This window comes from Tsuneonella sp. HG249 (assembly GCF_053819205.1).
The window spans coordinates 836502-892791 of sequence record NZ_JBSOQY010000001.1; the positions used below are offsets into that span (position 1 = coordinate 836502).

General features: G+C 65.5%; 52 protein-coding genes and 1 riboswitch (2 of these 53 only partly in view). Of the genes, 25 read left to right on the forward strand and 27 right to left on the reverse strand.

Annotation, left to right across the window (positions count from 1 at the left end):
• The 5 genes from sucD to ACWPM1_RS04150 all read right to left on the reverse strand — a co-directional run.
• On the reverse strand, nt 1-444 hold the 5' end (the start) of the coding sequence (gene sucD, locus ACWPM1_RS04130) for a succinate--CoA ligase subunit alpha (protein ID WP_455693569.1). It extends 447 nt beyond the left edge of the window; only the first 444 of its 891 coding nucleotides appear in the window; the start codon lies at nt 442-444; its stop codon lies off the left edge, out of view.
• Nucleotides 441-1403: a malate dehydrogenase gene (mdh, locus tag ACWPM1_RS04135; protein WP_455693570.1), complete on the reverse strand. Its 963-nt coding sequence runs from the start codon at nt 1401-1403 to the stop codon at nt 441-443. The genes sucD and mdh overlap by 4 nt, the downstream gene beginning before the upstream one ends.
• Nucleotides 1404-1810: 407 nt before the next feature.
• Complete coding sequence (locus ACWPM1_RS04140; protein WP_455693571.1) at nt 1811-3772, reverse strand: putative bifunctional diguanylate cyclase/phosphodiesterase; 1962 nt, start codon at nt 3770-3772, stop codon at nt 1811-1813.
• Nucleotides 3773-3850: 78 nt separating this feature from the next.
• On the reverse strand, nt 3851-4198 hold the full coding sequence (locus tag ACWPM1_RS04145; protein ID WP_455693572.1) for a hypothetical protein: 348 nt from the start codon (nt 4196-4198) through the stop codon (nt 3851-3853).
• Nucleotides 4199-4325: 127 nt separating this feature from the next.
• Complete coding sequence (locus tag ACWPM1_RS04150) at nt 4326-5438, reverse strand: cell wall hydrolase (RefSeq protein ID WP_455693573.1); 1113 nt, start codon at nt 5436-5438, stop codon at nt 4326-4328.
• 148 nt (nt 5439-5586) lie between these two features.
• A riboswitch (cobalamin riboswitch) is annotated at nt 5587-5772 on the forward strand.
• 93 nt (nt 5773-5865) lie between these two features.
• On the opposite strand from ACWPM1_RS04150, the gene ACWPM1_RS04155 reads away from it, so the two are divergent.
• The 4 genes from ACWPM1_RS04155 to ACWPM1_RS04170 are packed head-to-tail and all read left to right on the forward strand — an operon-like array spanning nt 5866 to nt 10209.
• Nucleotides 5866-7734 (forward strand): TonB-dependent receptor plug domain-containing protein, encoded by a 1869-nt coding sequence (locus ACWPM1_RS04155; RefSeq protein WP_455693574.1) that lies wholly within the window; start codon nt 5866-5868, stop codon nt 7732-7734.
• On the forward strand, nt 7731-8534 hold the full coding sequence (locus ACWPM1_RS04160; protein ID WP_455693575.1) for an ABC transporter substrate-binding protein: 804 nt from the start codon (nt 7731-7733) through the stop codon (nt 8532-8534). Before ACWPM1_RS04155 ends, ACWPM1_RS04160 begins: the two co-directional genes overlap by 4 nt.
• Nucleotides 8531-9484 carry a FecCD family ABC transporter permease gene (locus ACWPM1_RS04165; protein WP_455693576.1) on the forward strand — a complete coding sequence of 318 codons (954 nt, stop codon included), beginning with the start codon at nt 8531-8533 and terminating at the stop codon, nt 9482-9484. Before ACWPM1_RS04160 ends, ACWPM1_RS04165 begins: the two co-directional genes overlap by 4 nt.
• Nucleotides 9481-10209, forward strand: a complete 729-nt coding sequence (locus ACWPM1_RS04170) for an ABC transporter ATP-binding protein (RefSeq protein WP_455693577.1) — start codon at nt 9481-9483, stop codon at nt 10207-10209. The genes ACWPM1_RS04165 and ACWPM1_RS04170 overlap by 4 nt, the downstream gene beginning before the upstream one ends.
• On the opposite strand, the gene ACWPM1_RS04175 is transcribed toward ACWPM1_RS04170, so the two are convergent.
• The 4 genes from ACWPM1_RS04175 to ACWPM1_RS04190 all read right to left on the reverse strand — a co-directional run bounded on the left by ACWPM1_RS04175 (nt 10206) and on the right by ACWPM1_RS04190 (nt 16446).
• Nucleotides 10206-12395, reverse strand: coding sequence for a M3 family metallopeptidase (locus ACWPM1_RS04175; protein ID WP_455693578.1), 2190 nt, complete (start codon nt 12393-12395; stop codon nt 10206-10208). The genes ACWPM1_RS04170 and ACWPM1_RS04175 overlap by 4 nt on opposite strands.
• A gap of 72 nt (nt 12396-12467) precedes the next feature.
• A complete protein-coding gene (thpR, locus tag ACWPM1_RS04180) occupies nt 12468-13046 on the reverse strand; it encodes an RNA 2',3'-cyclic phosphodiesterase (RefSeq protein ID WP_455693579.1) in 579 nt (192 codons plus the stop codon).
• 29 nt (nt 13047-13075) lie between these two features.
• Nucleotides 13076-15130: a M13 family metallopeptidase gene (locus ACWPM1_RS04185; RefSeq protein WP_455693580.1), complete on the reverse strand. Its 2055-nt coding sequence runs from the start codon at nt 15128-15130 to the stop codon at nt 13076-13078.
• Nucleotides 15131-15267: 137 nt separating this feature from the next.
• Complete coding sequence (locus tag ACWPM1_RS04190) at nt 15268-16446, reverse strand: diguanylate cyclase domain-containing protein (protein ID WP_455693581.1); 1179 nt, start codon at nt 16444-16446, stop codon at nt 15268-15270.
• Between the two features lie 196 nt (nt 16447-16642).
• On the opposite strand from ACWPM1_RS04190, the gene uvrA reads away from it, so the two are divergent.
• From uvrA to ACWPM1_RS04225, 7 genes are all read left to right on the forward strand, one after another.
• Nucleotides 16643-19603, forward strand: a complete 2961-nt coding sequence (uvrA, locus tag ACWPM1_RS04195) for an excinuclease ABC subunit UvrA (protein ID WP_455693582.1) — start codon at nt 16643-16645, stop codon at nt 19601-19603.
• Nucleotides 19604-19903: 300 nt separating this feature from the next.
• On the forward strand, nt 19904-20758 hold the full coding sequence (locus tag ACWPM1_RS04200; RefSeq protein WP_455693583.1) for a ParA family protein: 855 nt from the start codon (nt 19904-19906) through the stop codon (nt 20756-20758).
• The gene (locus ACWPM1_RS04205; protein WP_455693584.1) at nt 20758-21207 is read left to right on the forward strand and encodes a hypothetical protein; all 450 of its coding nucleotides are present in this window, start codon (nt 20758-20760) and stop codon (nt 21205-21207) included. Before ACWPM1_RS04200 ends, ACWPM1_RS04205 begins: the two co-directional genes overlap by 1 nt.
• Nucleotides 21204-21896, forward strand: coding sequence for a hypothetical protein (locus ACWPM1_RS04210; protein ID WP_455693585.1), 693 nt, complete (start codon nt 21204-21206; stop codon nt 21894-21896). Before ACWPM1_RS04205 ends, ACWPM1_RS04210 begins: the two co-directional genes overlap by 4 nt.
• 328 nt (nt 21897-22224) lie before the next feature.
• Nucleotides 22225-22623 carry an META domain-containing protein gene (locus ACWPM1_RS04215; protein ID WP_455693586.1) on the forward strand — a complete coding sequence of 133 codons (399 nt, stop codon included), beginning with the start codon at nt 22225-22227 and terminating at the stop codon, nt 22621-22623.
• 595 nt (nt 22624-23218) lie between these two features.
• The gene (locus tag ACWPM1_RS04220; protein ID WP_455693587.1) at nt 23219-23419 is read left to right on the forward strand and encodes a hypothetical protein; all 201 of its coding nucleotides are present in this window, start codon (nt 23219-23221) and stop codon (nt 23417-23419) included.
• 92 nt (nt 23420-23511) lie between these two features.
• Nucleotides 23512-24330 (forward strand): hypothetical protein, encoded by an 819-nt coding sequence (locus ACWPM1_RS04225; protein WP_455693588.1) that lies wholly within the window; start codon nt 23512-23514, stop codon nt 24328-24330.
• Here the strand turns inward: ACWPM1_RS04225 and ACWPM1_RS04230 are convergent.
• On the reverse strand, nt 24327-24506 hold the full coding sequence (locus ACWPM1_RS04230; RefSeq protein WP_455693589.1) for a hypothetical protein: 180 nt from the start codon (nt 24504-24506) through the stop codon (nt 24327-24329). The two genes, ACWPM1_RS04225 and ACWPM1_RS04230, sit on opposite strands and share 4 nt — an antisense overlap.
• A 103-nt stretch (nt 24507-24609) precedes the next feature.
• Between ACWPM1_RS04230 and ACWPM1_RS04235 the strand changes: the two genes are divergently transcribed.
• On the forward strand, nt 24610-24816 hold the full coding sequence (locus ACWPM1_RS04235; protein ID WP_455693590.1) for a DUF2945 domain-containing protein: 207 nt from the start codon (nt 24610-24612) through the stop codon (nt 24814-24816).
• 4 nt (nt 24817-24820) lie between these two features.
• Here the strand turns inward: ACWPM1_RS04235 and ACWPM1_RS04240 are convergent, their stop codons facing one another.
• Together ACWPM1_RS04240 and ACWPM1_RS04245 are read right to left on the reverse strand one after the other, a co-directional pair.
• Nucleotides 24821-25357 (reverse strand): septal ring lytic transglycosylase RlpA family protein, encoded by a 537-nt coding sequence (locus tag ACWPM1_RS04240; RefSeq protein ID WP_455693591.1) that lies wholly within the window; start codon nt 25355-25357, stop codon nt 24821-24823.
• Between the two features lie 844 nt (nt 25358-26201).
• On the reverse strand, nt 26202-27419 hold the full coding sequence (locus tag ACWPM1_RS04245; protein WP_455693592.1) for an argininosuccinate synthase: 1218 nt from the start codon (nt 27417-27419) through the stop codon (nt 26202-26204).
• A gap of 70 nt (nt 27420-27489) precedes the next feature.
• Here ACWPM1_RS04245 and ACWPM1_RS04250 point away from each other — a divergent pair, with 70 nt between their 5' ends.
• A complete protein-coding gene (locus ACWPM1_RS04250) occupies nt 27490-27927 on the forward strand; it encodes a DUF1801 domain-containing protein (RefSeq protein WP_455693593.1) in 438 nt (145 codons plus the stop codon).
• On the opposite strand, the gene ACWPM1_RS04255 is transcribed toward ACWPM1_RS04250, so the two are convergent.
• The 9 genes from ACWPM1_RS04255 to rlmN form a co-directional block, all read right to left on the reverse strand.
• Nucleotides 27915-28820: a haloalkane dehalogenase gene (locus ACWPM1_RS04255; RefSeq protein ID WP_455693594.1), complete on the reverse strand. Its 906-nt coding sequence runs from the start codon at nt 28818-28820 to the stop codon at nt 27915-27917. The genes ACWPM1_RS04250 and ACWPM1_RS04255 overlap by 13 nt on opposite strands.
• 1 nt (nt 28821) lies before the next feature.
• Nucleotides 28822-30117, reverse strand: coding sequence for a class I SAM-dependent methyltransferase (locus ACWPM1_RS04260; protein WP_455693595.1), 1296 nt, complete (start codon nt 30115-30117; stop codon nt 28822-28824).
• Nucleotides 30118-30132: 15 nt separating this feature from the next.
• Nucleotides 30133-30867 (reverse strand): molybdopterin-dependent oxidoreductase, encoded by a 735-nt coding sequence (locus tag ACWPM1_RS04265; protein ID WP_455693596.1) that lies wholly within the window; start codon nt 30865-30867, stop codon nt 30133-30135.
• Nucleotides 30857-31525: a cytochrome b/b6 domain-containing protein gene (locus ACWPM1_RS04270; RefSeq protein ID WP_455693597.1), complete on the reverse strand. Its 669-nt coding sequence runs from the start codon at nt 31523-31525 to the stop codon at nt 30857-30859. The genes ACWPM1_RS04265 and ACWPM1_RS04270 overlap by 11 nt, the downstream gene beginning before the upstream one ends.
• Nucleotides 31522-32289: an SDR family oxidoreductase gene (locus ACWPM1_RS04275; RefSeq protein ID WP_455693598.1), complete on the reverse strand. Its 768-nt coding sequence runs from the start codon at nt 32287-32289 to the stop codon at nt 31522-31524. Before ACWPM1_RS04275 ends, ACWPM1_RS04270 begins: the two co-directional genes overlap by 4 nt.
• A gap of 108 nt (nt 32290-32397) precedes the next feature.
• Entirely contained in the window at nt 32398-32703 is a 306-nt protein-coding gene (locus ACWPM1_RS04280) for a glycine zipper 2TM domain-containing protein (protein WP_455695121.1), read from the reverse strand.
• A 215-nt stretch (nt 32704-32918) separates the two neighbouring features.
• A complete protein-coding gene (locus tag ACWPM1_RS04285; protein WP_455693599.1) occupies nt 32919-33275 on the reverse strand; it encodes a glycine zipper 2TM domain-containing protein in 357 nt (118 codons plus the stop codon).
• Between the two features lie 90 nt (nt 33276-33365).
• Nucleotides 33366-33956, reverse strand: a complete 591-nt coding sequence (locus ACWPM1_RS04290) for a class I SAM-dependent methyltransferase (protein WP_455693600.1) — start codon at nt 33954-33956, stop codon at nt 33366-33368.
• Nucleotides 33953-35188 (reverse strand): 23S rRNA (adenine(2503)-C(2))-methyltransferase RlmN, encoded by a 1236-nt coding sequence (gene rlmN / locus ACWPM1_RS04295; protein ID WP_455693601.1) that lies wholly within the window; start codon nt 35186-35188, stop codon nt 33953-33955. The genes ACWPM1_RS04290 and rlmN overlap by 4 nt, the downstream gene beginning before the upstream one ends.
• Before the next feature lie 174 nt (nt 35189-35362).
• Here rlmN and ACWPM1_RS04300 point away from each other — a divergent pair, with 174 nt between their 5' ends.
• Nucleotides 35363-36034 carry an outer membrane protein gene (locus ACWPM1_RS04300; protein WP_455693602.1) on the forward strand — a complete coding sequence of 224 codons (672 nt, stop codon included), beginning with the start codon at nt 35363-35365 and terminating at the stop codon, nt 36032-36034.
• A gap of 55 nt (nt 36035-36089) precedes the next feature.
• Here ACWPM1_RS04300 and ACWPM1_RS04305 read toward each other — a convergent pair whose 3' ends face one another.
• The 3 genes from ACWPM1_RS04305 to ACWPM1_RS04315 are packed head-to-tail and all read right to left on the reverse strand — an operon-like array spanning nt 36090 to nt 39060.
• On the reverse strand, nt 36090-36578 hold the full coding sequence (locus tag ACWPM1_RS04305) for a hypothetical protein (protein WP_455693603.1): 489 nt from the start codon (nt 36576-36578) through the stop codon (nt 36090-36092).
• On the reverse strand, nt 36571-37047 hold the full coding sequence (locus ACWPM1_RS04310; RefSeq protein ID WP_455693604.1) for a GreA/GreB family elongation factor: 477 nt from the start codon (nt 37045-37047) through the stop codon (nt 36571-36573). The genes ACWPM1_RS04305 and ACWPM1_RS04310 overlap by 8 nt, the downstream gene beginning before the upstream one ends.
• 33 nt (nt 37048-37080) lie before the next feature.
• Entirely contained in the window at nt 37081-39060 is a 1980-nt protein-coding gene (locus ACWPM1_RS04315; protein ID WP_455693605.1) for a lytic transglycosylase domain-containing protein, read from the reverse strand.
• A gap of 99 nt (nt 39061-39159) precedes the next feature.
• On the opposite strand from ACWPM1_RS04315, the gene dapA reads away from it, so the two are divergent.
• Both dapA and ACWPM1_RS04325 read left to right on the forward strand, forming a co-directional pair.
• Nucleotides 39160-40041, forward strand: a complete 882-nt coding sequence (gene dapA, locus ACWPM1_RS04320; RefSeq protein WP_455693606.1) for a 4-hydroxy-tetrahydrodipicolinate synthase — start codon at nt 39160-39162, stop codon at nt 40039-40041.
• Nucleotides 40041-41348, forward strand: coding sequence for a hypothetical protein (locus ACWPM1_RS04325; protein WP_455693607.1), 1308 nt, complete (start codon nt 40041-40043; stop codon nt 41346-41348). The genes dapA and ACWPM1_RS04325 overlap by 1 nt, the downstream gene beginning before the upstream one ends.
• A 7-nt stretch (nt 41349-41355) precedes the next feature.
• Here the strand turns inward: ACWPM1_RS04325 and ACWPM1_RS04330 are convergent, their stop codons facing one another.
• Nucleotides 41356-41652 carry a plasmid stabilization protein gene (locus ACWPM1_RS04330; protein WP_455693608.1) on the reverse strand — a complete coding sequence of 99 codons (297 nt, stop codon included), beginning with the start codon at nt 41650-41652 and terminating at the stop codon, nt 41356-41358.
• A gap of 95 nt (nt 41653-41747) precedes the next feature.
• Between ACWPM1_RS04330 and smpB the strand changes: the two genes are divergently transcribed.
• The 8 genes from smpB (at nt 41748) to alaS (ending at nt 53356) form a co-directional block, all read left to right on the forward strand.
• On the forward strand, nt 41748-42230 hold the full coding sequence (gene smpB / locus ACWPM1_RS04335) for an SsrA-binding protein SmpB (protein WP_455693609.1): 483 nt from the start codon (nt 41748-41750) through the stop codon (nt 42228-42230).
• Nucleotides 42231-42269: 39 nt separating this feature from the next.
• The gene (locus ACWPM1_RS04340) at nt 42270-42848 is read left to right on the forward strand and encodes a DUF2062 domain-containing protein (RefSeq protein ID WP_455693610.1); all 579 of its coding nucleotides are present in this window, start codon (nt 42270-42272) and stop codon (nt 42846-42848) included.
• Nucleotides 42845-45295, forward strand: coding sequence for a response regulator (locus tag ACWPM1_RS04345; RefSeq protein ID WP_455693611.1), 2451 nt, complete (start codon nt 42845-42847; stop codon nt 45293-45295). Before ACWPM1_RS04340 ends, ACWPM1_RS04345 begins: the two co-directional genes overlap by 4 nt.
• An 83-nt stretch (nt 45296-45378) precedes the next feature.
• Nucleotides 45379-46884 (forward strand): DUF4139 domain-containing protein, encoded by a 1506-nt coding sequence (locus tag ACWPM1_RS04350; protein ID WP_455693612.1) that lies wholly within the window; start codon nt 45379-45381, stop codon nt 46882-46884.
• A gap of 11 nt (nt 46885-46895) precedes the next feature.
• Nucleotides 46896-48470, forward strand: coding sequence for a DUF4139 domain-containing protein (locus ACWPM1_RS04355; protein WP_455693613.1), 1575 nt, complete (start codon nt 46896-46898; stop codon nt 48468-48470).
• Between the two features lie 122 nt (nt 48471-48592).
• Nucleotides 48593-49663, forward strand: a complete 1071-nt coding sequence (recA, locus tag ACWPM1_RS04360) for a recombinase RecA (protein ID WP_455693614.1) — start codon at nt 48593-48595, stop codon at nt 49661-49663.
• A 154-nt stretch (nt 49664-49817) separates the two neighbouring features.
• A complete protein-coding gene (locus tag ACWPM1_RS04365; protein ID WP_455693615.1) occupies nt 49818-50642 on the forward strand; it encodes a class I SAM-dependent methyltransferase in 825 nt (274 codons plus the stop codon).
• A 65-nt stretch (nt 50643-50707) separates the two neighbouring features.
• Nucleotides 50708-53356 (forward strand): alanine--tRNA ligase, encoded by a 2649-nt coding sequence (gene alaS / locus ACWPM1_RS04370; RefSeq protein WP_455693616.1) that lies wholly within the window; start codon nt 50708-50710, stop codon nt 53354-53356.
• A gap of 29 nt (nt 53357-53385) precedes the next feature.
• Here alaS and ACWPM1_RS04375 read toward each other — a convergent pair whose 3' ends face one another.
• Nucleotides 53386-53544 carry a hypothetical protein gene (locus ACWPM1_RS04375; protein ID WP_455693617.1) on the reverse strand — a complete coding sequence of 53 codons (159 nt, stop codon included), beginning with the start codon at nt 53542-53544 and terminating at the stop codon, nt 53386-53388.
• Between the two features lie 43 nt (nt 53545-53587).
• Nucleotides 53588-55348, reverse strand: a complete 1761-nt coding sequence (locus ACWPM1_RS04380) for a cation:proton antiporter domain-containing protein (RefSeq protein WP_455693618.1) — start codon at nt 55346-55348, stop codon at nt 53588-53590.
• Nucleotides 55349-55553: 205 nt separating this feature from the next.
• On the opposite strand from ACWPM1_RS04380, the gene ACWPM1_RS04385 reads away from it, so the two are divergent.
• Nucleotides 55554-56290: the 5' portion of an FAD-dependent oxidoreductase gene (locus tag ACWPM1_RS04385; protein WP_455693619.1), read on the forward strand. The gene runs 508 nt beyond the window's last position; only the first 737 of its 1245 coding nucleotides appear in the window; it begins with the start codon at nt 55554-55556; its stop codon lies beyond the right edge, outside the window.

Sequence of the window (56290 nt, forward strand, 5' to 3'; positions counted from 1 at the left end):
GACCGAGCCCGCCTTGAAGATGCTGCCGGGCATGATGCCGATCTTGCACTCGTTCGGCGTCAGGACGCCGGGGCAGTTGGGGCCGATCAGGCGGCTCTTGCTGCCGGTGAGCGCGCGCTTCACCCGCACCATGTCGAGCACCGGAATGCCCTCGGTGATGCAGACGATCAGCGGCACCTCGGCATCGATCGCCTCGAGGATGGAGTCCGCGGCGAACGGCGGCGGCACGTAGATGCAGCTCGCGGTTGCGCCGGTCGCCTTCACCGCCTCGTGCACGGTGTCGTACACGGGCAGGCCGATGTGCGTGGTGCCGCCCTTGCCGGGGGTGACGCCCGCGACCATCTGCGTTCCGTAGTCGAGCGCCTGCTGGGTGTGGAACGTACCGGTCTCGCCGGTCATCCCTTGCGTGATGACCTTCGTGGTGCGGTCGACGAGGATGCTCACGCGAGGTCTCCGTCGAGGTTCTTGCACGCCACCAGCAGTTCCTCAACCGCGTCGGTCGAGACCTTGAGGTTGGCCTTTTCCTCGTCGGACAGGGCGATCTCGACCACCTCTTCCAGGCCGGCCGCGCCAATCACGGCGGGCACGCCGACATAAAGCCCGTTGAGCCCGTACTTCCCGTCGACATAGGCGGCAACTGGCAAGATCCGCTTCTGATCGCGTAGATAGGCCTCGGCCATCGCGATCGCGCTGGTGGCTGGGGCATAATAAGCGCTGCCGGTGCCGAGTAGCGACACGATCTCGCCCCCGCCGCCACGCGTGCGCTTGACGATTTCGTCGAGCTTGCCGGCATCGACGCCTTTGATCTTGGCGAGATCGTGGACAGGGATGCCGCTGATGGTGGAATAGCTCAACACCGGAACCATCGTGTCACCGTGGCCGCCCAACACGAACGCGTTGACGTCGCGCACAGATACCCCGAATTCCCACGCTAGGAACGTGGCAAACCGTGCGCTGTCGAGCACGCCTGCCATGCCGACGACCTTGTGGTGCGGCAGCCCCGAGAACTCGCGCAACGCCCAGACCATCGCGTCGAGTGGGTTGGTGATGCAGATCACGAACGCGTCCGGCGCGTTGTTCTTAATGCCTTCGCCGACCGACTTCATCACCTTGAGGTTGATGCCGAGCAGGTCGTCGCGGCTCATGCCGGGCTTGCGCGCCACGCCGGCAGTGACGATCACCACGTCCGCGCCAGCGATATCCGCGTAGTCGTTGGTGCCGGTAATTTTCGCGTCGAACCCTTCCACGGGGCCGCACTGGCTGAGATCGAGCGCCTTGCCCTGAGGGATGCCCTCGGCGATGTCGAACAGGACGATGTCGCCGAGTTCCTTCTTGGCGGCGAGGTGGGCGAGCGTGCCGCCGATCATTCCAGCGCCGACGAGCGCGATCTTCTTGCGAGCCATCTGGGAAAAGATCCTTCCGTCGCGCGGGGAGCGGCAACCTGAGGGCTGCCGCCGTCCCGCGGGCGGGGCAGTCCGTGATTTCGACGGGGACCTAGGCGCGCGGGCAGGGCATTGCAACCGGCAAAAGGACGGTAGCTCAGACTATCTTTGCAATTAGTTCGCAGTAGCAAGAAGTTGGCAAAGGGTCAAATTCCCCAGTCCCCGCTGCTACGCTGCTCAGGCGAAATGGCCGCCGCATTGCTGCGGGATATCCGGTCAGCGGCCCCCTGTAGGTCGGCAGGGCGATAGCCCATGAACCACAGAGCACCCAAACCTAAGCCGGCGAGCAGGAGGAGTTTCCCAATCATTCGTCGATCATAGGCATCGAAGCATGAAAATCGGTCAAACAATCATGCTTGACAGCCCTTTCAGCCCGCCGCGCGCATTCTTTGCTCATCACGTTCCTGTGCGAGAAGCATGGCCGCGAGGTAATCGGGGACCGCGCGGCTAAAGTAGTACCCTTGCCCAAGCGTACAGCCGGCGGCGCGCACCGCGTGGACCTGATCGAGTGTTTCTAGCCCTTCCGCGACGATGTCCATGTCAAGCTGCGCGCCCAGCTCGGCGACGGCGCAAATGATAGCGTGGCTCTTTCGCCCGACGTTGGGCCCGGAAACGAAACTGCGATCGACCTTGATCCGCTGGAACGGGAATTTGTCGATATATCCCAACGAGGAGTACCCGGTGCCGAAGTCGTCGAGCGCGAACTGCACTCCCGCCGCCGATAGCTCGTTGATGAAATGAGCCGTCGCGTGATTGTCCTCGAGGAATAAGCTTTCGGTCACTTCGAGCTCGAGCCGCCGCGGATCGAGCCCGGCTTCGCGCAGCGCCGCCAAAATGCCGAGTGCCGCGCCGGGAGCCTTGATCTGCATCGGCGATAGATTGACGGCCAGGGTGACGTCGTCGGGCCAATGCGTGGCCGCCCGCGCGGCCTGCGCCGTGATCCAGTTGCCTAACGTCACGATAAGGCCAGTCTCCTCGGCCACAGGGATGAACTCGTCGGGCTTGAGCTCTCCTTTCTCCGGATGGAACCAACGCACCAGCGCCTCAAAGCTGCGGATGCGCCCGCATTCGAGGTCGACGATTGGCTGGAAAAAGACCGATAGCTCGTCGCGCTGGATGGCCCCACGCAATTCCGCTTCGATCTCGCGCCGGCGCAGCAGACTGCGGCTCATCGACTTGTCGTAGAATCGGCTGTGATTCTTTCCGCCGATTTTGGCGTGGTAGAGTGCCAGATCGGCCGATTGCATCATTGCGTCGGCGTCGAGTCCATCCTCCGGCATGATCGCGATGCCCATCGAGGCGGGTACTTCGAGGCGGTGGTCGTCAATCCGGAGCGGACGAGTGACGTTGTCGAGCACGCGCCCCGCAAGCCGTTCGCAGTCGGCCCGACTGTCGACCTTGCAGAGCATGATAAACTCGTCGCCGCCGAACCGAGCGATCGCAGCGCCCGCGGGTGCGACCTCGCGCAGGCGGGTGGCCACCTCAGCCAAGACCCGGTCGCCGACTGTGTGGCCGAGGAGGTCGTTCACCTCTTTGAAGCGATCCAGATCGAGCCAGAACAACGCAAGAAGCCTGTCCTCCTCAAGGTCGCAAAGGGTTTCGGCCAGCAGGTGGTTGAGGCCCGCCCTATTGGCGAGCCCGGTGACCACGTCGGTCCGTGCGAGGATCTGCATCTTTTCGGCCAGCAAAGCGCTCGTCTCCGCCGCAGAGATGGAATTGCGCAGGGTTTGGAACAGCACGCTGACGATCGATGCCATTGTCGCCAGCAGCACGAAAATCGTCGCCGCAAGGAAGGTGAATGGGAGGGTCCCCCGTCCCATCGCCGCGACCACCAACGGCAGCGAGGTCAGAACCAGTTGTCCGATCGCAACGAGGGGCCGACCCGCGTTGCGGGCGCAAACCCCCACGCCATAGCCGACCGCATTGACCAACATGAGCGAGCCAACGCCGTCGCGAATGTCGAGAGCAATGGTTAGCGCAGCACCCACGCCGAGCAGCAGGGCGTAAGTGAACGCCCCCGCTAGATAGATCATCTCGAGCTTGATCGTGCTCGTGGCCTCGTCGTCCGGCGAAAGGCCGTAGGCGAAAATGATCCGGGCAATGGAAACCAGGCTGGTCAGCCCCGCTACGACGTAAAGAGCGATCGATCCGCTGGCATAAGCGGCAATTCCACTGGCGATGACCCCCGCTGCCGATCCGGCGGCGAGGCTCATTGGCTGTGCGTAGAGCGACCGAACGAGCGTTCGCTTTACCTGCTCGCTCAGCGCATCCCCCTGGCCGAGGAATAGCATGAGCGACCGCCCCCAGCCGATCGCGCGCGTCCCTTTCATGGGCGCTGCCCTAGCCGCGAACACGTCACCGCGCGGTTAACGCTATGCTTACTATGGAAAATGTTCGGCCGCGGGAGCTTAAGTGTGCGCGAGAGCGGCGGGCTCGCCGACAAGCGGCGCGTGCCGGCGGACCAGCCGCCCTGCCATCCTTCGATCGAGTGTGTGGCAGATGCCGAGCCAGTAGCGGTAGCTAGCTTCGTTGCCCGCCGCATGGGCAAGCTCCGCCTCGCCCCTCGCGGTACGTGCCGCCCCGAGCCCATGCGCGGCAAAGTGAAGCAATGCCGCGCGGAGCTCAGAACATAACTCCGCCTGTCCGGCAAGAGCGACAGCGTTGTCGTTCGTCGGTTGAGCGGGCCCTTTGCGAACGAGCGCACGTGCGAGCGGGGAGGCGGTGCTCGTGCGAGCGGCGGCAAAGCGCAAGGTCATGAAAGTATCCTGTGCGACCGAGGGAATAACCTGCGTTAGGCTCGCGCCCGCTAAAGGCTGGTTCGCCGATAGGGTTACCGCGTGGTAACTTTGCGCTATTTCCGCGACTTGGCGCGCGGAGGGGCTGTCATTTGGGTTCGGCGATCCAGCGGCCCGAGTTGGCGAATTCGGCCTTGATGCCGCTGGCCTGCGGCAGATTCTCCGCCGCATAGAGCCGCTCGCCGCCGCGTGCCGCCACGGGTTCGGCGTAGATCGGCGAAGGGGCCGGCACAAATACCTCGCTGCCCGCAAGCGCCTTGCGCCGCGCGGCTTCATAGGCCTGGGCGAGCACGACCGGATCGGGCGCCGAGCCTGCCGGGTCCGAGAAATGACGCGGGTGCGGCGCGGCCGTCGGCTCGCCCCCACGATAGCGTGCGGCGAAGGCGTCTGCGCGGCCAGCGGATCCGCGCCACTTGTAGAATGTATGGAGCCCGATCGTACCGACGTTGGTCAGGCTGGAGGCCCAATAGGGCAAGACGTACGTCGCGTGGTAGTGCGTCGCCAGCCCGATGGGGGCGTAGACCGATCCCGATAGCGCCACTGCCGCCACGCTGCGCGCCCGGTCCCAGGTCGCCTGCATCGGCTTGCGAGCAAGGCTGCCGTCGCAGGTGAAGCTGAACTGGCAGCCGGTGCGCCGCTCGCTGCCCTGGAAGACGACGCCGCAAACGCTATTCGGATAACTGGGATGAGCGACGCGATTGAGGATGACCTGCGCCACTGCGCGCTGGCCTTCGGTCGGCTCGTTCGCCGCCTCGTAGTAGATCGCAAGGGTCATGCATTGCAGCGCGCGCGCCTTGTCGAGCCCGCTGCCCCCCGGGACGAACGCGCGGGCTGCCGGACCCACGGCCGGCTGGGCGTCGGAGTATGACCCGGTTTCCAGAGGCGGCGGCAAATCGTCAACCGTCGCCAAGTGACTGTCGGGTAGTCGGGGCAGATCCTCGAGGTAGAAGAACGCCGAGCCCGGGAAGCTCTCGCCGGCAGTCTCGAATGGCATGGGCCGGGCGGTGGGCGCAGATGGATCCAACAAATCGAGCGTGCGCCAATCGCCGGGCGCGGCCATTGCCGGAACCGCGACCGCCATCGCCAGCGCGGCCAGGCGGCGCCCCCGATGCGGACCCTCGAACCGCAGGAGGGCACGCAGCCCTGCGCGGCGCCGTGGGCGGCGCGATCGGCGAGCAAGGAGGACGTGGGCGTCGTTCAAGGAGATTCCTGAGGAGGCGCTATCGCTAACGGCGGTCTACCGCGAGCCGCATGGCGGCGCCTGTCCCTTAGCGGAACACGGGCAAGGCGGAGGTTAAGCGGGGTGCTTGCCGCGGAGTAAACTTGGCAAACCTGGCCGCCCACTATAGGGCACGCGGCACGTCATGGGTTGTCCGGTTTGCTGCCGGACCGAAGAGGGAAGCGGGTTCGATGCCCGCGCTGCCCCCGCAACTGTGACCGGGGAGCGACCTCGCCACGAGCCACTGCGAAAGCGGGAAGGCGGCAGGAAGCGGCGATCCGGGAGCCAGGAGACCTGCCCGCGACGGTCGTTCCGCAGCCGGGCGGGGTGTACCGGAATGCAGCGAGGGCCCGGCCGAACGGCCGAACCTCCCGCCATGAACGGCGCGATCGTTCTTGACGGAGGTTTCATGTCTAAATTTCTTCTGCTTTTAAGTTCTGTAGCGCTTTCCGCGCCGCTTGCCGCGCAGAATGAGGAGCCGGTTTACGATCCCGCCGATGAGACGGCGATAACGGTCACCGCGACGGGCGTCCGCGGAAATGTCGAGGACACCGGCCAACCGGTCACTGTCATCGGCGTCGCGGAAATCGAGGCGGTGCAGGGACCTGACCTTGCCCGCGTCCTTCGCCGCGCGCCCGGGGTTACCATCACCCGCAACGGCCCGCCGGGCTCGTTCACCGGCGTGCGGCTGCGCGGCGCCGCGGCAGAGCAGCTGTTGGTGCTGGTCGACGGGGTGCGGGTGGCTGATCCCGCGGCACCCGGGGGCGGGTTTGACTTCGGCAACCTCGGTGCGGGCGAGATCGAGAAGATCGACCTGCTGCGGGGCTCCAACTCCACGATCTGGGGCTCGGATGCCATCGGCGGCGTACTGATCGTTTCGACGCGGGCCGCTCGCGGCCTTTCGGCGAGCGCCGAATACGGCGGTCAGGACAGCAGCTACGCGACCGCCAGTGGTGGCGCTGGATCGGACACCTTCTTCGTGGGAGGCTCGGCCGCGCGGCAGCGCACTGACGGGTTTTCGGCCGCCGCGACGGGAACCGAGCCGGATATGTTCCGCCAGTGGTCGGCCAATGCGCAGGCGCGCGCCTACCTCTCAAGAAGCGTCGAATTGTTTGCCCGGGGCCGCTACGCCAAGGGAGAACTCGACCTCGATGGCTTCCCCGCACCCGCCTACTCTTTTGCCGATACACCGGAGACGCAGGACACCCGCCAGTACACCGGCGCCGCTGGGGTCGTATTCGACGGCAACCTGCTCGACCTTGCAGCTACCTATTCGCTGGCCGATACCGAGCGCGCCAATTTCGATCCTGCCTTGGGTAGCGCACCCACCTATATGACCGACGGTCGTTCGCAGCGGGTCGATCTGCGCGGCGAGTGGAGGCCGATCGGGCCAGCCGTGCTGCACTTCGGTGCGGAAGGAGAATGGGCTCGGTTCTCTACCTTGTTCGACGCCGTTCGGAAGTCGCGCATCTGGGGCGCATACGCGCAGGCCGGGATCGAGTGGGGCGGGGTCTCGGCGCATGCCGGGTTGAGGCATGACGATCATACCCGCTTCGGTGGCGTCACCAGCTTCGGCGCCGACGCCAGCTTCTACCTTGCCCGCGAGCTACGCCTGCGAGCCTCGTATGGCGAGGGGTTCAAGTCCCCCACCTTGTTCCAGCTCCTGTCGGACTACGGCAACGGAGCGCTGCAGCCTGAGCGCAGCCGAAGCCTCGACCTTGGCCTGGTTTGGCGCAATCGCGCGGCACCGACTTGGGGAGCGATCACGCTCTTCAGGCGGGATTCGAGCGATCTCATCGACTTCGTCTCGTGTTTCGGCGTGACCGGCGGCATCTGCGCTGGACGTCCTTTCGGAACCTATGACAACGTCGATCGGGCGCGAGCCGAAGGTTTCGAGATCGAACTCGGGCTCTCTCCCAGCGAGAACCTGCGGACTCATCTGAGCTACAGCCACATCCGGGCGGTCGACCGCATGGCGGGTACGGACCTCGCGCGCAGGCCGCGCCATGCCTTGAGCGCCGCGCTTGATTGGCGGACACCGCTGACCGCAACCGTCGGCGGGGACGTGCGGCTGGTCGGCGACAGCTTCGACGATGCGGCAAATCTCAATCCGATCGACGGGCATGCCTTGTTCGATCTGCGCGCCAGCGTGCCTCTCGGCGAGCGCCTGGAGCTTTACGGCCGAATCGAGAATGTGCTTGACGCCAAGTATGTCGAGGCTGCTGGTTACGGCACCCGCGGGCGGACCATGTTCGTCGGTGCGCAGCTCCGGCTGTGAGACTGCTCGCCGCTTGCGTCCTGCTGGCAGGGTGCGCCGCGCCCCCGGCGGATCGCGCGCGCGGCGAGCGCCCGACCATTGTCAGCCTCAACCCGTGCACCGATGCCATTCTGGCCGAGGTGGCCGATCCGGCGCAGATCCTCGCGGTCAGCCACTACAGTCACGACCCCCGCTCGACTTCGATGGATCTGGCCAAGGCGCGCCGTTTCCGCGCCATCGGCGGCACCGTGGAGGAAATAGTCGCGCTCGATCCGGACGTGGTGGTCGGCTCGACCTTCATGCAGCCGGCCACAAGCCAGGCGCTTGGCCGGTCGGGATTGGCGGTGGCAACGGTCGACATCGCCACGACGGTTGCCGCCAGCGCGGCGCAAGTTCGCCAGTTGGCCTCGCTCGCCGGCCATCCGCAGCGGGGGGAAGCGCTGGTGGCGAGGATGGAGGCATCGCTGGCCGCAGCACGCAGCGAGACGTCACCGGTGAACGCAATCGTCTGGCAGCCCGACGGCATCGTGCCAGGGGAGCATGAGCTCATCAGCGATCTCTTGCGCCGCGCGGGCTTCGTCAACCAGAGCGCCGCCCGCGGTATGCAGCAGGCTGATTACCTCTCGCTCGAGCGGCTGCTGGCCGATCCGCCGGACATGCTGCTCGTGGCCGGAAGGGAGCGGGCCCAGCAGCACCCGGTGCTCGATCGCTTGCCCGGCATGCAGCGAGCCACGCTCGATCCGGCGCTGCTCTATTGCGGCGGTCCGACGATCATCCGGGCCGCCAAGCGATTGTCGGCGCTGCGGCGGAATGTTTCATGAGCCGGGCGACCGCATGGTTACTCGGGCTGCTGGCGCTGGCGGTGCCGCTCTCGCTGCTCGCCGGCCGCGTCTGGCTTGATCCATGGGCCACTCCGAACGCTGCCGCAATCCTGGCCGAGCTGCGCGTACCCCGCGCGCTGCTGGCGATTGCCATCGGTGCGGGTCTGGGCGCCAGCGGGGCGGCAATGCAAGGCTACCTGCGCAATCCGCTCGCCGATCCCGGCCTGTTCGGCATTGCTCCCGGCGCTGCCCTGGGCGCGGTGGCGAGTCTGTGGTTCGGCTATGCCGCCTCGCCTTATCTGCTGCCGCTATTCGCTTTGGCCGGCGGAGCAGGAGCCATGGCGCTGCTCGCGGCGATCGCCGGTAGGACGGGTGGCATCGCGCTGTTCACCCTCGCGGGGATGATGATCGCCAGTCTTGCGGGAGCCTTGACCAGCCTGGCCATCAGCCTCGCGCCCAATGCCTTCGCCATGAGCGAGATCGTCACGTGGCTGATGGGCGCGCTGACCGACCGCTCGTGGGACGATGTCTGGCTGGCGGCTCCCTTGACGGTCGCCGGGGTCGGATGCCTGCTGGCCGCCGGACGCGGGCTCGACGCGTTGATCCTCGGCGAGGTGGCGGCGCGCAGCCTCGGGATGGCACCGCGGCAGCTTCAGGTGTGGCTGATCGCCGGCGTCGGGCTGACGGTCGGCAGTGGCGTGGCGGTCGCGGGTATCGTCGGCTTCGTGGGTCTGATCGTGCCGCACCTCGTGCGTCCGTTTACCGACCGTCGCCCTTCTTCGCTGACATGGCCGAGTGCGCTGGCGGGGGCTCTGCTCGTGCTGGTCGCCGACAGCCTTTGCCGCGTGCTGCCGCTGGTGACCGAATTGCGGCTGGGCATTGCGCTCAGCCTGGTGGGCGCCCCGTTCTTTCTCTGGTTGCTGCTGCGCATGCGGCGGGGACTGGCATGATGCTCCAAGCGAACGGAATAGCCATTGCAGGCCGCTTGGGCGATGTCTCGCTTGCGCTCCACCCGGGCGGGATCACGGCGCTCTGCGGGCCGAACGGGGCCGGCAAGTCGAGTCTGCTGCAGTGCCTGGCGGGACTGCTACGCCCCGACTTGGGGACCGTCGCGCTCGACGCGGAGGACATTGCCTCGCTGCATCACCGTGAGCGGGCCAAGGCCATCGGCTATCTGCCACAGGAAGGAGAGGTGGCCTGGGATGTCGCCGTGCGCAATCTCGTGGCGCTCGGCCGCCTGCCACACAGGGACCGTGGCGAAGCGCAAGTGGCACGAGCCATCGCCGCGCTCGACTTGGCCCATCTCGTCGATCGTCCGGTCTCGCGCCTGTCGGGCGGCGAGCGGGCGCGTGCGCTTTTGGCGCGCGTGCTGGCGGGGGAGCCACGCTGGATCCTCGCCGACGAGCCGCTCGCTGCGCTCGACCTGGCCCATCAGCTTGCGCTGCTTGCCCATATGCGTCGCTCGGCGCAGGCGGGAACCGGCGTCGTGCTGGTGCTGCACGACCTTGCGCTGGCAATGAACCATGCCGACCGAGTGATCGTTCTTTACGAAGGGGTGAAAGTGGCGGACGGCAGTCCCGATGAAGCGCTCTCCCCGGCGGTCATCGAGCAAGTCTGGGGCATACCCGCGCGCTGGCTCGGCGAGCGCGGCGCGCGGGCGCTTGTCGCCGGCTAGTTGCTGGCGCCGCCGCCGTCCGCCGGAACATTGGCGCCGGTAAGCCCGCGTGCCTCGAGCATCGGCCGCACATCGGGCGCGCGGCCGGCGAAGTTCCTGAACATCTCGAAGTAGTCCATCGTCCCGCCACGGCTGAGAACGGTCTTGCGGAAGTGGTCGCCGTTGGCCCGGGTCAGTCCGCCGTTGTCGAGAAACCACTTGCGGCTGTCGCGGTCGAGCATCTCGGTCCACAAATAGCTGTAGTAGCCCGCCGAGTACCCCGCCGGGTCGGAGAAGATGTGGCGGAAGTAACTCGAGCGGTAGCGGGGCGGGACGAGATCGACCGCCAGGCCGAGTTCGCTCAGCGCCTGGGCCTCGAAGGCGTTCACCTTCGCGGGCGTGTCGATGGCCGCCGCCTCGCCTGGTGTCAGCGCGTGCCACTTCATGTCGAGCAACGCCGCCTCGACGACCTCCCCGAAGCCGTAGCCCTGGTCGAACTTCTCAGCAGCCTGCATCTTCTCGATCAGCGCCTGCGGAATCGGCGCGGCGGTCTGGTAGTGCTTGGCATAGTTCGCCAGCACTGCGGGGTAACTCGCCCACAGCTCGTTCACCTGGCTGGGATATTCGACGAAGTCCCGGGCCGTCGCGGTGCCGCTCAGCGAGGCATATTCCTGGTCGGCGAAGAACCCGTGCAAGGCGTGACCGAACTCGTGAAACATAGTCTCGACGTTGTCGAAGCTGACGAGCTGCGGCTGCCCTTCGGGTGCCTTGGGGATGTTAAGGACGTTGTAGATCACCGGCTTGGTGCCGTCGCGTCGCGTCTGGTCGACGAAGTTGCCCTTCCACGCGCCGCCGCGCTTGTTGTCGCGCTGGAAGGGGTCGAAGTAGAACAGGCCAAGTTGACTGCCGTCCTTGTCGAAGACGTCGTATGCCCACACGTCGGGATGATAGACAGGGATGTCGGGCCGCGGCTTGAAGCTCAGGCCATAGAGTTGGCTGGCGGCGAAGAACACGCCGTCCTCGAGCACCCGGCGGACCTCGAAGTAGGGCTTCATCGCTTCCTCGTCGAGGTCGAACTTCTTCGCTTTCACCCGGTCGGCATACATCTGCCAGTCCCACGGCTTGACCGTAAAGTCGCCCCCGCTCGCCTTGATTTCGGCATTGAGCATGGCGGCGTCAGCGCGCTGGGTCGCGGCGAGGGCGGGGACCATCTGCTCCATGAACGAGAGGGCGGTGCGGGGGTCCTTCGCCATGCGATCCCACATCTGATAGGTCGCCCAATCGGGGTTGCCGAACAGCGCGGCTTTCTGCGCGCGCAACTTGACGATCTCGGCGAGAAGCGTGCGGGTATCGTTCGCATCGCCGCGCTCGGCACGGTTCCAGCTTTTCTCGTATAGCGCCTCGCGTGTCGGGCGGTGGGAAAGCGAGCCGAGCGCGGGCTGCTGCGTCGTGTTCTGCAGGGCGATCGCGTAGCTCCCTGGGGCGCCGCGATCGACGGCGGCCTTGGCCGCGGCGTCGATTCCGGCGGGAGACAGGCCTTCGAGCTTGACCTTGTCGCTCACCACCAGCGCGCCGTTCTTGGTCGCCCGGGTCAGCCGCTGGCCAAACTCCGTGGTCGCGGTCGACAGCTGTGCGTTGATTGCCTTGACCTGCTCCTTTTGCGCATCGGTGAGCATGACCCCGGCATGCACCATCCGCTCGTAAGTCCGCTCGAGCAGCCTAGCGTCCTCCGGCGTCATGTTCATCGCGGCGCGGTTATCGTAGACCGCCTTGACCCGCCTGAAGAGCGCCAGGTCGAGGTTGGTCGTGTCCTCGCTAGCGGCGAGCTTGGGTGCGACCTCGGCATCGATCGCATCGAGCGTTGGATTGGTGTTGGCCCCCTTGAGCGCATTGAACACCGCAGCGACCCGCTTGCGCATCTTGCCTGACTGCTCAAGCGCGGCGATGGTGTTCTCGAAAGTGGGTGCATCGCGGCTGCCGGCGATCGCGGCGACTTCGGCACGCTCGATGGCGATAGCCTGCTCGAAGGCGGGCCGGAAGTCGGCGTCGGAGATGGCGCGGAAGTCGGGCGCGTTGAGATGGAGAGTCGAGGGCTGGGCGAAGTAGCCCGTGGCCTCCGGGGCGGCGATGCGAGTGTCGGCCATGGTGGCGCATCCTGCGAGCGAGGTGCCGGCGAGCGCGACGGCTGCGAAAAGTCGAAGATTCATCCTGTAAACGTCCCCTGCTCGGCGATACCCGCCACTCTATGGTTACGCTTCAGGCAAACATTGGTTGCCGTTTCAAGCCACTGGCACGGCGTTGGTCGAGGCGAATCGGCCGCCTGCCGGTTCGAGCGGCCATTCGGCCAGCGGTGTGTAAACCGACCCCCCGTGGCCGAGGCGGCTTTCGTACAGCCGGAACGAACCGACGTTCCATTCTGGCGCTGCGAGCGCGCCGTAGCGTGCTAGCCATTCGCCTATGCCCTGCGCCGCTCCGCCTATGCGGGCGAGCGTTAAATGAGGCGCGAATTTGCGCGGCTCAGGTGCTTGACCGGCTGCGCGGCAGGCCCGCTCCACCCGCCGCTGGAGACGCTCCAGCGCGGGGCACGGCGCCAGGCCGGCCCACAACGTGTGTGGCCTACCCTTGCGTTCGAAATGCCCGACCCCGCGCACCGCGAGCTCGAATGGGGCGGCGGTGAAAGAGCCCAGTGCCGCTACGAGATCGTCGGCGGTGCGTCGGTCGACCTCGCCGCAGAAGCGGAGGGTCAAATGAAGCTGATCCTCGTCCTGCCAGCGGGCACCCTCGACGCCGCCTTGCGCTGAAAGCAGCGCGTCGCGAACTGGGCGGGGCGGGCGGAGCGAGACGAACAGGCGGGCCATCGCGGAAAGCTAGACCCGCCCATGCCGGCTTACCAGATGCGCGCGCGCTCTTCGGGCGGGATGTAGTTGGCGTCACCCGGTTTGACGTCGAACGCCTTGTACCAGGCGTCGACGTTCCGCAGCGGGCCGATGGTGCGGTAGCGCTCGGGGCTGTGCGGATCGGTGGTGACCTGGCTGCGCAGATCGTCCTCGCGCGCCTTCGAACGCCACACTTGCGCGTAGGCGAGGAAGAAGCGCTGGTCGCCGGTCAGCCCGTCGATGACCGGCGCTTCCTTGCCCCCGAGCGACTTGTGGTAGGCGTCGTAGGCCACCAGCACGCCGGCGAGATCGGCGATATTCTCGCCCATCGTCAGCTCGGGGTTGATGAACGCGCCGGGCACCGCCTCGTACTTGGCGTACTGTTCGCCGAACTTCTTCGCCTCGGCGTCGAAGCGGGCGGAATCCTGCGCCGTCCACCAATCGCGGACCGCGCCGTTGGCGTCGATCTTGCGGCCCTGATCGTCGAACCCGTGGCTGATCTCGTGGCCGATCACCACCCCGATCGCGCCGTAGTTGACCGCCGGGTCGGCATAGGGATCGAAGAACGGCGGCTGCAGGATGCCGGCCGGGAACACCATCTTGTTTTCCAGACCGCCGTTGTAAGCGTTCACTTCCTGCGGGTTCATGGCCCATTTCTTGCGGTCGACCGGCTTTCCGAGGTCGCTCAACGCGTAATCTGCGTTGAACTTGGTCGCGTTCCTCACGTTCTCGTAAAGGCTGGTGGGCGAAACCTGCAGGGCATCGAACCTACGGAACTGGTCGGGATAGCCGACCATGACTTCCATCTTTTCAAGCTTCTCGAGCGCCGCTTCCTTGGTCGGGCCGCCCATCCAGTCGTTGCCGCGGATGCGGTCGGCCATCGCCAGCTTGAGGTTCTTGATGAGCTCTTCCATCCGCTGCTTGGCAATCGCGGGGAAATACTCGTGCACGTAGTCCTGGCCGATCAGTTCGCCGACCGAGCCGTTGACGTTATTAATCCCGCGCTTCCACCGGGGCTGTTGCTCGGTCACCCCCGACAACGTGCTGGTGAAGGCGAAGCGGCTGTCGACCATCTTCTTGTTGAGATAGGGCGAGGCCTGGTGCGCCACGTGGAACTGCTGCCACAGCTTGAGTGTGTCGAGATCGGTCCGGTCGAACAGCTCGGCGAGCGCTTTGATGGCGGTGTTTTCATTGACGATGATGCGCTCTTGCTGGGGGATATTGGCGCCATCCCAATAAGCCGCCCAGTCGATCCCCGGTGCGTAGGCAGCCAGCTCGGCGGTCGACATCGGGTTGTTGATCTTGCCAATGTCGCGGCGTTCTTCCGCCGGCCACGAGAGCTGCGCGACGTACGTCTCGAAGCCCATCACTTCCTGCGCCGCTTCTGCCGGGTCGGCGACACCGATCGCGCGGAAAGTGCGCTCGATATAGGCCTGGTAGGCGGCGCGCTGCTTGGCGAACTGCGGGTTCAAGTAATAGTCGCGCTCGGGCAAGCCAATACCGGCTTGGCCGAACCACAGCACGTTCAAATTCGGATTGCCGGTGTCGGCATAGGGCCCACCGGCGAACAGAGTTGTGCCGAACTTGTCGTAAGTGGAGCCCATGAAGCGGGCGAATTCGGCTTTGTCGTCGATCGCCCGTACCACCGCGACGTCCTTCATCAGCGGGGCGATGCCGGCGCGCTCGATCGCGTTCTCGTCCATGAAGGTTTTGTAGAGCATGCCGTACTTCGACTGAGTCGAGGCGGTTACCAAACCGCGTACTTGCTCTTGCGCGCGCTCGCCGAGTTCGACGAACGAGCCGGTGGAGGGCTTGTCGGCCGGAATGTCGGTGCGGTCGATCCACGCGCCGCTGGCGTAACGCTCGAAATCGTCACCTGGCTTGGCGCTCAAGTCGCGGGTAGTGAGGTCGAGGCCATAATCCCCGATCTGCGCGCGACCGGTGACGACGATCTGCTGGCTGTCGTCGGTCTGGGTCGAGGTGTCCTGCGCGATCGCCGGCATGGCAAGGCTCGCGGCAAGCGCGAGTGCCGAGGCGGCGGAAAAGGCGGTCCTGGCGAATGTCATCAGATGTTTCCTGCAAGCTCGCTGCGCGCTCAACACGCGAAGCGGTTTCCCGTGAAACCAGAGGTTTGTTGGCAGGAACGCCCTCTCGACGAAGGCAGATGAACGCTCGACGAACGTCGCTGGCGGGGTTGGTCTTGTCAGGCGGCGGCGGCCATCACCCGGTCGCGGCCCCGTGCTTTGGCCTGGTAGAGCGCCGCGTCGGCCCGGCTGAGCACCTCGTCGAGCGATTCACCGGGTCGCCACAGGCATATGCCGATTGACGCGCTGGTGGCCATTTCGGGCAGGTCGATTTCGCGCCCGACCAGCGCGATCGAATGGCGCACCATCTCGGCTATATTGCGCGCGGCCACAGGGCTGGCGATCTCGAGTACCATCGCGAACTCCTCGCCGCCAATGCGCGAAGGATAGTGCGCCCCCCGGTCGAGGGAGGCGATCGTCTCGCGCAGGGCATGGCCCACCGCCACCAGGACCTGGTCGCCCACGGCGTGACCGTAGCGGTCGTTGATCGCCTTGAAGTGGTCGAGGTCGATCGTCACGACGTGTCGGTCGCCCCCCTCGTGCACCAGTCCTGCTCGGTGGAAGAACGCCCGCCGGTTGAGCAGGCCGGTCAGAGGATCGCGCATGGCGAGGAACTCGGCGTGCGCGAGGGAGTCGGCGAGTTCCTCGCTCAGGCGGCGATTGTCGACCACCCTTTCGGCGGCATGGCGGTGGCGCAATGACGCCGCGACACCATAGATCAGCACGATCAGCATCAGCGCACACAGCGCCAGGGTGGTCACGGCTCCGCGCAGCCCTTGGGCGGGGATCATCACCGCCGCGAAAGTCGCCAGGAACCCCCCTATGAAAGCAGCGGCCAGGCGGGGAGTGGGAGCGAGCAGGCTGAAGACGATGGTAACCCCGACTATCACGCTGCCGGCGACGACCATGCGCGCCGGATGGAGATAGGGGTCGATCAGGATCGGGGTCAGGAGGGGTGCGCAACTGGCGCCGCCTACCACCAGCGCCATCATCAGCCAGCGCAGTTCACGCTTGTAATCGGCCCGGGCGGCGATTTTCGCCCGAAGTCTCGCGAACGCGAGACGGGCGGTGAACATCGCCACCAATCTACCGGTGAGCGGGAGCAGGAATGCGGCGGCGTTGGGCAGCACCATTGCCGCGCAGCCGGCGAGGAACCATGCTAGCAGGTTCGCCGCGATCCCGCGGTATTCGATGTCGAGGATGGTCTGGAGATTCTCGCGAGAGACTTCGGCCGACCAGCCGGCATCGCGCGCCACTAGCGGGAGCCCCTGCTCGTCGAGTGTGATTCTCTCGGCCATCCCGCCGCCCTTGACCCCATGCCCTCAGTTGCGGCGTCAGGAGTACTCAACAGTTATTAAGTTGAGGTTTTACTAGGCTAGGTAGCGGCTCGCCCGCGTTGCAATCCGGCTGTTGCTCACCACATCGCTTGCCTTGGCGGGCGCGCGCATAGTGCAGCCCTTGACTTGCGCGAACGAAACCGGAACACGAGTCTCTATGTCTCTCACTCATATTTCGGTTCGCGGGGCGCGGGAGCATAACCTCAAGGGCATCGACATCGACCTTCCGCGCGATGCGCTGATCGTGATCACCGGGCTGTCGGGCTCGGGCAAGAGCAGCCTCGCGTTCGACACGATCTATGCCGAGGGGCAGCGGCGCTATGTCGAGAGCCTTTCCGCCTACGCGCGGCAGTTCCTCGAGATGATGCAGAAGCCCGATGTCGAGCATATCGACGGGCTGAGCCCGGCGATTTCGATCGAGCAGAAGACCACTTCGCGCAATCCGCGCTCGACGGTCGCCACGGTCACCGAGATCTACGACTACATGCGCCTGTTGTGGGCGCGCGTCGGGGTGCCGTATTCACCCGCAACCGGGCTGCCGATCGAGGCACAGACGGTCAGTAACATGGTCGACCGGGTCATGGCGCTGCCCGAGGGGACGCGGCTCTACCTGCTCGCCCCGGCGGTGCGCGGGCGCAAGGGCGAGTACCGCAAGGAACTCGCCGAGTGGCAGAAGGCGGGTTATGCCCGCGTGCGCGTCAACGGCGAGATGCTCGAGATCGGCGAGGCGCCGGCGCTCGACAAGAAGTTCAAGCACGACATCGAGGTGGTGGTCGACCGCCTCGCGGTGCGCGAGGGGATCGAGACGCGGCTCGCCGACAGTTTCGAGCAGGCGCTGAAGCTCGCCGAGGGGCTGGCATACGTCGATCTTGCCGATGGGGTGGTGCCCGGGCGTGGCGCGGGCGATGCGGCGGGAGGGGCGATGAAAGGCGCGGGACTGCCGCCCAACCGCATCGTGTTCTCCGAGAAGTTCGCCTGCCCGGTCTCCGGCTTCACCATCGAGGAGGTCGAGCCGCGGCTGTTCAGCTTCAACGCCCCGCAGGGCGCGTGCCCGGCGTGCGACGGGCTCGGCGAGAAGCTTCTGTTCGATCCGCAACTGGTGGTGCCCAACGAGCACCTCTCCCTCAAGCAGGGCGCGGTGGTGCCGTGGGCCAAGTCCAACCCGCCGAGTCCGTACTACATGCAGGTCCTCGCCAGCCTGGCGAAGGAATACGGCTTCGACCTCACCACCCCGTGGGACGCGCTGGGGGAGGCGAACCAGGACGTCATCCTCCACGGCACCAGGGGCAAGGCGATCCCGCTCACCTTCAAGGACGGGCGCAAGGAATACACCGTGCGCAAGGGGTTCGAGGGGGTAATCGGCAACCTCAACCGCCGCATGCTGCAGACCGAGAGCGCGTGGATGCGCGAGGAGCTCGGCAAATACCAGACCGCGCAGCCGTGCGAGACCTGCCTCGGCAAGCGGCTCAACGACAAGGCGCTCAGCGTCAAGATCGCCGGTACCGACATCGCCACGCCCACCCAGATGAGCGTGACGATGGCCAAGGAGTGGTTCCTCGCGCTGCCGGAGAAGCTCACCGCCACCCAGCAGCAGATCGCCCGCGCGATCCTCAAGGAGATCAACGAGCGGCTGGGCTTCCTCGACAACGTCGGGCTCGACTACCTCAACCTCGACCGCACCAGCGGCACCCTGTCAGGCGGGGAGAGCCAGCGCATCCGCCTCGCCAGCCAGATCGGCAGCGGGCTGTCGGGCGTGCTGTACGTGCTCGACGAGCCCAGCATCGGCCTCCACCAGCGCGACAACGACCGGCTGCTGGAAACCCTCAAGCGCCTGCGCGACCTCGGCAACACGGTGATCGTCGTCGAGCACGACGAGGACGCGATCCGCACCGCCGATCACGTGGTGGATCTCGGCCCCGGCGCGGGGGTCCACGGCGGCGAGATCGTCGCGCAAGGCAGCCTCGCGGACGTGCTCGCCTCGGAGAACAGCCTCACCGCCGACTACCTCACCGGCCGCCGCCGGATCGAGATCCCGCCCCAGCGCCGCAAGGGCAACGGGCAGAAGATCACCGTCCACGGCGCGCGGGCGAACAACCTGCAGAACGTCACCGCCAGCATCCCGCTCGGCACCTTCTGTTGCGTCACCGGCGTCAGCGGCAGCGGCAAGTCGAGCTTCACCATCGACACGCTCTATGCCGCCGCCGCGCGCACGCTGAACGGCGCGCGGATGATCGCCGGCCCGCACGACAAGGTCACCGGCTTCGAATTCTGCGACAAGGTGATCGAGATCGACCAGTCGCCGATCGGCCGCACCCCGCGCTCGAACCCGGCGACCTACACCGGCGCCTTCACCCAGATCCGCGACTGGTTCGCCGGCCTGCCCGAAAGCCAGGCGCGGGGGTACAAGGCGGGGCGCTTCAGCTTCAACGTCAAGGGCGGCCGGTGCGAGGCGTGCCAGGGCGACGGGCTGATCAAGATCGAGATGCACTTCCTGCCCGACGTCTACGTCACCTGCGAGGAATGCCACGGCAAGCGTTACAACCGCGAAACGCTGGAGGTGAAGTTCAAGGGCCTCAGCATCGCCGACGTGCTCGACATGACGATCGAGGACGCGGAGGAGTTCTTCAAGGCCGTCCCCCCGATCCGCGACAAAATGCACATGCTCAACGAAGTCGGGCTCGGCTACGTCAAGGTCGGCCAGCAGGCGACCACGCTATCGGGCGGCGAGGCGCAGCGCGTGAAGCTCGCCAAGGAACTGAGCCGCCGCAGCACCGGGCAGACGCTGTACATCCTCGACGAGCCGACCACCGGCCTGCACTTCGAGGACGTGCGCAAGCTGCTCGAAGTGCTCCAGCGGCTGGTCGACCAGGGCAACAGCGTGGTGGTGATCGAACACAACCTCGACGTGATCAAGACCGCCGACTGGATCTTGGACCTCGGCCCCGAAGGCGGGGTGCGCGGCGGCGAGGTGGTGGCGCAAGGCACCCCCGAGCAAGTGGCGGCCGAGCCGCGCAGCTATACGGGGGGCTACCTCAAGCCGATGCTGGAGCGGCAACCGCCGAGCGCGCAGCCGGCGGCGGCGAAGCGCAAGGCGAGGGCGAAGGTGGCGGCAGTGTAAGGCACAGCTATGCGGGCCTCGCTCTAGAGGCGACCATAAGCCAGCACATCCCAAAGTCAGAAAGCTGTGGAAAGCGCTCCAGCGCTTTGTGAACTAGCGTAGCTCGTGATTAAGCCTACGCTGGAACTGATCAATATTCGCCGAAGGTCCTCTACCTTCTGCCCCGATTCGTGGCGCGAGCGACTGGTGACGGGTGCAAGTCGCCAAGGTGAGACGATCCCTCTGTCGTCTCCAACTTTTCATCGACATTGCCGGCTATTCCTATCATCTAGTCTCAAAATTCGGCAGCAGGGGGTTAGAATGCCGGGCAGAGTTGTTTCCGTGTTGAACATGAAGGGTGGCGTTGGAAAGACCACCGTGTCCGCTCATCTGATGCATCAGTTTTTTTGGCATCATGAAATATCGGTACTGCTTGTAGATCTGGACCCTCAGTTCAACTTGACTCAGACGTTAGTGAGGCCAGGCGTCTACGAGACGGCCAAAGCGGACAACAAAACAGTCTTTACGGCCATGGAGCCGCCTCCTAAAGCAAATCTTCTCGATGTTAAGGTCACAACTGCGGCTCCACCAAAGGCTTGGGATTTGGCGCCTAGGCTAAAAACGTGGAACGAGCAAGTATACGTAGATTTAGTATACGGAGATTTCGATCTAGTTAAGTATAGTTTAATCCCAGATAAAAGGACATTAGATAAGGTACAAGATAGATTTCTGCGGTTTATCGCTCAGGCTAAGGATGACTACGATCTGATTGTAATTGATTGCAATCCAAGTAGTTCGTTTATAACGCAATGTGCGCTCCACGCGTGTGATTTTGTCTTGGTTCCCGTCAAAGCTGAGGTCTACTCTCTGCTGGGAATTAAACTTCTAAAACGATATATTGAAGAAGTTCCAACAATTCATCCGAAGCCGCCGATCTCGATCTTGCTCAACGCATCGCCCGTTAACGGGGTGACGGACGTGACCAAGGCTCAGATTAACGGTGATCCTGAGCTGGCAGGCTTGCTGTTGCAGAATATTTTCCCTTACTCCCTCTTACTCGCAGCCCGACCAGATCAGTTTGGGTTTTTTATGGATCAGCGCAGGCCCCACAAGTATGCCGTAGCGAGTCGACTGAACATGATCGTCGACGAATTGGTGCCTCGCTGGGGAATCTGATGGCCGAAAAGTTCGACAGCTTTCTGTTTTTTCTTCTTGGGGCAGGCTGGTCCGACAGGAAAGTCCGCGACCTGTTGAGTGAGGTTTCGGCTTCTGATCCAGACAAGATCGTCAAGCGCTTCCGCGCGCTCAAACGGGCGACATCTGCGAAGGTGAAGACGGTTACGAAGCCGAAAACCTTCGTGGATCGCGATCGAGCGATCAATCAGGCCCTTAAGCTCTTGCGTTCTGTAGGTCCCTACTCTGAGTCAGAGCTACGCGACCTCTTAGTCTTCCGGCGCGGCGCTTCGGCGGGTTCGAGTGACATTCCTAAAGGGGGGATGCGCGCGCTCCTGGAAGCTATGGTGGATGAGAGTAGCCCAGAAAGCATGTTGGCGGCTGTCAAAAGTGTGCGGAATGACCTCGTGCACAACCCGGCCGGTGGGTGGACCACGCGCGACCTTCGATGACACCGAAAAAGCAATCAGACGATCTGCTCGCTGCAGTAGAACGTATGAGCAAGTCTGAAGGCGAGGGTAGCGTCGTCAAATTCGAAGATGCAAGTCAGCTTGTTCTCAACTGGCTCGATTACTTTATTACCGAGATTTCCAATCACCATTGCGACGAGTTGCTAGCATCTTGTCGGGCGGCTCTGATCGAGGCGGCCGGTTGTTTGTCGCTTGGATTGGTTCGTCCTGCCATAGTTGCCCTAAGGCTCCAATATGAGCTATTTATCGCTTGGATATATTTCAATGATCATTCTGTAGAATGGGAAAGTGTAACCAACGGCACCGTTGACTTTCCGCTTAGGAAACAGAATATTAATTACGTTTCATCGTATTTTCCTAAGTTCAAGTCCCGTTTGGCAATGCTTGATGGGTGCGCACACCGTTCCGAAGCTGAGCCTTATCGCACACTTTCGAAGTTCGTGCACGGTTCTGATCTTCAAGCGATGCCAAATTTTGAGGACTTGCCCTCAATGGTTCAAGACGTGGCGGCGATCGAAGCCTGTGTGCAGTTGCAACGCGAAGTCTCCGAGTATCTGTCCGATTTCGCAGCAGCTTGGTTGGCCGATAAATGGCATGACCTTCCGAATACAGTAAAGGCGGACATCAATGGTAGACTGGGTCCGCAGGGATTAAAGGCTTTCTGCAAGTAACTCCGTTTAGTCAGGTGTGGTGGCTCTTCAGTTCCCGCGGAAAGCAGACGTTGCCGCAGTTTCGGCCGACGCCTTTGAGCGGCGAAGCCTGATCTCGCACCGTCTCTCCCAATCATCCGCCGCCCTCTATTTTCCCGATTTCCCCACGAGCCCCCGCATCCCCGCATCCCCGCGAACGCCGGCAGCCAGTCCTCCCGTCGCACGGTCCAGCTTTCGTAGGTCGGGGTGAAACGGCTCGGCTCGTCGAGAGTGCCGAGGTGGCCTTCGATCTCGTCATCTCAGCGGGCGAAGATTCACCGTTCGACACCCCCCACCACGGACAGACCCCATGAAATCCGCCCTCCACACCATCACCGCCACGCTCGCGCTGGCGGCTTGCGTCACCGCGCCCGCCGCCTCCCCGCTTACGGGCGGAGAGTGGCGGGTGGTGCAGGTGGGCGGGGCGGGCGTAGTCGCCAATTCGCGCGCCGCGCTGGCCTTCGGGCCCGACGGGCGCCTGTCGGGCAATGCCAGCTGCAACCGGCTGACGGGTAGCTACACGCGCGACGGCGCGCGGCTGACGATCGGCCAGACCGCGCTCACCCGCATGGCCTGTCCGCCCGCCGAGATGCGGCAGGAGGCGAGGGTGGTCGAGGTGCTGGAGGACGTGACCCACTACGAGATCGACCCGACCGGCGCGCTGATGCTGCGCACGCCTGCGGGTGTGGGGCTCGTCGCCCGGCGCTGACGCGGGGGCGGATGACTGCCCGCCGCAAACCCGCCATATTAGGTGATCCCCCCGACCTGTGCTAAGGCCTCCCCATCGCCGGACCGAGTTGGCTTTCCGGCGACTGTGAGAAGCCTCGCGCTATGCTCCCGCCGTCCGGTCGCAACGGAGCAACGCGATGAATTCCTGGCCTTCCATCATCCTGCTTGTCCTGGTGGCGCTCGCCGCCAGCTACCTGCTCGGCGAATGGCTCGTCCGCCGCTCGGTGGCGGTGCGGTCGCGGCGGGAGGACTGATCTTTTTTCGGCGCGCCTTAACGAGGTTAAGGAAGGCGGGGGCAGCGAGGCGTAGCACGGCAGGGTGCCTCGGGATCGGCACGCATGCGGCGGCGAGAAGCGCGATAGGCTATCGCGGCGGCGCCGCCTTTGGGAGCCTGTCGCGTGTCGTCCACTCTCTTGGTCATCCTGGCGATCGCACTCGACCTGGCGATCGCGTGGCCCGTTAGCGAATACCTCGCCTGCGGCCGTCTCACGCGTCAATAGCCTGACATTTCTTGGGTATGCGCCGATAAATCCATGTGATTGCCGGGTCGGCCAAATGCGCGCCAAGCTCGCCGCGTGACCTACGATACTGCCGCTGAGCGCGTTGCTTATGCAGCTGGTGCCGCCGAAGCCGTCGAGGCGGTGTTTCTCGAGATGAGCGCGACCGGGTACCGCGAGCTCGAACAGTGGCTCCTGGAATTGCGGGCGTGGAGCGAGGGCGAGCCGCCGCCCGCGCCGCATCACTGGACTAGCGACGAGGACACGCTCCCCGACTAGCCGGCTCCCCACGCGACAAACCATTTTCCTACAGCCCCGCGCATCGCATAGATGCATCGATTCGCCTGTTCCCCAGCAAAGGACGCGGATCGATGCATACCCCCAACCTCCCCGCCGTGATCGAAGCGCTCGCGGCTGCCCCCCAGCCCGGCCAGTGGACCGAGTTCACCCGCGCGCAGCAGGTGCAGTTCCTCGAAGCGCTCGCCGAATGCGGCAGCGTGCGCCAGGCGGCGCGCCGCGTGCCGATCGGCGCCAGCACCGTCTATCGCGCGCGGCGGGCGGACCCGGCCTTTCGCACCGCGTGGGCCGGGGCGCTGATCGCCGCGCGGGTGCTGGCCGAAGACACGCTCGCCACCCGCGCGATCGAGGGGCTGGAGGAGGAGGTGCTCTACCACGGCGAGGTCGTCGCCACCCGCCGCCGCTATTCCGACCGCCTGCTGCTCGCCCACCTCGGCCGCCTCGACCGGCTGACCGAAGACGCGCGCGCGGCCGCTTTCGCGGAGGATTTCGAAGGCGCGCTCGGCCGGTTCGCCGAAGGGGCCGGCGCGCCGGAAAAGGCGCCCGCGGAAACTTCGCCTGAACAGTGTGCCAACTGTGCCAAGTCCAACAGCGAGCCGCCATCCGCCGCCCCGCCCGGGGAAAGACGAGGAGGCGCTGGAGAAGTGCCTCGTCACCGGCGAGATGCTCCCGCCCGACGAATGCCTGCGCAACCTGATGGAGCACGAGCGCCCCGCCGGGGCGCGGACGCCGCGCGAGCTGGCCGGCCGCTTCTCCGCCGAGGAGATCGCCGACGAGCAGCTCGCGGCGTACCAGGAATGCGTCGATCGCTGGTGGCTGGTCGTCCCGCCGGGGCCGCTGGACGATCCGGGGGAATGAACTTTCGCCCGCGAGGGCTAGCGCACGGGGGCTAGCTGTGCGGCGGGGGCGTCCCGCTCTCGATCTCCTCGCGCACTTCCACCGCGCCGGCTTCCGCCCGCTCGACATTGGCGCGGCCCGCGGCGCGGTTGCGCATGAAGCCCCACACGATCACCAGGAGGAGCACGAGCGGGCCGAGGATCAGGACGACGCCCCAGAAGTCGCCGGGCATGGGCAGTTCCTTTCGCTGTTCACCCGATTCAGCGCACGAGCGGCCAAGGCGTTCCGGAACCCGCCTTCGCGCGGCGCGCTGTCAGGGGCGAAAGGATCGCATCATGACCCAGACCCTCAAGCCTGGCGACAAGGTCGCCTGGTCGAGCCACGGCGGCACCGCGCACGGCAAGGTGGTGAAGAAGCTCACCTCGTCGACCGAGATCAAGGGCCACCACGTCGCCGCCTCGAAGGACAACCCCGAGTACCTGGTTGAAACGGCGGAGGGCAAGCGCGCCGCCCACAAGCCGGGCGCGCTCCGGAAGGGCTAGGCCCCTAGTTCAGGATCTCGAGCTCGACCCGGCCGCTGCCGCGCTGGACGAGGCCGAGCTGGTTGGCGGCGTTGCGCGAAAGGTCGATCACCCGGCCGCCGTGGAACGGCCCGCGGTCGTTGATGCGGACCACCACGCTGCGGCCGTTGGCGGGATTGGTCACGCGGACCTTGCTGCCGAACGGGAGCGAGCGGTGTGCCGCGGTCATCGCCGCGTTGCTGAACGATTCGCCGCTGGCGGTGCGGCGGCCGTTGAACTTGTCGGCGTAGTAGCTCGCCACGCCGCCGCCGATCGCCCGCGCCGCCGTGTCGTCGAGGCCCGGCGCGGGTTCGTCGGCCGGGTCGATGGCCGTGATATCGACCGCGCCGGCGGTCGGAATCGGGCTCGCGACGGGGGAACCGACGCTCGCGAAGCTGGTTGAGAAGGTGTCGCCGGTCTCTGCGAGAGCCGGTGCTCCGGCCGATGCCGGCAGCATCAGCGCTGCCGAAAGAGCCAGGGTGCGCAGCGCCCGAAAGCGCGCGATGGTCGTCGTCCGTGCCATGCGGGGCGGTTTACGCTCCCAGGACCGGCTGCGGGACCCCTTCGGGCTCACCTCGCCTTGGTCTTGCCACTATTCATCGTGGAGGCCGGGAACATTAACCATGTTTGGGTGCGGGCAGGGCCGAGGCGCTTTCCTACACTGCCACCCCTCGGCATGAACCGGGACCCCGATTCGCCGACTGGGAAGGCTCAATGAACAGCGCCATTCTCCCGCCCTTTCGGGGCAGAAATGCAAATGGGGCCGACCCGAAGGTCGACCCCACTCTCACCAGCGCGTGGTCCTTCCGAGGAAGGCACTTGGCGCCCAGTGTCGTTGCCGTTGGTTTCCGATCCGAGGATCGGTCTCCGCTGGCTCTGTCACCGGCGCTCGCACCGGCATCCGGTTCCGTCGTCGGTTTGGGTCCGACTGCCGAGCCGAAGCTCCTGCTATCGTTCCCGCGACGTCGGCGGTTCCGAGACCGATCTTCCGTTTTGGCCCCTTGCCTGGTGTGACGTCCACTAAAGCCGAAACCTTCGCGATCGCCTCTTTGGCAAGTGACCGGGAGAACCGGCCGATGACGACGTTGCTTCGCGTTTCTCTCGAACGACCGATCTTGTCTTGGACCGAAGTCCTCAACATGAGCGATCTCGAAAACCGCGCGGACAGTTACCGCCATCCCGATCGATTGAGGAAAACTTCGAACTTTCAAACCGTTAAGTCTGTCTGTCCAGTGGCTTTCCGCGCCCTCTCGATGACTGCAAGGTGCCCCCACCGACCGAGTCGCACAAGCGCGCAACGGCGGGCTTTTCCACTTTTCTCAGTTTTGCCTGTGGACGTGAGTGGATAACTCAACGTCTCGTCGCGTTTATCCGCGATCGCGCTGCGCCAGCAGCCGCAAACGCAACGCATTGAGCTTGATGAAGCCCTGCGCATCGAACTGGTCGTAGGCGCCGGCATCATCTTCGAACGTCACGTGCCGCTCGGAGTACAGCGAATTGGGCGACTTGCGGCCGACCACCATCGCCTGGCCCTTGTAGAGTTTGAGCCGCACGGTGCCGCTGACTTTCTCCTGGCTGTGATCGATCGCCGCCTGCAGCATCTCGCGTTCGGGCGCGAACCAGAAGCCGTTGTAGATGAGCTCGGCGTACTTGGGCATGAGCTCGTCCTTGAGGTGCGCCGCGCCGCGGTCGAGCGTGATCTGTTCGATGCCCCGATGTGCGCGAGCGTAGATCTCGCCGCCGGGGGTCTCGTACATCCCGCGGCTCTTCATGCCGACGAAGCGGTTCTCGACGAGATCGAGCCGGCCGATGCCGTGCTTCTTGCCGAGCTCGTTGAGCGCGGTGAGCAGGGTGGCCGGGCTCATCGCCGATCCATTGAGCGCGATCCCATCGCCCTTTTCGAAGTCGATGGTGATGTAATCGGGTGCGTCCGGCGCATCTTCCGGGTTGTCGGTGCGCGAATACACGTAGTCGGGCACTTCCTCCCACGGATCCTCGAGGACTTTTCCTTCGCTTGAGGTGTGGAGCAGGTTGGCGTCGGTCGAGAACGGGCTCTCGCCGCGCTTGTCCTTGGGCACCGGGATCTGGTGTGCCTCGGCCCAGGCGATGAGCGCGGTGCGGCTGGTGAGATCCCACTCGCGCCACGGGGCGATGACCTTGATGTCGGGGGCGAGCGCGTAGGCCGATAGCTCGAAACGAACCTGATCGTTGCCTTTGCCGGTCGCGCCGTGGGCGATTGCGTCTGCCCCGGTCTCGCGGGCGATCTCGATCAGCCGTTTGGAGATCAGCGGGCGTGCGATGCTGGTGCCGAGCAGATAGTCGCCTTCGTAGCGGGCATTGGCGCGCATCATCGGGAACACGAAGTCGCGGACGAACTCTTCGCGCAGGTCGTCGATGTAGATGTGTGCGTCCGGAATGCCCATCAGCTTGGCCTTGGCGCGCGCGGGCTCGAGCTCCTCGCCCTGGCCGAGGTCAGCCGTGAAGGTGACGACCTCGCAGTTGTAGGTCACCTGCAGCCACTTGAGGATCACGCTGGTGTCGAGCCCGCCCGAATAGGCGAGAACGACCTTGTTGATGTCGGACATGGGCGTTTCCTGTAGGCTGGCGCGCGGGGCCCCTATGCCAAGCCGGGGCGAGCGGCAAGAAAGGATGGCTATGGCGAACTACGAGGCCAAGACCAAGGCGACCGAGGTTGCGCCCGAGGACTACATCGCCGCGCTGCCCGATGCTCGCCGGCGCGAGGAGGCCGCGGTGCTGGATGCAATGCACCGCCGGGTCACCGGGCTGGGGCCCAAGATGTGGGGGCCGTCGATGATCGGTTATGGAAGCTACCACTACCGCTACGCCAGCGGGCACGAGGGCGAGGCGATGCGCGGCGGCTTCTCACCGCGCAAGACGGCGCTGACGGTCTATCTGATGGGCCACTACGGCAAGCAGCAGGCCGAGGCCGAGGCGCTGTTCGCCCGCCTCGGCAAGCACAAGATGTCCAAGTCGTGCCTCTACATCAACAAGCTCGCCGACGTGGACGTGGAGGTTCTCGAGAAGCTGGTGCGGCTAAGCTGGGACTCGATGAACCAGCGCTATACCGACTGATCGGCCAGGCCCGCCTGCCGTGCGGTGTCTAGTATCGCGTCTACGAAACCCAACGGATCGTCCTCCTGGATGAAGTGACCGCCTTTGAGAGTCCGGTGGATGCCCTTCGCGGCTCCGGGAACGCGCGTCTGGAAAAGCGCGTCGCCCCCACGCGTGATGGGGTCGCCGTCGGAGAACGCCAGGGTGAAAGGCTTGTCGAAGGTCTCGAGGACTTTCCACGCGGCACGCTGATCGGGTACTGCACCGTTGTTCTCGAACGGCACCAGCCCCGGAAATACTCGCGCGGCTGCCTTGCTTCTGCGGTCCGGAGACGGCGCATCGTAAGCCGCCACCTCGGCGGGTGAGAGCGTCCGCCTCGTCCCACGCTGAATGATCCCACCGATGGGGAACACGGGGCTCCACCGGGAGAAGGCTCGCCATGCCGCGAATACCGCCGGCGCCCTCTGACCCTCCGGAAGTCCGCCGTTCGAGAGGACCACGCCGGCAAACCGTTCAGGCATGAGCGCCACCAGTCGGAGCCCGATCAGCGAACCCCAGTCCTGACAGGCGAGGATGACATTGCGCAGATCGAGCGCCGTCATCCATTCGGCCATCCACTCAACGTGACGCGCGTAAGTGAACACCCGCCGGTCCGTCGGCTTGTCAGAACGACCGAAACCGATGAGATCGGGCGCCACCACCCGGAACCCAGCGGCGGCCACCGGCGGGATCATCTTGCGGTAGAGGTAACACCAGCTCGGCTCGCCATGCATCATCAGCACGGGTGGGGCATCGCGTGGGCCCTCATCGAGGAAATGAAGCCGCAATCCGTCGGTCAGGTTGCGATAATGGGGCTCGAACGGAAAGTCCGGCAGCCCCGTGAAGCATTCGTCAGGGGTGCGGACAATGTCCACCTTACTCCGCCGCCTCGCGCAGTTCGGGATCGAGGTGCCAGGCCGGCGCGGTATCGCTCTCTCGCAACCGTGCGCTTTCTTCGTACATGAAGTCGCGCGTCATGGGGATCGCCGCGCGGTCCTTCACGTAAACGATCTGCCAGTTGACCATCTTGCCGTGGCGGAAGCTCTGCTCGGCCCCGGCGAGGTAGAACTGCCACATGCGGTAGAACCGCTCGTCGTAGAGATCGACGATCTCTTGCCGGTGCATGACGGTGCGGTTGTACCACTCCTCCAGCGTGTGGCTGTAGTGGAAGCGCATCGCCTCGACGTCCATCACCTGCCAGCCGGCCTTTTCCGCGTGTACGACGAGCTCGCTCAGCGCCGGGATATAGCCGCCGGGGAAGATGTACTTGCGGGTCCACGCGTCGGTCGAGCCGGGGGTGTTGGCGCGGCCGCAGCAGTGGCTGAACATCACGCCGCCAGGCTTCAGGAGCCGTGCGGTATGCTCAAAGAAAATGGGATAGTGCGGGGTGCCGACGTGTTCGAGCAGGCCAACGGAGCTGATCCGGTCGAACTGCCCTTCCACGTCGCGATAGTCCATCAGCGCGAACTTGACCTTGTCGGCCACGCCAGCGGCCTCAGCGCGTTCCTTGCAGAAGGCGATCTGATCGTCCGCCAGCGCTACCCCCAGGACTTCCACGTCGTAATGCTTGTGGAGGTACATCGCGAGCCCGCCCCAGCCGCAGCCGATGTCGAGCACTTTCATGCCGGGCTTCAAGTTCATTTTGGCGGCGATGTGCGCCTTCTTGTCGAGCTGCGCCTGCTCGAGCGAGGTGCCGGCGTCGGGGTCGCGGTAATAGGCCATGGTGTATTGCCGGTCCTCGTCGAGGAACAGCTCGTAGAGCCGGCGGGTGAGGTTGTAGGTGTGCTTGGCGTTGCGCGCCGCCTTGCCGGGCGGGTTGAAGCTGTCGATCTTGGCGAGCAGCTTCTGTGCCGTCTTGCGCAGCGGTCCCTTGGCCGAGAGTGACTGGTCGCCCAGCTTCTTGGTGTTCATGGTGACGAACAGCACCATGTCCCGGATGTCGTGCGGGTCCTCCACGACGAGCCAGCCCCACATGTACGCCTCGCCCGCGCCAATCTGCGGGTAGCGGGCGATGTGGTTGGCGGCCTTCTTGGTTGTCAGCCGGATGTGGATCGGTCCGCGCTCGTCGGCGGCGGGTCCGGGGCCGTACTCGTATGTCTTCCCATCATAGTCGGTGACGATCAGCTTGCCGCGCTTGATCGCCCGTGAAAGAAACTTGTCGAGCAGCCACATTCCTGTCCGTCTCCCTCAGATGCCGGCATACCACTGGTAGCCGCGGTCTTCCCAGTAGCCACCGCGGCCCTTGCCGATCCCTTCAAGGCTGGCGACCGCTTCGATGCCGGTCAAGTACTTGGCATGCTTGTACCCGAGCTGGCGCTCGACCCGCAGGCGCAGCGGGGCACCGTTCTTCTCGGGCAAGGGCTCCCCGTTGAGCAGGTGAGCTATGATCGTCTGCGGGTGGAAGGCGTCGTCGAGGTCGATACTCTCGTAGTAAGCGGAGCCGCCGAGTGTGTCGGCGCAGCGGAAAACGATGAAGCGCGCCTCGGGTAATAGCTGCGCGGCCTTCAAAATGATTGAGAGCTGAGGTCCCGTCCACTCGCCGATCGCGCTCCACCCTTCGACGCAGTCGTGCCGCGTGATCTGGGTGCGCTGAGGGAGGCGGCGGACGTTGTCGAGACTGAGCGATAGGGGGTGAACCACCAGGCCGGACACGGCAAGACGCCATTCACCAAAGCCGCTCGCCAGCGATGCGGCGTAAGCCGGCGTGCCGACCGTCTTCGACCCGTTGCCGCGGAATACGGGCGAGATCAGCGAGCGGTCGAATTCAGGTGCGAGGCCGTTGCCGGTCAGCGCCCGCTGGCTCTTGCGGTGAAATCGCTCGGCAGCGCCGAACACCGCGCGCCCCGCGCTGCTGTCCGCCACCTTCGAGCAACCGGCCACCATGAGGGCGCCGAGACCCGCGATAAGCCCTCTACGCCGCATCGCGCCCGCCGGTGATCATGTCCCGCATTTGCCTGGCCGGGTTGGCCAGCAACACGAGCGCAACGTGAAGGACGAAGAACGCAAACAGAGCCCATGCGAATATGAAATGCAGCGAACGAACCGATTGGCGGCCGCCCAAGAGGTCCACAAAAGGGGCGAAGGAGGGCGCGATGCCGGGGCTGATGCCGAGCCCGGTCAGCACCAGGCCCGGCAGCAGCAAACCGAGCACGAGGCCGTAGGACAGCTTCTGCAGGAAATTGAATTTGGCGCCTGCATGATCGAAGTCGAGCCGCAGGTGCGCGGCGACGTCGGCGCGGATGGCGGACCACCGCCACTCCTTGCGCGTCGTCAGCATGTCGCGGCGGAAGTGGCCGTTGAGCAGCATCGCGATCCACGCGAACAGCAGCGCGAACGCGAACAGCAGCGCGGCGGCGCTGTGCCAGTCACGCGCCTCGGATAGGCTGTAGCGCCCCGGAATTGTCGCCCAGCCGGGGAATTTCGGAATCACGAGCCAAGCGTCCCCCACCGCAGAACCGGCCTCTCCCCAATAGAGCCGCGGGTGAGCGTTGGAGATGTTGAGGCCGCTCATGAACAGGATCACGACCGCGAGGACGTTGATCCAGTGCCACAATCGGGTCGAGAGCGCGTGACGCTTCAAGCTTCGCCTCGCGCCAGATAGATCACGTCGCGCGGCTGCGAGAGCAGGTGCTGGCCGCTGTCGACGAACAGCGTCTGCCCACTCGCCAACCAGCCTTCCGCCAGCCACAGGCAGGCATCCGCCAGTTCCTCCGGACGGGTGCGGCGATTCAGCAAGTTGAGGCGATGGCTTGCCTCGGCTTCCTCGTCGGTCTGGTCGTGGCTTGCGAGGATCGCTCCGGGTGCGAGCCCATAGACGCGGTCCTTCGGACCCGCCGCCCCCATCGCGAGCATCGGGATCGACGCGGCGAGGGCGTGCTTGCTCATCGTGTAGCTGAAGAAATCGGGGTTCGGGTTGGCGAGCTTCTGGTCGGTGAGACTGATTACTCGCTTGCCGCCATCTGATTGCGCGCGGGTGAGAAATATCTGCGCCAGCCGCGCCGGGCCGGCGGCGTTGACCCGCAGCGCGCGGCGAAACACGTCGATGTCGATGTCGGTGGCGCTGTCGGCCTCGAACACCGATGCGCAATTCACCAGGCAGCGCCAGTTGGGGAGCCGCGCTACGAGCATGGCGCCAAACTCCGAGACGGCATTACTGTCCATCAGGTCGCAATGGACTGCGTTGGCGCTCGGCAGGCTCGCCGCCAGAGCCTCGGCCTCGTCAGCCGAATGGCCGTAATGGACGATGACGCGCCAGCCCGCGTCCGCGAATGCCCGCGCGATGACGGCGCCGATGCGTTTGGCGCCGCCGGTTACCAGGACAGCGGGTAGCGGAGTGGCTTCCATGCCTGTGCATCAAAGCACGGGTAGCGCGGCAATGGAAAAGAAAAGGCGCGCCGTCCGGACTGGACGGCGCGCCTTCGATTATCCCGGTGCGACCCGGGGACCGATGTTTTAGCGGCAGCGCGCCCGGGCGCGGCTCTTCTGGACCTCGCGGCCAAGCAGCGCACCGGCGGCGGCGCCGACGATGGTGCCAGTGGCACGGCTACCGCGGGTATCGATCGCGCGGCCGATCAGCGCGCCGGCAGCGCCGCCGACCAGCAGGCCGACCGTGCCGTTCGAGCGCTTGCAATAATAACGCCCGTCCTGGCCCTGCCAGTAGCCTACGCCATCCGAAACCTGGTGGCTGTGGCGATAGCCGGTGTTGTGCGCCATCGCGGGGACGGCGGGGATCGCCATGCTGGTAGCAGCAACGGCCATGAGTAGCTTGTTCACGGGGTCTTCCTTTCCCTCTTGAGTTGTAATCTGACGACGCTTGGGGTGCTCTTCGGGTCCACAACCTCAGATGAACACATTTTCGCCATGCGAAATCCGCGACGGAACGGGCAACCCGAGCGATAAATCGCTCTATCTGGGACAAAGAAAAGGGGGCGCCATCCGAGGACGGCGCGCCCTTGCTGGGGTCAAGTAGCCTTTTAACGGCAGCTCATCGACTTCTGCACTTCGCGGCCAAGCAGCGCGCCGGCGGCGGCACCGAGAATGGTCCCGGTCATCCGCTCGCCGCGGGTGTCGATCGCGCGGCCCGCGAGAGCGCCGGCTGCGCCGCCGACTATCAGGCCGGTCGTGCCGTTCGAGCGGCGGCAGTAGTAGCGGCCGTCATCGCCCTGCCAATAACGGAGGCCGTTGTCGGAGGTGTAGTAACGTTGCTGCTGGCGATACTGCTTGGCGCGCTTGCCGTGCGCGGGAGCCCAGTGCGGCGGGTCAGCAAGCGCCGGCGTGGCGACGGGAAGTGCGAGGCCGGCAGCGGCAATGGCGAGGAGGGTCTTCTTCATTGTTCGGTTTCCTTTTCCCTCATGGAATCTGGAATCCCGAACTGCCGCCGGACGCCTCAACCTGCGCTGAACGAACAAGATCACTGCCGGTCAGGAAACTTTGCGCAGCGTCAACGTGTGCCAGTCGCGAACGACGCCATCTGCGCCGCTCCCTCGGTAGGTCTGAGTTTCGGCGATCTCGAACCCGGCTGCCATGTAAGCCTCGCGGAGCCATGTCTCATCGGGAAAGTTATGCAGCCGCCCGAGTGGGTCGCGGCCCTCGCCGCCGCCGAGCTTGAAATTGGCAAAGTGCCAGCCGCCCGGGGCCAGTGCGCGGTAAATACGGGCCAAGACGGCGGCGAAGTCGGTGCGCGCGACATGGATGAGGCAGGCGTGCGCCCAGATCGCATCGTAGGCCTGCTCGGCATTCAGCTGGTCGAACCGCATTTGGCGCGCAGGCACGCCGCGTCCGCAAGCTAGTGCCACCATTGCATCCGTGGCGTCCGTCGCGTCGACCGCGAAGCCGCGTTTCATCATGTGCGCTGCGTCCTGCCCTGCTCCGCAACCCAGTTCGAGGATCCGCGCACCTGGCGGTAGCCGGTTCAGAAAGGGATCGAGGTGAGCGTTTGCCGATCCGCAAATCTTGGAAACATAGCGCGGCGCTTGCTTCTGGTACCAGACGAGCGTCGCCGGGTCGTTCACGCGGCCGCCGCGGCCTCGCGATCGAGCTGCGCGCGGCTCTTCCTTTCAGCGGCGGTCTTGAGCTGGCCGCAGGCGGCGTCGATGTCGCGCCCGCGGGGGGTCCGCACTGGAGCGCTGATGCCCGCTTCGAAGACGATCTCGGAAAAGCGCCGGACCCGCTCGGGCGTCGAGGTCTCGTAAGGAGCGCCGGGCCATGGGTTGAACGGGATCAGGTTGACCTTGGCGGGGAGCTTGTACTGCCTGATCAGGCGAACGAGTTCGCGCGCGTCGTCGTCGCTGTCGTTCTTGTCCTTGAGCATCACATATTCGAACGTGATCCGCCGTGCGTTCGAGGCGCCGGGATAGGCGGCGCAGGCGGTAAGCAACTCGTCGATGCCGTACTTCTTGTTGAGTGGGACGATCTCGTCGCGCACTTCCTTGGTCACCGCATGTAGCGACACCGCGAGGTTAACCCCGATCTCTTCCCCGCAGCGATCCATCATCGGCACCACGCCGCTTGTCGAGAGCGTGATCCGGCGCTTTGAGAGCGCGAGGCCCGCGCCGTCCATCACCAGCTTCAGCGCGTCGCGGACGTTGTCGAAATTGTAGAGCGGCTCGCCCATACCCATCATCACGATGTTGGTCAGCAGGCGGCCGTCCGACGAATAGTGACCCGCATCCTCAGCGTCCTCCAGCCCGGCCATAGAGCCCTTGGGCCACTCGCCGAGCGCATCTCGCGCGAGCATGACCTGGCCGACGATCTCGCCCGGCGTCAGGTTGCGCACGAGCTTCATCGTCCCGGTGTGGCAAAACGTGCAGTTCAGCGTGCAGCCGACCTGGCTGGAAACGCACAGGGTGCCGCGGTCTGCGTCAGGAATGAACACCATCTCGAAGTCGTGGCCGTCGGCGGTGCGCAGCAGCCACTTGCGCGTGCCGTCGGTCGAATGCTGCGCCTCGACGATCTCCGGGCGGCCAACGACGAACCGCTCAGCGAGCCAGGGGCGCATCGTCTTGGCGATGTCGGTCATCGCCTCGAAATCGGTGACTCCGCGATGGTAAAGCCAGTGAAACACCTGCTTTCCACGCAGTTTGGCCTGCTTTTCATCAAGCCCGGCCTCGCCGAACAGCTCGATCAAGCGCTTCTTTGACAGCCCCAGGAGGTCGATCTTGCCGTCAGGACGCGGCGTCACGTCTCGCGCCACAGGCACGGGATCGATCGCGCCGGGGATCGGCATCAGGGCGGTGTCGGCCATTTCGCTGATATAGGGCGGGCCGCCTCCGGCGCAAAGGCGTTCGCCGCACAACTATGTTGCGCAAACGCAACGCATTGTTGTTGTGTGAGGTTCATGAAACCGACCGCTCCACGCCCCGTTGAGGGGGTCCAGACCGGGCAGCGACCCGATGGACAATGGAACGGAGTACCAATGATGAATACCAAGATCGCCATGCTCGCCGTCGCATCGTTGGCCGCGCTAGCCACGCCGGCGATGGCCCAGACGGCCGACGAAATCCCGTTCAGCGGGGTCCGCGTTGGTGGTGAGGTCGGCTACGACCACATCCGCTCGGGCAGCACCGAGGATGTCGACGACACCCGGGATCTCAAGCAGTCGATCGACGGCGTCACCTTCGGTGCCGTGGTCGGCTACGACGCCCCGGTTGGCGAAACCCTTCGCCTGGGCGCTGAAGCTTCGTTCTCGGGCAGCAGCGCAGGACGCGACTTCGATAACGATCGTCCCACCGTCTTCAACCTCGGCAACGTGAAGGCCGACCAGGAGATCTATGTCGGTGGACGCGTCGGTCTGGTCACCAGCCCCTCGACGATGGTCTATGCCAAGGGCGGCTACACCAACCAGCGCTTCTCGGTCACGGGTAGCGACGGCACCACCACGCTTGACCAGAAGCTCGACCTCGACGGTTGGCGCGTGGGCGCCGGCGCCGAGTTCGCGGTCGGCCGCAACGCCTACATCGGCGCGGAATACCGCTACTCGAACTACGGTGAAGGTGAGGTGGACTTCGCGGGTGACACCCCCGACAGCAGCCGCTTCAACCTTGACAGCGATCGTCACCAGGTGGTCGCGACCGCGGGCGTTCGCTTCTAAGCGAGTTGAACTGCGACAAGGGAAGGGCGGGGCTTCGGCTCCGCCCTTTCTTTTATCAGCGGCGCACCCGCGCGCAGCCCAAGGTGGCGGCGTCCATCGCCGTCGCCGCGCCGCGGAGGTCGTAGCGGTCGCTGAAGCGCCGTCCGCGCAGATCGCGGGCCGAGATCGACATCGACCCAGCCGAGCGCATCGCGGCTATTACGGACGCGTCCATGGTTCTGTCGCGCGTCCACGCGTCTCCGCCGCCACCCGTCAGCATGAAACGCTGGCCACCGATGGATAGCGTGATGGCCGGCTCAGCGGGGAGCTTGCGTGACAGGCGAAAGTGAACCTGGCCGCGCACACCGCGCTTGGGCCAAGTGCCGACGCTGGCGAAAGCGCGATAGTCGCGCGCAGCCCGGCTCGGCTCGGGCATCGCGATGGCGTAACACCGGCCCGCCCCGGGGTCGCGAAAGGCACCCCAGTTCTCGAACACGCCCAGGCTGTCTCGCGCTGCGAGAGGAGCGGCCACAGCGATCAGACCGAGTGCGAGCAACCTAAGCATACGTGATGCCGACTACTTCCCATTCCTTCTCGCCGCCCGGTAGACGGACCGTGCGCAGATCGCCCACGGCGGCGCCGCGTAACGCGCGGGCGAGGGGCGAAGACCAGCCGATCCGGCCCGCGCTCGCGTCCTGTTCGTCGTCGCCCACAAGCGTGACGGATCGCTCCTGTTCGTCCTCGTCGATCAGGGTAACGGTCGCCCCGAAGAATGCGCGCGACTTGTCCGGTTGGGAGGCGGAGTCGACCACCCGGGCGGCCTTCATCCGCCGCGCGAGATGGGCGAGCTCGCGGTCGATCTCACGCATTCGTTTGCGGCCGTAGAGGTAGTCGCCGTTTTCGCTACGGTCACCGTTGCCCGCCGCCCAGCTTACGATCTCGACGATCGCCGGACGCTCGGTGCCAAGCAGCAGGTCGTAGCGAGCCTTTAGAGCGGCTAGCCCCGCCGACGAGATAGGATTGGAAGGAGTCACGCCCGGAGCACTAGCGTGCACACGCGGGCAATCTCAACCCGGGGTGCGCTTTCCGATGAACTGGCTGACGCCCTTCGGGGCCGCGCCATAACGAATGCGCTCGGGGTGTAGCGCCTCGTAAACGACCGCGTTCTCGATGACGCGGGCGACATAGTTCCGGGTCTCGAAGATCGGAATCTCCTCGATCCAGCGCAGCCAGTCGACCGCGCCGGTCCGCGGATCGCCGTTCGCGCGCAGCCACTTGTTCACGTTGCCGGCGCCGGCGTTGTAGGCCGCGACCGCGAGTGGGTAGCTGCCGCCATAGTAATCCATCATGCGCGCGAAATAGCCGTCGCCGAGCTGGATGTTGTACTGCGGGTCGGCGGTCAGATTATAGCTCATGTAGGCCATGCCCATCTTGCCGGCCTGTTCCTGGGCGGTACCGGGCATCAGCTGCATGACCCCACGCGCGCCGGCGTGACTCACCCGGTTGCGATCGAACTCGCTCTCCTGGCGGGCAATAGCATGGACCATTGTGTAGTCGGCTCCCGCGGGCGTCTGCACGACCGGAAAGCCCACCGTTGTGAACCCGTTCAGATCCTTTTCGGGTGCGACACGACCGATCACCACCGCCAGTTCTGGCAGGCCCAGCTCGTTCGCGAGGTTGGCTGCTAGGCTTAGCTCAACCGCGTCCCTAGCCTGTTCCGCCAGCGCGACGAAGAAGTAGCGCCGTGTGCGCCAGTCAGTGCCGTTGCGGGCAGTGGCGCGGATCGCCTGGGCGAGGGGGCTCGTGGCAAACGCCGCGGCCTGCTGCGGTGTCGGCGTCGGCAGCGCGGCCTGCTTGAGCGGTGGTAGAGGTCGGCCGAGCCGCTCCAGGGCGAGCTGACCGTAGAAGTACTCGGGGTACTTCGCCGCCATCTCGAAGTAGCGGTTTGCCTCGACGGCATTGCCCGCGCGCGCGGCGGCGTTCCCAGCCCAGTAAAAGCCTTTGGAACGGGTCTGCGGCGTGCGCGCGGCATTGCCATATCGCCAGAACAGCGGCGCGGCCCGTGCCGCGTCGCCCATGGACCAGAGCGCCTTGGTGCCTCCCAGCCACATCAGCGACGTATAGTCGTCTCGCAGCTTGAAGCCGAGGCCGGAGATATCGGTGCCGGGCGCGAACAAGTCGTCGAGCTTGCTGGCGATCGCGACGGCGTTGCCGGCGCTGGCCGCGCGCGCCTGGACGAGCATCTCGGTCACCAGGTCCTGCGCATCGTGTGGCGGGCGGGCGAACGCCGCGCGGGTGGCGAGGAGCTGCTGACCACGCGAACCTTCCCCGTTGCGCCGGTAAAGCCGCGCGAGATTGTACACGAACCCGGGATCCGAATAGAGATCGGCAGGAACCGAGAGACCGATCAGCGTGGGCTGGTTGCCCTGCAGCACGGCGAGCTGTGCCATGTAGCGCTCGCGGTTGCTTAGCACTCCGGCATTCAGCAATCTTGCCGCTGCCTCCGCGTCGCCTTGCCAGAGAAGCGCGCGCATGCGCTCTTCGTGGTCGGCCGCGGTGAACGTCGAAGCGTAGAGCCCTTGCAGGTAGGCCTCCGCCGTGCTGCTCATCTCACCGCCACGCCATGCGGCACGGGCTACTTCGAGTGCTTCCGGACGTCCGAGAGTCCCCAAGGCAAGCGCCTGCCGGGCGCGAGCCGGGTTGGATTGCGGCGGGAAGCGATCGAAGAACGCCGCCACTTGCTGCGGTGTGGTCGCCAGGTCCCGCTCGAGCGCCTTTTCGGCATAGCCGCGGATCAATTCCATGCGCGGGAAAGTGGGATAGGCAAGTGCGAACCCGGCGTAGTCGGAAAATGACATCCGGTCGCTCGCGGTCAGTTGCTGCCAGCGCGAAACGGCAGCCGATACCTGGCCGGGCTGCATGGCGACCATCTGCGCCCGCCCGTCTTGCGGCACGACTTGCGCGGCAAGTGGTGCCGAACCGATTGCGGCGGCGGAGAGAAGCAGGAAACGAAGCGGCGACAGACGATTACCAAGCATGCTGGACATTCTGGCCACCGGCTCCTTATCACGCGATGAATACATTATCCCGGGGCACGCGACTGCGACCCCCGTGGCGCTTATGAACCCAACGAAAGAAACACGGCAATGTTCTCCGGCTCGATTCCCGCTCTGGTGACTCCTTTTCGCGACGGATCGTTCGACGAAGCGTCCTTTCGCATGTTGGTCGACTGGCAGATCCAGCAGGGCTCGAATGCGCTGGTGCCCTGTGGGACCACCGGCGAGGCTTCAACCCTCTCCAACGCCGAGCACCACCGGGTGATCGAAGTGTGCATCGAGCAGGCCGCCGGAAGGGTTCCGGTCATCGCCGGTTGCGGAAGCAACGATACGATGAACGCGCTCCTTCACATGAATTTTTCCAAGAAGGCCGGGGCAACGGCCGCGCTCTGCGTTGCCCCCTACTACAACCGGCCCCGCCAGCCCGGACTGATGGCCCATTTTGGCTATCTTGCCGAGCACAGCACGCTTCCGATCGTGCTCTACAACGTGCCCGGCAGGACCGTCACCGATATCGAGCCAGATACGGTGTGTGCACTGGCAAAGAAGTATCCCCAGCGCATTGTCGGCATCAAGGACGCCAGCGGCGACCTAAGCCGCGTAACCGACCACCGGATGGGGATCGGGAAGGAGTTCTGCCAGCTGTCGGGAGACGACGAGCTGTGGCTTCCCCATTCGGCCGCCGGCGGGGTCGGATGCATCTCGGTGACCGCGAACGTCGCCCCGGGCCTCTGCGCCGAGTTCCACGCCGCGATCGCCGCCAACGACCTGGCCCGCGCGCGCGAACTCAACGATCGGCTCTACCCATTGCACTACGCCATGTTCGAGGATGCCAGTCCGGCGCCGGTCAAATATGCACTGAGCCGCATTTTTCGCGAGATCAGCCCCGCAGTCAGGCTGCCGCTGGTCGAGTGCAGCGAACCTGCCAAGAAGGCCGTCGATGCCGCGCTTGAACACGCGGGGCTGCTTTGATGCTGCGGGCGCTCGTCGCGGGAGTCTTGGCCATGTTGAGCGGCGCGTGCGCAACCACGAACTCGTCAGCGGACAGCCTCGATGCGATCGCTGACGACTACGTTCTGTTGCAGCTGACCATCGGCGAGAAGGAGGCGGGCTACATCGACGCCTTCTATGGCGACGAGGCGATCATGCAGCGCGCCAAGCAGGAGGCCGGCGCGGCCACGCTGGCCAACTTGTCGCAACGCGCTACCGCACTAGAGGCGCGGACTGCTCGCTTTTTTGCCGAGGACGGCCGTGCGACGACCACCATGGACGAACGGCGAGCCCGCTTCCTCACTGCGCAGCTGGTGGCCGCGCACACGCGGCTGCGGATGCTGCAAGGCGAGACGCTGCCATTCGCGGACGAGGCCGAAGGATTGTTCGGTGTCCGGCCGTCGCTCCCCGCCCTTGCCAGTTTCGAGCCGGTGATCGCTCGGATCGAGAAGCTCGTGCCCGGCGAGGGCGCCTTATGGCAACGCATCGACGCACTTCAGCGCAAGTTCGATATACCTGCCGATCGCCTCAAAGCTGTGATGGATGCCGGCATAGCCGAATGCCGCCGCCGCTCGGCCGCGTACATTGGGCTTCCAGCCGAGGAATCGTTCGAGCTTGCCTTGGTTACCGACAAGCCGTGGAGCGGGTACAACTACTACCAGGGCAATTATCGCTCGAAGATCGAGATCAATACCGACCTGCCGGTGCGACTGGAGCGGGCGATCGACCTGGGGTGCCACGAAGGATACCCGGGCCACCATGTGTACAACACACTATTGGAGCGCGAACTGGTCAACCGGCGCGGCTGGAGGGAGTTCACGGTCTATCCGCTCTATTCGCCGCAGTCGCTGATCGCCGAGGGATCGGCCAATTACGGCATCGATCTCGCTTTCCCGGAGGGCGAGCAACTGGCGTTCGCCAGTGAGGTCCTTGCCCCCCTTGCCGGGCTGCCGACCGCCGATCTGCCGCGCTATTTGGCTGTCAATGAAGCGCTTAGTGAGCTGTCCGCTGTACGTTACACGGTCGCTGCGAAGCTGTTATCGGGCGAAATTGATGATGCACGGGCGCAATCGCTGCTTCAGCAGTACCAGCTTCAGTCGCCCGAGCGTGCCGCTCAATCGGTCAAGTTCATCCGCGCCTATCGCAGCTACGTGATCAACTACGGCCTCGGGCAGGACATGGTGCGGGCATACGTCGAAGCGGCCGGGCCGGACCAGGACGCGCGCTGGAAGCGGATGGAAGCCCTGCTTTCCGAGCCGACCCTGCCAGGCGATCTGCTCGCCCGATAAGCTTCGCTCAGCCCTTGCCCTGCTTGCGGCGGGTTTCCCACCCCTTCTTGGCCGCGGCGGAGCGATCCGCGGCGCTGCGGCTTGTGGCGGCCTTGCGCCCGCCGCGCTTGGCGCTGGCGTTGGTGTCCGTCTTGCCGCGGCCGGAGCCCGACTTGTTGCCGCCGCCGCTATCCTTGTTGACGGTCGCCCAGGCACGGCGCTCGGCTTCCTTCTTCGGAACGCCGCGGTCCTCGTAGCCTTCTTCGATGTGTTCGGCCTTGCGCTTCTGCTTGTCGGTGTAAGCGCCCTTGTCGCCTCGTGGCATGTCTCGTCTCCTCTCGAGGACGTAAAGAGCATGTCCGCGCCGGGTTCCCGTCCGGTCTTTCGCAATGCGCATCAAGCGCCTACATGCCGCCGCCCATGGCCCGCCCGAAACCCGAGACGTTCGACAAGCAGAAGACCGTCGCCGAGAACCGGCGCGCGCGGTTCGACTATTTCATCGAAGACAAGTTCGAAGCCGGCCTGATGCTCACGGGCACGGAAGTGAAAAGCTTACGCGCTGGCGAAGCGACGATCGCGGAAAGCTACGCCGAGGTGCGCGGCGGCGAAGTGTGGCTGGTCAACGCCAATGTGCCCGAATTCAGCCATGGCAACCGCCACAACCACGAGCCGAAGAGGCCGCGCAAACTTCTGCTCAACGAACGTGAGATCGACAAGATGACCGGCGCGGTCGAACGCAAGGGCATGACGCTGGTGCCGCTGTCGATCTATTTCAACAGCCGGGGGCGAGCGAAGGTCGAACTGGCGCTCGCCAAGGGCAAGCAGGCGCAGGACAAGCGCGCCACCATCAAGGATCGCGACTGGAAGCGTGACAAGGCTCGCCTGATGCGCGACCGCGGCTAGCCGCGCCCCTGCCGATTCCCTAAGACCAGCACCGAAACGATGTTCGCCAAAGCTTCCTCCTGGATTCACCGCAATCTGCCGACTCGCGAGCAGATGGAAGGCAGCCGCTGGACGCGGCCGTTCGCCAACAGGATCCTTCGTTCGGAACTGTGGCGCTTCACCCGCCGCTCGGTGCCGCGCGGGGTCGCGCTGGGCATGGTGGTGGGGATCATCGTGCCGTTCGCGCAAATCCTGATCGCTTCGCTGCTGTGCTTGTCGGTACGGGCCAACGTCCCCGTTGCCGCGCTGACGACCTTCATCACCAATCCGGTAACAACACCGCTGATCTGGGTGCTTTCGTACAACGTCGGCGCGTGGATGCTGCGAGTCGACGCCATGACGGTGGTGGCGCCGGTCAACAAAGCGATGGAACACAGCGAGGTTGGCGAGATGCTCCAGTGGTTGACCGGCGCTACGCTGGTGACCGCGTTCGGGCTGGTGGTAGTCGCGGTGGTGGCCGCCGCCGTGAGCTATCTGGTGACCGGTTTTACCTGGCGCTTCGTGGTCGCCGGCAAGCGCCAGCGGCGGCTGGGCGAGCGCAAGGCGCGGCGGGCGCAAGCGCTGTCGGACGAGGCATGAACGGGCCCGTTCAGCGCCCCGCGCCTTTGTACGGTGTCCTTGGCGCCGCAGTAGCCGCAAGCGCCGCGGTCATCTGGCTGCTCAGTGGCGATGGAGTCGCCGCCGCGGCCTTCCTTGGCGGCGTCGTGGCGATAGTCGCCGCCGTCTCGGTCTTTGCGCGCATGCGGCCTGCAAGTGCTAGCGATGACTTGGCGCCGCCCGACTGGTCGGTCACAGTAACCGCGATCGAGCGGCCGGGCGAGGCGGTTGCGATCGTCGACCGGGCCAACCGCCTCGTCTGTGCCAACCGCGCGTATTCGGAGTGGTTCGGGCCCGGCACGGCGCCACCGAACTTGCCCCTCGACCGGCCGGCACTCGAGGCCCTCACCCGCATGGCTCGCGAGGCCTGGCGCGACGGCGCCGGCCGGGCCGAGGGCATCGAGGCAGCCGACGGATCGCGGCGGTGGTCTGCCAGGGCTGAACGGGCGGGCCGGGGCGAGGACTATCTCGTCTGGAGATTCGAAGGGCAGGCCGAAGAAGACTTCGTGGCCGATCTGGCGCGCGCGCTCGCGGGCCCGCTCGGTCATCTACTCTCCCGCGCAGGGATCGAAGCGGCACTCGTCGGCTCCGACGGGCTGGTCCGAGCCGCCGCGCCCGGCTTCGCCAGCCGAGCGGCAGGCGATGCGGCGGCGACCTTGGCGGGACAGGACTTCTCCAGCCTTTTGCGTGCAGACGAGCGCGACCGGATATTTTTCTCCCGCGAAGGGCGCCGGGGCAGCCCGCAGACGCTCATCCACGTCCCGCTCGGCGAGGCCCAGGCGAGCCGCGCGCCGGATGCCGACGCGGGCCCGAGCCTGATGCTACTCGTCGATGCCGGCGTCGGCCTCGGCGGCGGCGTCGAAAGCGCCAACGCGGCGGCCACTCCACAGCTCGAGGCATTGCTCGGCGCGTTGCCGCTTGGACTGGCAATGACCGACCGCGACGGACGGTTTCTTTTCGCGAACATTCCGTTCCGCCGCGCAGCGGGGCTGGAAACAGAACCACTTCCGCAATTTCCCTCCGACCTCGTTGTGCGCGAGGACAAGGCGGCGATCGTCGACGCGGTGCGCCGCTTCGGCAAGGGTCCGGCCAGCGCGACCGACATGGCGGTGCGGCTGCGGGGCCAGCCGGAAGAGCCCGTTTCGCTCGGGATCGCCGGGGTCAGAGGTTTGGGGGAGGCAGCCGTACTTCTCAGCCTGGTGGATTCGACCGAGGAGACCCGCCTGAAGCGGCAGGTGGCCCAGGCCACCAAGATGCAGGCGGTCGGCCAGCTCGCGGGCGGGGTGGCGCACGATTTCAACAACGTGCTGACCGCCATCATCGGCACCTGCGATCTGATGATGCTGCGCCATACGCCGGGCGACAGCGACTACGACGACATCAACCAGATCCGTGCCAATTCCAATCGCGCGGCGGCGCTCACGCGGCAATTGCTCGCCTTCAGCCGCCAGCAGACGCTGCGCCCACAGGTGCTCCAGTTGCCCGACGTAGTGAGTGAGGTGAGCCAGCTCCTGAAGCGGCTGCTCGGCGAAAAGATCGAACTCAAGGTCCACCACGATCGCGAGCTCGGCCCGGTGCGCGCCGATCCGCAGCAGCTCGAGCAGGTCATCGTCAATCTCGCGGTGAACGCGCGCGACGCCATTCAGGCCAAAGGCGACGGCAGCGGCAAGCTGTCGCTCGCTACCCGCCGGGTGACCGCGCGCGACGTGCGCAAGATGGGCAGCGAGATCGTGCCGGAAGGCGATTATACCGTCCTCGTCATGCAGGACACGGGCGGCGGCATCCCGCCCGAGCATCTGTCCAAGATCTTCGAACCGTTCTTCACCACGAAACAGCAAAGCCGCGGCGCGCCGAGCGGTGCGCTGGGCGGTACCGGCCTTGGCCTCTCGACCGTCTACGGGATCGTCAAGCAGTCGGGCGGGTTCATCTTCGCCGACAATACGCCCGCCACCGCGAAGACACGCGCAGGCGCCCGCTTCAGCGTTTATCTGCCGGTGCATCAGGGGGAGGCTCCCACCGCCCCGGTGGCCGAGAGTAAGCCCGCCACCGAGTGGTCCGGGGGCGGCCGCGTCCTGCTCGTCGAGGATGAGGACATGGTCCGCGCGGTTGCGGAACGGGCGCTGGTTCGCTCGGGCTACGAGGTGACGGCATGCGCCGACGGCGAGGAGGGGCTGGCTGCGGTCGCCAACGGCGGGGAATTCGACGTCGTGGTGTCGGACGTGGTGATGCCGGGGATGGATGGCCCGGCGATGGCCCGCGCCATCCGGCGCTTGAAACCGGCTCTGCCGATCCTGTTCATGTCGGGCTACGCCGAAGAACAGCTTCGCAACGACATCGACATCTCGGACATGCATTTCATTCCCAAGCCCTTCAGCGTGCAGCAGATTTCCGACAAAGTTGGGATGGTGCTGGGGGCCGCGAGACGATAATCCCGTATCGTTCAGCCTAGGGAAAGGCGCAGGATACATTGTTACATACAAGCGTCCTTGTGGGTTCGCTGACGGGAGAGATCATGCGCCTGAATCGCTTATGTCTGGCCGGCGCCGCCGCCGCCGCTTTTGCCGCGACCGCTTACGCGCAAACCGCCGAGACCGAACCGACCGCGCAGGGCGATCTCGACATCACGATCTACAACGATAGCCAGGCCTTGGTGCAGGACGTGCGCCAGCTGGCGATCGCCTCGGGCCGTAGCCGGATCGAGTTTCCCGACGTGTCGGCGCAGATCCGCCCCGAAACCCTGAGCTTCAACGCGGCGGGGGCCGGGATCGTCGAGCAGAACTTCGACTTCGACCTGCTGACACCCGCCAAGCTGATGGAAAAGGCGATCGGCCAGACCGTTACCCTGATCCGCACCAATCCTGCCACGGGCGCCGAGACCCGCGAGCGTGCCACGGTGCTCTCCACTGCGGGCGGGGTTGTGGTGAAGATCGGCGACCGGATCGAGGTTCTGCGCGACGATGGCCTGCCGGTGCGCACGGTGTTCGACCGCGTACCGCCTAACCTGCGTGCGCGGCCGACGCTTTCAGTGACCGTCGAGAGCGACCGCGGGGGCGCGAGGCCTGCCTCCATCCGCTATCTGACGGGCGGGCTCGGCTGGGACGCCGACTACGTCGCGCTCTACGACGAGGCCAAGGGCACGACCGATATGCAGGGCTGGATCACCCTGACCAACCAGACCGGCACCACTTTTCATAACGCCGATACCGTGCTCGTCGCCGGCAGCCCTTCGAATGGCAACAACGGCGCGACCTACCGGCGCCCGCCGCCGCCGCCGCGCCCGGGCGGTTTCGTCCCGGGGACCGAGACCGCCGATCGCGAGCGGCTGGCCGATTATTATCTCTACCCGCTGCCCGGCCGTACAACGATCGCCAACGCGCAGACCAAGCAGGTGAGCTTCCTCGACGTGCAGGGCGTGGCGGCACGCAAGGTCTATGCCCGTAACGTGGGTTGGCTGGTTAGCGACGGGCAGCCCGTGAACGTGTCGAGCGCGATCGCTTTCTCCACCTCGCGCGAGCAAGGTCTCGGCGACGCGCTGCCTGCGGGCACGGTCCGCTTCTACCAGCGCGACCGCCAAGGCACGCCACAGTTCGTGGGCGAGAGCCGGATTGGTCACACGCCCATGGGCAGCGCGCTGACCCTCACCACCGGCGACGCATTCGACGTGTTCGTTCAGGCCGATGTGGTCGCGCGCGACAAGATCACGCCCGGCGAATGGGAGGCGAGCAGCCGCTACCGCGTGATCAAGGACGGCGAGGTCGTGCGCGAAGTCACTGCCGAGCGGGCAGTCGAATATTACCGCACGACTATGCGCTACACCTTCACCAACGCCAAACCCACGCCGGTCGACGTCGAGCTTACCCAGAGCGGTCTCGACCGCGGCTGGTGGAGCCGCGACTTCCGGATCACTAGCGAAGATGTCCCCGGGGAACAGCTCAACGCCGACACCCGCAAGTACCTCGTGTCGGTGCCCGCCAACGGCAAGCGCGAGGTCCGCGTGACCTACGAGACGCGGTACTGAGGAGTCGGCCGGTGCGCTGGACGCTCTCGACCTTGCTGCTGGCGGCGGTCGTCCAGCCACTCGCCGCGCGCGACGCGGTCGATGCTTCGCCGCCCGAGAAGCTCGCGGTGACGGTGTACCGCGATCCTAATCGCGGGACCGACGGCGTGATGGATCGAGATTGGCCGCGCGGGTTTGCGATGATCAGCGAGACCCGGCAGGTCACCCTCCCTCCTGGCGAGACGACGATCCGCTTCGAGGGTGTTTCGGAAGGCATGGTGGCGGTCACCGCAATCGTCACCGGCCTTCCTGGGGGCACGATCGAGAAGAACCGCAACGCCGCCTTGCTGAGCCCAGGCGCGCTGGTCGACGGCACGCTCGGCAACCGCGTGACGCTCACCCGCACCAACCCCGCGACCGGGCGCGAAACGCGCGAGGATGCGATCGTCCGCACCCGCGCCGACGGGGGCCTAGTGTTGCAGACCAGCTCGGGGTTCGAGGCGGTGCGTTGTTCGGGCCTCCCGGAAAAGCTCACGTTCGACCGCGTGCCCGCGGGTCTTTCGGCGCGGCCGGTCTATTCCATCGACACTTCGTCGCCGGCGGGCGGGACCTATACCGTCACGCTCACCTATCTCTCGTGGGGCTTCGATTGGCAGGCTCACTACGTCGCCACGCTGGACGACGGGGGTTCGGCCGACAACGTCAAGATGCGGCTCACCAGTTGGCTGACGCTGGTGAACGACAACGGCCAGAGCTTTCCCGACGCCGAACTGATGGCGGTCGCCGGCAAGCTACGCGTGGAAAGCGACTACGAGAGCCTGTCCGACCCGCCGGAAGGCAAGCCCTTGCGATTGATGTGCTATCCCTTCGGCAGCACCGCGGCCGGGTCGCCGGTCCGCCATCCCGTGCCGCCGCCCCCGCCGCCTCCACCCCCAGCCGCGGCCCCGGCGATTATGCTGGAAGCGCAAGACGTCGTCGTGACCGGCACTCGGGTGTCGCGCGCGGCGATGGTGGCGCGCGAGGAAGACCTCGCCGATCTGAAACTGTATCGCGTGCCCGAGCCGGTGACAGTGGCAGCGCAGAGCCAGAAGCAGGTCGCGTTCCTTGACCGTGATGCGGTCAAGGGAAGGCTGCTGCACACCGCGAGTTGCAGCCCGTGGGGTAATCTCGACGAGGTGGGCCAGGCCGGACTGCTGCTCGCATCGGTGAACGACGCCAAACATGGGCTGGGAGTCGCCCTGCCCAATGGGGGCATCACGGTGTTCGAAAGCACTTCGAAAGGCGAACTTCTCGTCGGCGAGCAGCGGTTGCGAGACTATGCCTCGGGGCAAGATTTGGAGATCGCGCTCGGCGAAAGCCCCCAAGTGGCGGTATCGTGCGCGGCCGAAGGTGACACCGATTTTGAAGCAGGCCAGCGTATCCCGATGAAGCTCGTGGCAAGCAATGCAAACCCCTCGCCGGTCCGCCTGCGACTCACGTTGGGGGGTGGGGCCGCGAAGATCGGTGGCTTGCGAGGCACCCGGGTGAAGGACGGAGCGCGGATTTACGAAACGACCGTGCCTGCCAATGGCCGCCGCGAACTACGGTGGACGATAGGCAACAACTAAGCATCTGCCGTTCCAGCACAAAAATTTTTGTTCACTCCTTGTTCTATTGGAACAAAGCAGATACATACCGCTTCGGGTGACAGGTGGCCTGCGGGCCTAGGCAAAACGCGAAAGGGTGTGTCATGGCGGCTTCGAATCTCAAGCTGGTGGAAGGCAAGGACTTGGATACGGACCGTCAGAAGGCGCTGGACGCCGCGCTCGCGCAGATTGACCGCGCGTTCGGCAAGGGCTCGGCGATGAAGCTCGGCCAGAAGGAAACGATGCAGGTCGAAACGATTTCGACCGGCAGCCTCGGCCTCGACATAGCGCTTGGCGTAGGCGGCCTGCCCAAGGGCCGCGTGATCGAAGTGTACGGTCCGGAAAGCTCGGGCAAGACCACGCTCGCGCTTCATGTGCTGGCGGAAGCGCAGAAGCTGGGCGGCACCGTTGCGTTTATCGACGCCGAGCATGCGCTCGACCCCGGCTACGCCAAGAAGCTGGGGGTCAACATCGACGAGCTGATCGTCTCGCAACCCGACACCGGCGAGCAGGCGCTCGAGATCGTCGACACTCTTGTGCGCTCGAACGCGATTGATGTGCTCGTGGTCGATTCGGTCGCCGCGCTGGTCCCTCGGGCCGAGATCGAAGGCGAGATGGGCGATAGCCACGTCGGCCTTCAGGCTCGTTTGATGAGCCAGTCGCTGCGCAAGCTGACCGGCTCGATCAACCGTTCGAAGTGCATGGTCATCTTCATCAACCAGCTGCGCATGAAGATCGGCGTGATGTACGGCAATCCGGAGACCACCACCGGCGGCAACGCGCTCAAGTTCTACGCCTCGGTCCGCCTCGACATCCGCCGCACCGGCCAGATCAAGGACCGCGACGATATCGTCGGCAACTCGACCCGGGTGAAGGTCGTCAAGAACAAGGTCGCGCCGCCGTTCAAGCAGGTCGAGTTCGACATCATGTACGGCGAAGGCATCTCGAAGATAGGCGAAATTCTCGATCTCGGGGTCAAGGCTGGGTTGGTGGAAAAGTCGGGAAGCTGGTTCAGCTACGACTCGATCCGCATCGGCCAAGGCCGCGAGAACGCCAAGCAGTACCTGAAAGACAACCCCGAGGTTTGCGACAAGTTGGAAGCCGCCATTCGCGGCCGGACCGACGCCGTCGCCGAAGAGATGATGACGGGCCCGGACGCGGAAGACGACATCTGATCTTCAAGTGAAGGGCGCACCCCCCGCGCCCGCCAAACCGGAAAGCCGGTGCGTGTGCCCAGGCGGCCCGCACCGGCTTTTCCCTTTCGGCAGACGTATGTCGCTTGCAATCCGCCGGACTCACCGCAATCCCGTCATCTGCAGGGAGGGCGAGATGACGAGCCGAAGCGACTGGGAAGGCCGAACGGGCAACAAGTGGGCCCAGGAATGGCGGCGCACCGACCGTAGCTTTGCCGGCCTCACCGAACGCCTGCTCGGCCGCGCTCGCACCGAGCGTATCTCGGCGGCGCTCGACGTCGGTTGCGGTGCCGGGGAGCTCACCCTCGCTCTCGCCCGCGGGAACCCTGATGCGCAGATCGTCGGGATCGACATCAGCGTACCGCTCGTCGAGGCCGCAAGAGAGCGCGGGGAGCATCTCGCCAATGCGTCGTTCGAAGTGGCCGACGCGTCGCACTGGTCACGCCCTGGCTTCCACCCTGACCTCGTCGTCTCTCGCCACGGTGTGATGTTCTTCGACCAGCCAGTCGGCGCATTCGCTCATCTGGCGCAATTGGTTGCGCCGCGCGGCGGGTTGCTCTTCTCGTGCTTCCGCGCCCGGGCGGAGAATCCCTGGGCTACGGAGATCGCGGAGCTGCTGCCCCCGGGCACTCTGCAGCATCCTGCCCCCGGCGCCCCCGGCCCCTTCGCCTTCGCCGATCCCAACGAAGTCGAGAGCATCCTGACGGCGGCCGGCTGGAGTGACATTGCCTTCGAGGCGGTAGATTTTGCCTATATCGCCGGAATGGGCGAAGACCCCGCCGCCGACGCCACCGAATTCTTCCTGTCGATCGGGCCGGCTGCAGCGGCCGCCACCGAGTTACCGTCCGACGAGCGCGCGGCGTTCATCGAACGGCTAGAGCGCTGGCTACACAGCCGGCGCGAAGGCAACCTGGTGGGATTTCCGGCCGCCGCTTGGATCGTGACCGGCCGGCGCGGCTGACGCTGCCACTTTTAGACCGCAATTCGCTTGTCCGCCCTAGCCCCAGCAACTACCTGCCAAACAAGATGACCTCGACGAACGAAATCCGCCGCAGCTTCCTCGACTACTTCGCGGGCCAAGGGCATCGTGTGGTGCCGAGCGCGCCGCTGGTTCCGTACAACGATCCGACGCTGATGTTCGTCAACGCTGGCATGGTGCCCTTCAAGAACATCTTCACTGGCCTGGAAGCGCCTCCCGGACCCACCGCGGCCAGCAGCCAGAAGTGCGTCCGCGCGGGCGGGAAGCACAACGATCTCGACAACGTTGGCTATACCGCGCGCCACCACACATTCTTCGAGATGCTCGGGAATTTCAGCTTCGGCGACTATTTCAAGGAGCGGGCAATCCTCCATGCGTGGACCCTGCTCACCAAGGAATGGGAGCTTAGGCCCGACAGGCTGACGGCGACTGTCTATCACACCGATGATGAAGCGTTCGATCTCTGGCGGAAGGTCAGCGGATTGCCAGAGGAGCGGATCATCCGCATCCCGACCAAGGACAACTTCTGGGCGATGGGCTCGGAAGGTCCCTGCGGCCCCTGCTCGGAAATCTTCTACGATCACGGCGATCACATTCCCGGTGGCCCCCCTGGATCGCCTGACGAGGACGGCGACCGTTTCGTGGAGATCTGGAACCTCGTTTTCATGCAGTACGAGCAGGCGGCCGACGAGATCGTCGGCGAGCTGCCGAAGCCCAGCATCGACACGGGTATGGGATTGGAACGCGTCGCTGCGGTGATGCAGGGCGTTCACGACAACTACGACACCGACACGTTCAAGGCGCTGATCGGCGCTTCCAAGAGTCTCACGTCTACTAAAGCCGGTACCGAGGCCGAGGTGAGCCATCGGGTCATTGCCGACCACTTGCGCTCGACAAGCTTCCTGCTCGCCGACGGCGTCCTGCCGTCGAATGAGGGGCGCGGCTACGTGTTGCGCCGGATAATGCGCCGTGCGATGCGCCATGCGCACCTGCTGGGCGCAAGCGAGCCTTTGATGCACCGGCTCGTGCCCGCGCTGGTGGCGGAGATGGGGCAGGCCTACCCCGAGCTCGGTCGTGCGCAGCCACTGATCGAAGAGACGCTCGAACGCGAGGAGACCCAGTTCCGCCGGACGCTCGCCAACGGGCTCAAGCTGCTCGATGAAGCGACCGGCAGCATGGCCGAGGGTGGTGAGCTCGACGGCGCGACCGCCTTCAAGCTCTATGACACGTTCGGCTTCCCTTACGACCTGACCGAGGACGCACTTCGGAGTCGCGGTATCGCGGTCGATCGCGCCGGGTTCGATGCCGCGATGGCGCGGCAGAAAGCCGCGGCGCGGGCCGCGTGGAAGGGCAGCGGCTCGGCGGCTGACGGCGAGTTGTGGTTCGACATCGCCGAGCGAGAGGGCGGCACCGAGTTCACCGGATACACCTCCACCGAAGGCGAGGGCCGGGTCACCGCCATCGTGCAAGATGGCAAGGAAGTCGACCGCGCCGACGCCGGTGCGGAGATCGTGGTCCTCACCAACCAGACCCCGTTCTATGGCGAAAGCGGCGGCCAAAGCGGAGACGCCGGCACCATTAGCACCCCGGGGGGGCTCAAGATTGCGGTCGAGGATACCTCGAAGCCGCTCGGGCGGCTCCATGCGCACCGTGGCCGGATCGAAGCCGGCACCATAGCGGTGGGCGATACGGTGCACTTGTGGGTGGACGCCGACCGCCGCGACCGTATCCGTGCCAACCACTCGGCCACGCACTTGCTTCATGCCGCGCTGCGCCGCCGGCTGGGGGAACACGTGACGCAGAAGGGCTCGCTGGTCGCCGACGACCGGTTCCGCTTCGACTTCTCCCACCCTAAACCGTTGACGGCGGAAGACATCGCCGCGGTCGAAGCCGAAGTGAACGCCGAGATCCGCGCGAACGAGCCGGTCACGACCCGCCTGATGAGCCCCGACGACGCGATCGCCGCGGGCGCGATGGCGCTGTTCGGCGAGAAGTATGGCGACGAGGTGCGTGTGCTCAGCATGGGCCGCGACACTTACTCGGTAGAACTGTGCGGCGGCACGCACGTTCGCGCCACCGGCGATATCGGCATTCTGCGCATCGTGTCGGAAAGCGCGGTGAGCTCGGGCGTGCGCCGGATCGAGGCGCTAACCGGCGAGGCGGCGCGGCAGTGGCTGGTCCACCGCGAAGACGCGCTGAAGGAGGCCGCGGCTGCGGTCCGCGCGGCTCCCGAGGACGTCCCCGCCCGACTTGCGGCGCTGCTTGATGAACGCAAGCGGCTCGAGCGCGAGCTGGCCGAAGCGAGGAAGGCCCTCGCGCTGGGTGCGGGCGGTCCCAAGGCGGCCGCGGCCGACGAGGACGTGGGCGGGGTGAAGTTCTCCGGCCAGGTGCTGGATGGCCTTGAGGCAAAGGCGCTGCGGGGCCTTCTCGACGAAGCCAAGTCGCGCTTGGGCACGGGCGTCGCGGCCATCGTGGCGGTCAACGACGGTCGCGCGGCGATCGCGGTGGCGGTGACCGACGATCTAGTCGGCCGCTACGACGCGGTCTCGCTTGTCCGTGCCGGAGTAGCGGCACTCGGCGGGCAGGGCGGCGGCGGCCGACCCGACATGGCCCAGGGCGGGGGGCCTGACGGCAGCAGGGCGGCCGACGCTATCGCCGCGGTTCGCACCGCGCTGGCGAGCGTACCGGCCGCCTGAACGAACGGACCGTTCCGGCGACGCGGGCCTCAGCTGCGCCGGCTCGCTGCCGCGCGCGTTTCCACTTCGCTGCCGCGGGCCAGATCGACCATCTCTCGTTCGCTGCGCTGCGGCTTCTTGATCCGTCCGTTCTCTTCCCCGGCCTGCTGCGCCGGCGACTGGTCTTCGGGCTGGTTCGGCTTGGTCATAGTCTTCGTCTCCTCTGCCCGGTCAACGGCTCGGAGCGTCAATCTATCCCCGGTCGAACGCACCGGTACGCAACTTGGGCGTATGCGAGAGCTCCGCGTCGCTGCGGATCTGTTCGCGGAATTCGTCGCGCTTTTCGTGGATCGAGGCGATCACCGGGCCCATCGGCAGACCCAGGTCGACCAACACCGCTTCGCTCAGTTGCAGCGAGCTTTCGAGGGTTTCCGGCACCGCGTGGCTGGCGCCGGCGCGGTATAGCGCCGAAGCGTGCGCCAGATCGCGGGCCCGGGCGATTATGGGCAGATCGGGATAGGCCCTGCGCAGCTTGCCGGTCAGGCGTTGCGCCAGCACGGGCTCGTCCATCGTCAGGATGACCGCCGGAGCACGGTCTATCCCCATCCGGTCGAGTGTGTTGCCGCGGGCGGCGTCCCCGAAAGTCGCGCGATAACCCTTGCGGCGGGTGCGTTCGATGAGGTCCGCATCGCTGTCGATTGCGACGTAGGGAATGCCGTGCACCGTGAGCATATCGGCGACGAGTTGCCCGACGCGGCCGGCTCCCACAATGATCGCCCGCGCCTCGCCGAGGTCGTCCTCGAACGGGGGCATCGGCTCGACCCGGCGGGCGACGAGTGCACCCAGCCGTGCGAGCAGGGGTGTAACCGTCAGGCCGATGGCGGTGACGATCTGCCAGAACTGCGCGGTTTCGCGATCGATCACCAGCGCCGCGGTCGCCGCCGAGAGGACGATCAGGGTGGTCTCGCTCGGCGAGGCCATCAACAGGCCGGTCTCCGCCGCGGTGCCGCGCCGGGCGCCCATCATCCGCAGGAGCACCCCGGTCACGATGGCCTTGGTCACGAGCACGCCGACCACCGCCAGGCCAATCGCCCAGAGGTTGGCCCAGATCATCGCGAGGTCGACGCTCATGCCGACGGTGATGAGGAATATGCCCAAGGCGAGACCCTTGAACGGCTCGATGATCCCCTCGACCTCGCCCTGGTACTCCGTCTCGGCGATCAGCAGACCGGCGATGAGCGCGCCGACGATGGGCGACAGGCCAACCGCGGCGGTGGCGAGCGAGGCGCCGATCACCACCAGCAGGCTGGCGGCGAGGAACAGTTCGGGGCTCTTGGTGCGGGCCGCCTGGCTGAAAAGGCGAGGCAGCGCGAGCCGGCCGATGACCAGCAGCGCGACCACGACGGCGAGCCCTTGCCAGACTGTGCTGAACAGTCCGTCGAGTCCTTCGCTTCGGGCATAAGGCGCCAGCGCGCCGAGCACGAAGATGATGGGGACGATCGCAATGTCCTCGAACAACAACATCGAGAGCGCGGCGCGCCCGACGGGGCTCGTGGTGCCCGAGATCGGCAAGACGATCGCCGTCGACGAGAGGGCGAGGGCAAAACCGAGCGCCAGAGCCGCGGTCCAGCCTTCTCCCATCACCGCGAGGGCCGTCGCGAGCAGCGCGCCGCCAATGATCATTTCCAGCGCGCCGAGACCGAACACCAGCCGGCGCATGGTCCACAGCCGGTTGAACGATAGCTCGAGGCCGATCGTGAACAACAGCAGCACGATTCCGAATTCGGCAAAAGGCTCGAGCGCCTCGGGCTCGGTGATGGTCACGTGATAGAGCCATGGCTGCTCGGCAACGAGCCGGCCGAGCCCGAACGGGCCCACCAGAATCCCGATCAGGATGAAGCCGATGACCGGCGTGATGCGAAATCGGTGGAACACCGGAATCACGATCCCCGCCGCGCCGAGAATCACGAGCCCATCGGACAGCATTGTCGACTGGGTCAGGCCTTCGGTCATCCGCGAAAGACCTGCCCGGATGGCACACCGACCCCGGCTTCGCGAAAAACTTCCGAAGGGCTTCCCTCATCCGTAAAACGCACGCTTGAAGCCGTTTTGGAGTGACATTTCGAATCTGCGGTGTGCAGGCCGAAGACAAGCATGGGGGAGGGCAGCGGGCTCATGCCGCCCTGCTAACCCGTTCTGAGCCCTGTAGGAAAATCAAATGTCCTGCGGGGCAGTGAAATCGGCTATGCCTAACCTGATGGAGCCGGACGTGATCATCGTCGGCGGGGGCCCTGCGGGCATGATGACCGGGCTGCTTCTGGCCCGCGCCGGGGTCCGAACGCTCGTGCTCGAGAAGCATGCCGACTTTTTTCGCGACTTCCGCGGGGATACGGTCCACCCCTCGACAATGCAGGCACTCGACGAACTGGGCCTGCTCGAGCGGTTCTTGCAGCGCCCGCACAACCGGATCGATCGCGCCGAGATCAACTGGAACGGCTGGCCGATGACGTTAGGCGACCTTTCCCACCTCAGGATGCCGGCCCCGTTCATCGCCATGATGCCGCAATGGGAGTTCCTCGATTTCGTTCGCGATGAAGCGGCGAAGTATCCTTGCTTCGGGTTGCGAATGGAGGCGTCGGTTGAGCGGTTCGTGGAGGCGGATGGGCGGGTCGCAGGCGTTCTATTGCGGTCGGGCGAGGAAATCTGCGCTGGCCGGGTCGTGGTCGCCTGCGACGGCCGGGATTCGATCGCCCGCCAAGTGCTTCCGCTCGAAAGGCTCGGTGTTCCGATCGACGTGTTCTGGTTCGCGGTGCCGAAAGCGGCTCGCGGAACCGCTTTGCGCGGAAGTGTTGTGGGAAACCGGCTCCTCGTGATGATCGATCGCGAAGATTATTGGCAGTGCGCGTTTGTCATCTCGAAGGGCGGGGCGGATGCGATCAAAGCGCGCGGCATCGA

Coding starts and splice junctions, on each gene's coding strand:
- ACWPM1_RS04315 (WP_455693605.1), bottom strand. CDS start 39,060: ATGTCCAGCATGCTTGGTAATCGTCTGTCGCCGCTTCGTTTCCTGCTT.
- ACWPM1_RS04170 (WP_455693577.1), top strand. CDS start 9,481: ATGATGCTCCAAGCGAACGGAATAGCCATTGCAGGCCGCTTGGGCGAT.
- ACWPM1_RS04285 (WP_455693599.1), bottom strand. CDS start 33,275: ATGAAGAAGACCCTCCTCGCCATTGCCGCTGCCGGCCTCGCACTTCCC.
- ACWPM1_RS04300 (WP_455693602.1), top strand. CDS start 35,363: ATGAATACCAAGATCGCCATGCTCGCCGTCGCATCGTTGGCCGCGCTA.
- ACWPM1_RS04340 (WP_455693610.1), top strand. CDS start 42,270: ATGTTCGCCAAAGCTTCCTCCTGGATTCACCGCAATCTGCCGACTCGC.
- thpR (WP_455693579.1), bottom strand. CDS start 13,046: ATGGCCCGCCTGTTCGTCTCGCTCCGCCCGCCCCGCCCAGTTCGCGAC.
- ACWPM1_RS04375 (WP_455693617.1), bottom strand. CDS start 53,544: ATGACCAAGCCGAACCAGCCCGAAGACCAGTCGCCGGCGCAGCAGGCC.
- rlmN (WP_455693601.1), bottom strand. CDS start 35,188: ATGGCCGACACCGCCCTGATGCCGATCCCCGGCGCGATCGATCCCGTG.
- ACWPM1_RS04165 (WP_455693576.1), top strand. CDS start 8,531: ATGAGCCGGGCGACCGCATGGTTACTCGGGCTGCTGGCGCTGGCGGTG.
- ACWPM1_RS04305 (WP_455693603.1), bottom strand. CDS start 36,578: ATGCTTAGGTTGCTCGCACTCGGTCTGATCGCTGTGGCCGCTCCTCTC.
- ACWPM1_RS04235 (WP_455693590.1), top strand. CDS start 24,610: ATGACCCAGACCCTCAAGCCTGGCGACAAGGTCGCCTGGTCGAGCCAC.
- ACWPM1_RS04345 (WP_455693611.1), top strand. CDS start 42,845: ATGAACGGGCCCGTTCAGCGCCCCGCGCCTTTGTACGGTGTCCTTGGC.
- ACWPM1_RS04365 (WP_455693615.1), top strand. CDS start 49,818: ATGACGAGCCGAAGCGACTGGGAAGGCCGAACGGGCAACAAGTGGGCC.
- uvrA (WP_455693582.1), top strand. CDS start 16,643: ATGTCTCTCACTCATATTTCGGTTCGCGGGGCGCGGGAGCATAACCTC.
- ACWPM1_RS04210 (WP_455693585.1), top strand. CDS start 21,204: ATGACACCGAAAAAGCAATCAGACGATCTGCTCGCTGCAGTAGAACGT.
- mdh (WP_455693570.1), bottom strand. CDS start 1,403: ATGGCTCGCAAGAAGATCGCGCTCGTCGGCGCTGGAATGATCGGCGGC.
- ACWPM1_RS04215 (WP_455693586.1), top strand. CDS start 22,225: ATGAAATCCGCCCTCCACACCATCACCGCCACGCTCGCGCTGGCGGCT.
- dapA (WP_455693606.1), top strand. CDS start 39,160: ATGTTCTCCGGCTCGATTCCCGCTCTGGTGACTCCTTTTCGCGACGGA.
- ACWPM1_RS04265 (WP_455693596.1), bottom strand. CDS start 30,867: ATGCGGCGTAGAGGGCTTATCGCGGGTCTCGGCGCCCTCATGGTGGCC.
- smpB (WP_455693609.1), top strand. CDS start 41,748: ATGGCCCGCCCGAAACCCGAGACGTTCGACAAGCAGAAGACCGTCGCC.
- ACWPM1_RS04330 (WP_455693608.1), bottom strand. CDS start 41,652: ATGCCACGAGGCGACAAGGGCGCTTACACCGACAAGCAGAAGCGCAAG.
- ACWPM1_RS04175 (WP_455693578.1), bottom strand. CDS start 12,395: ATGAATCTTCGACTTTTCGCAGCCGTCGCGCTCGCCGGCACCTCGCTC.
- ACWPM1_RS04380 (WP_455693618.1), bottom strand. CDS start 55,348: ATGACCGAAGGCCTGACCCAGTCGACAATGCTGTCCGATGGGCTCGTG.
- ACWPM1_RS04145 (WP_455693572.1), bottom strand. CDS start 4,198: ATGACCTTGCGCTTTGCCGCCGCTCGCACGAGCACCGCCTCCCCGCTC.
- recA (WP_455693614.1), top strand. CDS start 48,593: ATGGCGGCTTCGAATCTCAAGCTGGTGGAAGGCAAGGACTTGGATACG.
- ACWPM1_RS04155 (WP_455693574.1), top strand. CDS start 5,866: ATGTCTAAATTTCTTCTGCTTTTAAGTTCTGTAGCGCTTTCCGCGCCG.
- ACWPM1_RS04280 (WP_455695121.1), bottom strand. CDS start 32,703: ATGGCCGTTGCTGCTACCAGCATGGCGATCCCCGCCGTCCCCGCGATG.
- ACWPM1_RS04140 (WP_455693571.1), bottom strand. CDS start 3,772: ATGAAAGGGACGCGCGCGATCGGCTGGGGGCGGTCGCTCATGCTATTC.
- ACWPM1_RS04260 (WP_455693595.1), bottom strand. CDS start 30,117: ATGTGGCTGCTCGACAAGTTTCTTTCACGGGCGATCAAGCGCGGCAAG.
- ACWPM1_RS04240 (WP_455693591.1), bottom strand. CDS start 25,357: ATGGCACGGACGACGACCATCGCGCGCTTTCGGGCGCTGCGCACCCTG.
- ACWPM1_RS04250 (WP_455693593.1), top strand. CDS start 27,490: ATGGCGAACTACGAGGCCAAGACCAAGGCGACCGAGGTTGCGCCCGAG.
- ACWPM1_RS04190 (WP_455693581.1), bottom strand. CDS start 16,446: ATGGCCGAGAGAATCACACTCGACGAGCAGGGGCTCCCGCTAGTGGCG.
- ACWPM1_RS04350 (WP_455693612.1), top strand. CDS start 45,379: ATGCGCCTGAATCGCTTATGTCTGGCCGGCGCCGCCGCCGCCGCTTTT.
- ACWPM1_RS04275 (WP_455693598.1), bottom strand. CDS start 32,289: ATGGAAGCCACTCCGCTACCCGCTGTCCTGGTAACCGGCGGCGCCAAA.
- ACWPM1_RS04200 (WP_455693583.1), top strand. CDS start 19,904: ATGCCGGGCAGAGTTGTTTCCGTGTTGAACATGAAGGGTGGCGTTGGA.
- ACWPM1_RS04225 (WP_455693588.1), top strand. CDS start 23,512: ATGCATACCCCCAACCTCCCCGCCGTGATCGAAGCGCTCGCGGCTGCC.
- ACWPM1_RS04205 (WP_455693584.1), top strand. CDS start 20,758: ATGGCCGAAAAGTTCGACAGCTTTCTGTTTTTTCTTCTTGGGGCAGGC.
- alaS (WP_455693616.1), top strand. CDS start 50,708: ATGACCTCGACGAACGAAATCCGCCGCAGCTTCCTCGACTACTTCGCG.
- ACWPM1_RS04325 (WP_455693607.1), top strand. CDS start 40,041: ATGCTGCGGGCGCTCGTCGCGGGAGTCTTGGCCATGTTGAGCGGCGCG.
- ACWPM1_RS04230 (WP_455693589.1), bottom strand. CDS start 24,506: ATGCCCGGCGACTTCTGGGGCGTCGTCCTGATCCTCGGCCCGCTCGTG.
- ACWPM1_RS04185 (WP_455693580.1), bottom strand. CDS start 15,130: ATGACATTCGCCAGGACCGCCTTTTCCGCCGCCTCGGCACTCGCGCTT.
- ACWPM1_RS04245 (WP_455693592.1), bottom strand. CDS start 27,419: ATGTCCGACATCAACAAGGTCGTTCTCGCCTATTCGGGCGGGCTCGAC.